This window comes from Nocardioides marmoriginsengisoli (assembly GCF_003725695.1).
Classification (GTDB): Bacteria; Actinomycetota; Actinomycetes; order Propionibacteriales; family Nocardioidaceae; genus Marmoricola; species Marmoricola marmoriginsengisoli.
This window is the reverse complement of the sequence record NZ_RJSE01000007.1, coordinates 1304508-1361454: the sequence shown is the minus strand read 5'-3', so window position 1 is coordinate 1361454 and position 56947 is coordinate 1304508. Positions and strand designations below refer to the sequence as shown.

General features: G+C 71.5%; 50 protein-coding genes (1 of these 50 running past the window's edge). 27 read left to right on the top strand and 23 right to left on the bottom strand.

The features are described 5' to 3' along the window. The 3 genes in view from EFK50_RS15055 to EFK50_RS15045 are tightly spaced (at most 9 nt apart) and all read left to right on the top strand, a layout consistent with a single transcriptional unit that may run on beyond the window. Window positions 1-311 carry the 3' portion of a hypothetical protein gene (locus tag EFK50_RS15055; RefSeq protein ID WP_123228321.1) on the top strand. It extends 175 nt beyond the left edge of the window, so only the last 311 of its 486 coding nucleotides appear in the window; its start codon lies off the left edge, out of view; the stop codon is at window positions 309-311. A 9-nt stretch (window positions 312-320) separates the two neighbouring features. Next, the gene (locus tag EFK50_RS15050; RefSeq protein WP_123228320.1) at window positions 321-2021 is read left to right on the top strand and encodes a S8 family peptidase; all 1701 of its coding nucleotides are present in this window, start codon (window positions 321-323) and stop codon (window positions 2019-2021) included. Between the two features lie 6 nt (window positions 2022-2027). After that, a complete protein-coding gene (locus tag EFK50_RS15045) occupies window positions 2028-4466 on the top strand; it encodes a CHAT domain-containing protein (protein WP_123228319.1) in 2439 nt (812 codons plus the stop codon). 9 nt (window positions 4467-4475) lie between these two features. Here the strand turns inward: EFK50_RS15045 and EFK50_RS15040 are convergent, their stop codons facing one another. From EFK50_RS15040 to EFK50_RS15030, 3 genes are all read right to left on the bottom strand, one after another. Then, window positions 4476-7625 carry a glycosyl hydrolase gene (locus EFK50_RS15040; protein ID WP_123228318.1) on the bottom strand — a complete coding sequence of 1050 codons (3150 nt, stop codon included), beginning with the start codon at window positions 7623-7625 and terminating at the stop codon, window positions 4476-4478. Window positions 7626-7661: 36 nt separating this feature from the next. Beyond that, on the bottom strand, window positions 7662-14615 hold the full coding sequence (locus EFK50_RS15035) for a DUF5979 domain-containing protein (protein ID WP_183407847.1): 6954 nt from the start codon (window positions 14613-14615) through the stop codon (window positions 7662-7664). A 191-nt stretch (window positions 14616-14806) separates the two neighbouring features. Beyond that, the gene (locus EFK50_RS15030; protein WP_123228316.1) at window positions 14807-15979 is read right to left on the bottom strand and encodes an acyl-CoA dehydrogenase family protein; all 1173 of its coding nucleotides are present in this window, start codon (window positions 15977-15979) and stop codon (window positions 14807-14809) included. A gap of 108 nt (window positions 15980-16087) precedes the next feature. Here EFK50_RS15030 and EFK50_RS15025 point away from each other — a divergent pair, with 108 nt between their 5' ends. Beyond that, the gene (locus EFK50_RS15025; protein WP_123228315.1) at window positions 16088-16504 is read left to right on the top strand and encodes a CoA-binding protein; all 417 of its coding nucleotides are present in this window, start codon (window positions 16088-16090) and stop codon (window positions 16502-16504) included. Here the strand turns inward: EFK50_RS15025 and purE are convergent. Then, window positions 16501-17031, bottom strand: coding sequence for a 5-(carboxyamino)imidazole ribonucleotide mutase (gene purE, locus EFK50_RS15020; protein WP_123228314.1), 531 nt, complete (start codon window positions 17029-17031; stop codon window positions 16501-16503). The genes EFK50_RS15025 and purE overlap by 4 nt on opposite strands. Further along, window positions 17028-18188, bottom strand: a complete 1161-nt coding sequence (locus EFK50_RS15015; RefSeq protein WP_123228313.1) for a 5-(carboxyamino)imidazole ribonucleotide synthase — start codon at window positions 18186-18188, stop codon at window positions 17028-17030. Before EFK50_RS15015 ends, purE begins: the two co-directional genes overlap by 4 nt. Before the next feature lie 26 nt (window positions 18189-18214). Between EFK50_RS15015 and EFK50_RS15010 the strand changes: the two genes are divergently transcribed. Beyond that, window positions 18215-18784: a mismatch-specific DNA-glycosylase gene (locus EFK50_RS15010; RefSeq protein ID WP_123228693.1), complete on the top strand. Its 570-nt coding sequence runs from the start codon at window positions 18215-18217 to the stop codon at window positions 18782-18784. 160 nt (window positions 18785-18944) lie between these two features. Here EFK50_RS15010 and EFK50_RS15005 read toward each other — a convergent pair whose 3' ends face one another. Genes EFK50_RS15005 through EFK50_RS14995 form a run of 3 tightly spaced genes read right to left on the bottom strand, consistent with a single transcriptional unit; the run spans window position 18945 to window position 21249 of the window. After that, window positions 18945-19961 (bottom strand): adenylate/guanylate cyclase domain-containing protein, encoded by a 1017-nt coding sequence (locus EFK50_RS15005; protein WP_123228312.1) that lies wholly within the window; start codon window positions 19959-19961, stop codon window positions 18945-18947. Then, window positions 19948-20451, bottom strand: coding sequence for a PH domain-containing protein (locus EFK50_RS15000; protein ID WP_123228311.1), 504 nt, complete (start codon window positions 20449-20451; stop codon window positions 19948-19950). The genes EFK50_RS15005 and EFK50_RS15000 overlap by 14 nt, the downstream gene beginning before the upstream one ends. Window positions 20452-20463: 12 nt before the next feature. Continuing rightward, window positions 20464-21249, bottom strand: coding sequence for a biotin--[acetyl-CoA-carboxylase] ligase (locus tag EFK50_RS14995; protein WP_183407846.1), 786 nt, complete (start codon window positions 21247-21249; stop codon window positions 20464-20466). 106 nt (window positions 21250-21355) lie between these two features. On the opposite strand from EFK50_RS14995, the gene EFK50_RS14990 reads away from it, so the two are divergent. The 4 genes from EFK50_RS14990 to rfbA are packed head-to-tail and all read left to right on the top strand — an operon-like array spanning window position 21356 to window position 24660. Next, window positions 21356-22945 (top strand): acyl-CoA carboxylase subunit beta, encoded by a 1590-nt coding sequence (locus tag EFK50_RS14990; protein WP_123228309.1) that lies wholly within the window; start codon window positions 21356-21358, stop codon window positions 22943-22945. After that, window positions 22942-23148 carry an acyl-CoA carboxylase subunit epsilon gene (locus EFK50_RS14985; protein ID WP_123228308.1) on the top strand — a complete coding sequence of 69 codons (207 nt, stop codon included), beginning with the start codon at window positions 22942-22944 and terminating at the stop codon, window positions 23146-23148. The genes EFK50_RS14990 and EFK50_RS14985 overlap by 4 nt, the downstream gene beginning before the upstream one ends. Window positions 23149-23150: 2 nt before the next feature. Further along, complete coding sequence (locus tag EFK50_RS14980) at window positions 23151-23765, top strand: Maf family protein (RefSeq protein WP_123228307.1); 615 nt, start codon at window positions 23151-23153, stop codon at window positions 23763-23765. 19 nt (window positions 23766-23784) lie between these two features. Next, window positions 23785-24660: a glucose-1-phosphate thymidylyltransferase RfbA gene (rfbA, locus tag EFK50_RS14975; RefSeq protein WP_123228306.1), complete on the top strand. Its 876-nt coding sequence runs from the start codon at window positions 23785-23787 to the stop codon at window positions 24658-24660. A gap of 10 nt (window positions 24661-24670) precedes the next feature. Here rfbA and EFK50_RS14970 read toward each other — a convergent pair whose 3' ends face one another. From EFK50_RS14970 to EFK50_RS14960, 3 genes are all read right to left on the bottom strand, one after another. Continuing rightward, window positions 24671-25156 carry a GtrA family protein gene (locus tag EFK50_RS14970; protein ID WP_183407845.1) on the bottom strand — a complete coding sequence of 162 codons (486 nt, stop codon included), beginning with the start codon at window positions 25154-25156 and terminating at the stop codon, window positions 24671-24673. Window positions 25157-25162: 6 nt separating this feature from the next. Next, window positions 25163-26152: a dTDP-glucose 4,6-dehydratase gene (gene rfbB, locus EFK50_RS14965; protein WP_123228304.1), complete on the bottom strand. Its 990-nt coding sequence runs from the start codon at window positions 26150-26152 to the stop codon at window positions 25163-25165. A 105-nt stretch (window positions 26153-26257) separates the two neighbouring features. Beyond that, window positions 26258-27451 (bottom strand): acyl-CoA dehydrogenase family protein, encoded by a 1194-nt coding sequence (locus EFK50_RS14960; RefSeq protein ID WP_123228303.1) that lies wholly within the window; start codon window positions 27449-27451, stop codon window positions 26258-26260. A 65-nt stretch (window positions 27452-27516) separates the two neighbouring features. On the opposite strand from EFK50_RS14960, the gene EFK50_RS14955 reads away from it, so the two are divergent. From EFK50_RS14955 to EFK50_RS14945, 3 genes are all read left to right on the top strand, one after another. Beyond that, window positions 27517-28263 (top strand): hypothetical protein, encoded by a 747-nt coding sequence (locus EFK50_RS14955; protein WP_148046189.1) that lies wholly within the window; start codon window positions 27517-27519, stop codon window positions 28261-28263. 24 nt (window positions 28264-28287) lie between these two features. Next, the gene (locus EFK50_RS14950; protein ID WP_123228301.1) at window positions 28288-28737 is read left to right on the top strand and encodes a hypothetical protein; all 450 of its coding nucleotides are present in this window, start codon (window positions 28288-28290) and stop codon (window positions 28735-28737) included. Window positions 28738-28829: 92 nt separating this feature from the next. Next, window positions 28830-30617: an acetyl/propionyl/methylcrotonyl-CoA carboxylase subunit alpha gene (locus tag EFK50_RS14945; protein WP_123228300.1), complete on the top strand. Its 1788-nt coding sequence runs from the start codon at window positions 28830-28832 to the stop codon at window positions 30615-30617. On the opposite strand, the gene EFK50_RS14940 is transcribed toward EFK50_RS14945, so the two are convergent. Beyond that, the gene (locus EFK50_RS14940; protein ID WP_123228299.1) at window positions 30618-31226 is read right to left on the bottom strand and encodes a TetR/AcrR family transcriptional regulator; all 609 of its coding nucleotides are present in this window, start codon (window positions 31224-31226) and stop codon (window positions 30618-30620) included. It lies immediately after the preceding gene. A gap of 57 nt (window positions 31227-31283) precedes the next feature. Here EFK50_RS14940 and EFK50_RS14935 point away from each other — a divergent pair, with 57 nt between their 5' ends. Continuing rightward, window positions 31284-32486, top strand: a complete 1203-nt coding sequence (locus EFK50_RS14935; protein ID WP_123228298.1) for an oxygenase MpaB family protein — start codon at window positions 31284-31286, stop codon at window positions 32484-32486. 10 nt (window positions 32487-32496) lie between these two features. Here EFK50_RS14935 and EFK50_RS14930 read toward each other — a convergent pair whose 3' ends face one another. The 3 genes from EFK50_RS14930 to EFK50_RS14920 are packed head-to-tail and all read right to left on the bottom strand — an operon-like array spanning window position 32497 to window position 35939. After that, window positions 32497-33297, bottom strand: coding sequence for an SDR family NAD(P)-dependent oxidoreductase (locus EFK50_RS14930; protein WP_123228297.1), 801 nt, complete (start codon window positions 33295-33297; stop codon window positions 32497-32499). Between the two features lie 33 nt (window positions 33298-33330). Next, the gene (locus EFK50_RS14925; RefSeq protein ID WP_183407844.1) at window positions 33331-34521 is read right to left on the bottom strand and encodes a SpoIID/LytB domain-containing protein; all 1191 of its coding nucleotides are present in this window, start codon (window positions 34519-34521) and stop codon (window positions 33331-33333) included. A gap of 23 nt (window positions 34522-34544) precedes the next feature. After that, window positions 34545-35939, bottom strand: coding sequence for an NAD(P)H-quinone dehydrogenase (locus EFK50_RS14920; protein ID WP_221177408.1), 1395 nt, complete (start codon window positions 35937-35939; stop codon window positions 34545-34547). A 55-nt stretch (window positions 35940-35994) separates the two neighbouring features. Between EFK50_RS14920 and EFK50_RS14915 the strand changes: the two genes are divergently transcribed. Continuing rightward, a complete protein-coding gene (locus tag EFK50_RS14915) occupies window positions 35995-36450 on the top strand; it encodes a gamma-glutamylcyclotransferase (protein WP_183407843.1) in 456 nt (151 codons plus the stop codon). A gap of 9 nt (window positions 36451-36459) precedes the next feature. After that, window positions 36460-37254 (top strand): purine-nucleoside phosphorylase, encoded by a 795-nt coding sequence (locus EFK50_RS14910; RefSeq protein WP_123228293.1) that lies wholly within the window; start codon window positions 36460-36462, stop codon window positions 37252-37254. A 4-nt stretch (window positions 37255-37258) separates the two neighbouring features. Here the strand turns inward: EFK50_RS14910 and EFK50_RS14905 are convergent, their stop codons facing one another. The 6 genes from EFK50_RS14905 to EFK50_RS14880 form a co-directional block, all read right to left on the bottom strand. Next, window positions 37259-38515, bottom strand: coding sequence for a hypothetical protein (locus tag EFK50_RS14905; RefSeq protein ID WP_123228292.1), 1257 nt, complete (start codon window positions 38513-38515; stop codon window positions 37259-37261). Beyond that, window positions 38505-39617 (bottom strand): hypothetical protein, encoded by a 1113-nt coding sequence (locus EFK50_RS14900; RefSeq protein ID WP_123228291.1) that lies wholly within the window; start codon window positions 39615-39617, stop codon window positions 38505-38507. The genes EFK50_RS14905 and EFK50_RS14900 overlap by 11 nt, the downstream gene beginning before the upstream one ends. Then, a complete protein-coding gene (locus EFK50_RS14895) occupies window positions 39614-40423 on the bottom strand; it encodes a heme ABC transporter ATP-binding protein (protein WP_123228290.1) in 810 nt (269 codons plus the stop codon). The genes EFK50_RS14900 and EFK50_RS14895 overlap by 4 nt, the downstream gene beginning before the upstream one ends. After that, window positions 40420-41526 carry a FecCD family ABC transporter permease gene (locus tag EFK50_RS14890; protein WP_246004165.1) on the bottom strand — a complete coding sequence of 369 codons (1107 nt, stop codon included), beginning with the start codon at window positions 41524-41526 and terminating at the stop codon, window positions 40420-40422. The genes EFK50_RS14895 and EFK50_RS14890 overlap by 4 nt, the downstream gene beginning before the upstream one ends. Then, window positions 41523-42626 carry a heme/hemin ABC transporter substrate-binding protein gene (locus EFK50_RS14885; protein ID WP_123228289.1) on the bottom strand — a complete coding sequence of 368 codons (1104 nt, stop codon included), beginning with the start codon at window positions 42624-42626 and terminating at the stop codon, window positions 41523-41525. Before EFK50_RS14885 ends, EFK50_RS14890 begins: the two co-directional genes overlap by 4 nt. Before the next feature lie 91 nt (window positions 42627-42717). Then, a complete protein-coding gene (locus EFK50_RS14880; RefSeq protein WP_123228288.1) occupies window positions 42718-45249 on the bottom strand; it encodes an autotransporter outer membrane beta-barrel domain-containing protein in 2532 nt (843 codons plus the stop codon). Window positions 45250-45388: 139 nt separating this feature from the next. Between EFK50_RS14880 and EFK50_RS14875 the strand changes: the two genes are divergently transcribed. From EFK50_RS14875 to tpx, 6 genes are read left to right on the top strand one after another with little or no spacing between them, the layout of a single operon-like run. Next, window positions 45389-46063: a biliverdin-producing heme oxygenase gene (locus tag EFK50_RS14875; RefSeq protein ID WP_123228287.1), complete on the top strand. Its 675-nt coding sequence runs from the start codon at window positions 45389-45391 to the stop codon at window positions 46061-46063. 52 nt (window positions 46064-46115) lie between these two features. Beyond that, window positions 46116-46490: a MerR family transcriptional regulator gene (locus EFK50_RS14870; RefSeq protein ID WP_123228286.1), complete on the top strand. Its 375-nt coding sequence runs from the start codon at window positions 46116-46118 to the stop codon at window positions 46488-46490. Window positions 46491-46523: 33 nt separating this feature from the next. Further along, window positions 46524-47516 (top strand): aldo/keto reductase, encoded by a 993-nt coding sequence (locus EFK50_RS14865; RefSeq protein ID WP_123228285.1) that lies wholly within the window; start codon window positions 46524-46526, stop codon window positions 47514-47516. 23 nt (window positions 47517-47539) lie between these two features. Beyond that, on the top strand, window positions 47540-48343 hold the full coding sequence (locus tag EFK50_RS14860; protein WP_123228284.1) for a crotonase/enoyl-CoA hydratase family protein: 804 nt from the start codon (window positions 47540-47542) through the stop codon (window positions 48341-48343). Further along, window positions 48340-49011, top strand: a complete 672-nt coding sequence (locus EFK50_RS14855) for a DNA alkylation repair protein (RefSeq protein WP_123228283.1) — start codon at window positions 48340-48342, stop codon at window positions 49009-49011. Before EFK50_RS14860 ends, EFK50_RS14855 begins: the two co-directional genes overlap by 4 nt. A gap of 43 nt (window positions 49012-49054) precedes the next feature. Next, window positions 49055-49549: a thiol peroxidase gene (gene tpx / locus EFK50_RS14850; protein ID WP_123228282.1), complete on the top strand. Its 495-nt coding sequence runs from the start codon at window positions 49055-49057 to the stop codon at window positions 49547-49549. Here the strand turns inward: tpx and EFK50_RS14845 are convergent. After that, window positions 49530-49976, bottom strand: a complete 447-nt coding sequence (locus EFK50_RS14845; RefSeq protein WP_123228281.1) for an SRPBCC family protein — start codon at window positions 49974-49976, stop codon at window positions 49530-49532. The genes tpx and EFK50_RS14845 overlap by 20 nt on opposite strands. A 30-nt stretch (window positions 49977-50006) precedes the next feature. Here EFK50_RS14845 and EFK50_RS14840 point away from each other — a divergent pair, with 30 nt between their 5' ends. Together EFK50_RS14840 and EFK50_RS14835 are read left to right on the top strand one after the other, a co-directional pair. Then, a complete protein-coding gene (locus EFK50_RS14840) occupies window positions 50007-51665 on the top strand; it encodes a phospho-sugar mutase (protein WP_123228280.1) in 1659 nt (552 codons plus the stop codon). Then, window positions 51662-52333, top strand: a complete 672-nt coding sequence (locus EFK50_RS14835) for a class I SAM-dependent methyltransferase (RefSeq protein WP_221177407.1) — start codon at window positions 51662-51664, stop codon at window positions 52331-52333. Before EFK50_RS14840 ends, EFK50_RS14835 begins: the two co-directional genes overlap by 4 nt. Before the next feature lies 1 nt (window position 52334). Here EFK50_RS14835 and EFK50_RS14830 read toward each other — a convergent pair whose 3' ends face one another. After that, window positions 52335-52949, bottom strand: coding sequence for a hypothetical protein (locus EFK50_RS14830; RefSeq protein WP_123228279.1), 615 nt, complete (start codon window positions 52947-52949; stop codon window positions 52335-52337). Between the two features lie 67 nt (window positions 52950-53016). Between EFK50_RS14830 and deoC the strand changes: the two genes are divergently transcribed. Genes deoC through EFK50_RS14810 form a run of 4 tightly spaced genes read left to right on the top strand, consistent with a single transcriptional unit; the run spans window position 53017 to window position 56757 of the window. Beyond that, window positions 53017-53973: a deoxyribose-phosphate aldolase gene (deoC, locus tag EFK50_RS14825; RefSeq protein ID WP_123228278.1), complete on the top strand. Its 957-nt coding sequence runs from the start codon at window positions 53017-53019 to the stop codon at window positions 53971-53973. A 5-nt stretch (window positions 53974-53978) separates the two neighbouring features. Continuing rightward, the gene (locus tag EFK50_RS14820) at window positions 53979-55421 is read left to right on the top strand and encodes an aldehyde dehydrogenase family protein (RefSeq protein ID WP_123228690.1); all 1443 of its coding nucleotides are present in this window, start codon (window positions 53979-53981) and stop codon (window positions 55419-55421) included. Next, window positions 55418-56278: an aldehyde dehydrogenase family protein gene (locus tag EFK50_RS14815; RefSeq protein ID WP_123228277.1), complete on the top strand. Its 861-nt coding sequence runs from the start codon at window positions 55418-55420 to the stop codon at window positions 56276-56278. The genes EFK50_RS14820 and EFK50_RS14815 overlap by 4 nt, the downstream gene beginning before the upstream one ends. Beyond that, entirely contained in the window at window positions 56278-56757 is a 480-nt protein-coding gene (locus EFK50_RS14810; protein WP_221177406.1) for an anthrone oxygenase family protein, read from the top strand. Before EFK50_RS14815 ends, EFK50_RS14810 begins: the two co-directional genes overlap by 1 nt. The last annotated feature ends 190 nt before the right edge of the window (window positions 56758-56947 follow it).

The following is a 56947-nucleotide window of genomic DNA, read 5'->3' as shown; positions in this document are numbered from 1 at the left end:
CGGTCGCGATGCTGCGCGCCCCCGACGAGGTCGGCACCTGGTCGCTGGAGTACCTCGGGCCCGGCTTCCGGGTCCAGCTCCGGATCTCCCGGAGCCAGCGCCAGGCGCGCCTGGACGGCTGGGTCGTGCCGGCGCAGCCGATGACCGTCTTCCTCACCTCGATGGGCGCCAAGCCCACCACCGATGAAACCCAGGTCGGCGAGTCCGGACGCTTCGAGTTCCCGGTCACCCCGACAGGAGCCTGCCGGCTCACCTTCGTCTCGGATCCGAGCAGCACCCGCCCGCTCGTCACCCCTCCCTTCTGGATCTGAGGTTCCGCCATGCCCGAGGAGAAGCCCGCCCGCGCCACCAAGCTCTCGGCCGAGGAGCTCACAGCCCTGCGCGACCGGATCGAGCGACGGCGGCGCCGCGACGCGCGGGTCGCACGAGCCCGGGCCGCCGAGCAGGCCCGGATCGACAAGCTGGCGCCCCGGGCGCTCGACCCGGCCAGCGCACTCCGCGCCACCGACGTCCGGCCGGGGCCGACCTGGTACTGCAGCTCGCGCCTGATCGTCGCGCGCCGGACGGTGCTCCGCGAGGACACCGACCTGCTCGACGACCTGTCCCGGATCGCGCAGCGCTTCGGCTGGCAGATCGAGCGCCGCGATGCCGAGAACCGGGAGCTGCCGGCGTACCAGCTCGACACCGGGATCGCCCGGGTCGAGCTGCTCGCCGAAGGCCCCGACGCCACCGAGGCGCCGGACGCGTGGACCGTCCTGCAGCACCTCCGCACCTTGCGCGGCGGGCCGGTCGCGGGCGTCGGCCTCGACCACCTCCTCACCCTCGGCGACACCGAGGCGAACCCGTTCGCGGTCGGGCACCCGTTCGCGGTCGGGCACCCGTTCGCCGTCGGGCACCCGTTCGCGGTCGGCCACCCGTTCGCCGTCGGCCACCCGTTCGCCGTGGGACACCCGTACGAGGGTTCCGGCGCCGCCGTCGCCACCTACGGCTACCCGGGGTCCGGCGGACGCCAGCCGATCGCGTACGTCGGCCCTGCGCCGCGGCGTCTCGACAAGGACCAGTTCACCGGGCGACGACCGGTCGTCGCCCTCCTGGACACCGGGTGCGGCACCCACCCCTGGCTGGACGACATCGTCCAGCAGGACGTCACGATCGACGGCAATCCGATCGGCTACACCGACCCGCTGACGGCTCCGGAGATCGTCCCGGACCAGGTGGGCATGCTCGACGGCGAGATCGACACCGACTCGGGCCACGGCACCTTCATCGCCGGGATCGTCCACCAGGCCTGCCCCGACGCCGACATCATCGCCTGGCGGATCACCCCGTCCGCCGGCCCGATCCCGGAGAGCGACCTGATCGACGCGCTCACCCAGATCGCCGAGCTCGCCCGCCGGCACCGCGAGGGCGAGCAGGGCGGCCGAGCGATCGACGTCCTGAACCTGTCGATGGGGTACTACCACGAGACGCCCGCGGACCTGGCCTTCGACGCCACGATCTACCTGCCGCTGCAGGTCCTCGGGAAGGCCGGCGTGGTGGTGACCTGCTCGGCGGGCAACGACTCCACCGCCCGCCCCGGGTTCCCGGCGTCGTTCAGCCCGTGGACCTCCGGCGCCGGCCCGTACCAAGCGACCCCGGACGCGGTCCCGGTGGTGACGATCGGCGCCCTCAACCCGAACGGCAGCGACGCGCTGTTCAGCAATGCCGGTCCCTGGGTGCGCGCCTTCGCCCCGGGGGCCGCGGTGATGAGCACGATGCCGACCAACTTCCAGGGCGGCTACGAGCCGATCGCCCGGGTCGAGCTCGACGGACGGATCCGGGAAGCCATCGACCCCGACGACTTCAGCGCCGGATTCGGTCTCTGGAGCGGGACGTCGTTCTCGGCACCGCTGTGGGCGGGGCTGTTCGCGGCCGAGCTCGGGCCGATCGACCCCCAGGACGACGACAGCGCCGCCGCGGTCAGCCGGGCCTGGACGCGGATCACCGAGGGCACCGGACCCCTGGACCGGCTGCAGCCGTGAGGTCGCGTGCGCGACGCTGAGGACCTCCACCAACGAGCCGTCGAGGCCGCGAACACCTCCGAGTACGCGCGGTCCCTGGAGCTGATCGCCCAGGCGCGCGCGAGAACCGCGGACGCCGACCTGATCGACCGCCTGGACATCACCGCGGCCTGGGGCGAGGGCGAGCTCGGGAACCATGCCGGCGCCGTCTCGCTGTGCCAGGGCGTGCTGGCCCGCGAGGGCGTGTCACGGCTCGCCCTCGGGCTGGCGCACGCGCAGCTGGGCATGGTGCTGATGCGCAACGGTGACACCGCCGAGGCCAGCGACCAGTTCGCTGCGGCCCTGGAACCGCTGCAGGACCTGCCCGAGCACCTCGCCGGCGTCCACACCAATCGCGGCTACATGTACCTCAAGCTGAACGACCCGCTGCGCGCCGCCGACGACTTCACCCGGGCCACCGACCTGTACGGCGCCGCCGGCGAGACCCTGCTCCGCGCGAAGGCCCAGTTCAACCTGGCCTACGCCCAGCTCCTCCGGTCCGACCTGGTCGCCGCGATCCGCGGCATGGACGAGGCGGCCGCCGTCCTGATCCAGGAGGCTCCGATCAACCAGGCGATCGTCGAGCAGGACCGCGCCGAGGTGCTGCTCGCGTCGGGACGGGCGCAGGAGGCGGCAGCCGCCCTGGAGGCCGCCGTCACGGCGTACGGGAACGCCGGCCTGCGGCGGTTCCAGGCCGACTGCGAGATCATCCTGGCCCGGACCGTGCTGGCCGACGACCCGGCACGCAGCCGGGCGCTCGCGGCCCGCGCCTCCCGCCGGTACGACGCCCACGGCAGCCCGGTCCCGGCGACCCAGGCACGTGCCGCCGTCGTCATCGCCGAGATCGAGGGCGGCGCGACGACGAAGTCGCTCCTCACGCGCGCCGACGCCCTGGCGGCCGACCTCCGCAAGGCAGGTCTCCGCCACGACGCCGACCGGCTCGCCCTGCACACCGCCCGGCTGGCGATCCGCCGGCGCGAGCTGCCCGATGCGGCGGCCCGGCTGGCGAAGGTGCGGACGAACGCCGACTCCCCGATCAGCATCCGGCTGCTGACCCGGGAGCTGCGCGCCGAGCACGCCGCCGCGCGGAACCACCCCGGCAGGTCGCGCTCGTACGCACGTCAGGGACTCGGTGAGCTGCACTCCTGGCAGGCCACCTTCGGTTCCCTGGACCTGCAGACCTCGACGGTCGGGCACGGCCAGCACCTCGCCCGCCTCGGCCTGCGGGCGGCGATGGCCGACGGGTCCCCCGCGGTTCTGTTCGAGTGGTCCGAGCGGGCCCGCGCGCTCGCCTCACGGGTCACCTCGCTGCGCCCGCCCCCGGACCCGGGGCTCGCCGCGGACCTGACGGCACTCCGCCTCGCCGACCCGGCCGACGTGCCCGCCCGCCGCGTCCTTCGCGACCGCATCCGCGCGCACAGCTGGTTCGCCACCCAGGGCACCGTCGGCGAGCCGACCGACCTCGCCACCCTGCAAGCACGACTCGCCGTCGACGACAGCGCGCTGATCGCGCACCTCGTCCTGGACGGCTCCCTGACCGCGCTCGCGGTCACCGCGACCGATGCCACCGTGATCCCGCTCGGGGAGGCCGCCCCGGTGCGCACCCTGCTCGACCGGATCGCCGCGGACCTGGACTTCGCCGCCCAGAACCGCGCCGGCCCGATGGGCGACGCCGTCCGGACCTCGTTGCGCGCCGACCTGGCCAAGGTCGCCGACCTGCTGATCCGGCCGACCTTGTCCACCGTCGGCTACCGACGGCTGGTGCTCACCCCGTCGGCCCTCCTGACCGGGACGCCCTGGACCGAGCTCCCCGGACTGATCGGACGGCCGGTCACGGTCCCGACGTCCGCGACCGCGTGGCTGGAATCGGCCCGGGAGCCGATCGGCGCGATGCGCGAGGTCGGCTTCCTGGCCGGGCCGCGACTGGCGCGCGCCGAGGAGGAGGTACGCCGCGCGCACGACAGCTGGCCGCGCGGCCACGTCCTGGCCGGTGCCGAGGCCGACTCGGTCCGGGCGGGCTGGCTCGCGGCCCGGGTCGACCTGCTGCACCTGGCCGGTCACGGAACCCATCCGGGCGACCACCCCTTGTTCGCCGCGGTGGAGCTCGCCGACGGGCCCTGGTTCGGGCACGACATCGACCTGCTCCCCCGGGTGCCCGACGTCGTCGTGCTCTCCGCGTGCGACCTGGGCCAGAGCTCGGTCCTGCACAGCGAGGAGTCCCTCGGGATGAGCGCCGTCTGGTTGCACGCCGGCGCCCGGGCGGTGCTCTCGTCGCTCGCCCTGGTCGCCGACGACCTCGCCTGCGAGGTGTTCGCGTCCTGGCACCACCAGGTCGCCGGCGGCGCCGCACCCGCGGACGCGCTGGCCCGGGTCAGCGCAGAGACCGACGACGTCGTCCCGTTCCTCTGCTTCGGCGCCGGCTGGTAGCCGGCCCGTTCAGCGCGGCAACCGTGCCCGGGGCACTGCCAGCAGCCGGACCGGGCCGACCACGCCGTTCGCCTGCGGCGGCGACATCGCGAAGTACCCGTAGCGCGGGTCACCGGACCGCACCTGGCCGACCATGGCGTTGCGCGGCGGCGTGGCAAGGTCGATCCGGAGCGTGTTGGTGCCCCGGCGCAGCAGCCCGCTGATCCGGTAGCGGGCACCCGCGAGGTGGACCGTCGACTGCGTCACCCGGCGCCCGTTCAGCCAGACCCGGGCGGCGCCGTACACCTCGCCGAGCTGAAGGTCGACGCCGTGGCTCCGGGACCGCCACCCGGCCGGCAGCCGGAACGTCGTGGTGTACGTCGCGTCGCCGGCGACGTTGGCCAGCGCCGGGATCTTCCGCCAGTCCCGGAGCCCGTCGAGCACCATCCGGTGCGTCCGCGGCTCCCGGGGGGTGAACTCCCGGACGGTCAGATTCCAGCGCGACAACGTGCGCGGCGCCTTCGCGGCCGGTAGCGCGACCCGGACCTTCTTCCCGCCGGCCAGCACGGCCCGCTGGACGCCGCCCCGGTCGTCCTCGAGCACCAGACGGCCGCGGTCCAGGACCGCACGGTCCGCGGTGGTACGCAGCACGTGCGGCCGCGCAGGACGACTCCGGTCGACGACGATCGTGATCGCTTCCTGCGGGCCCAGGTCCACCGGGACCACCAGCCCGCCCCTGCCGGTCCGGTACTCACCGATCGGGGTCGTGCGGTTGTTCCACAGGTCGAGCTCGTACGGCGTCCCGCGGGTCCGCAGGGTCGCGTCGAACCGGACCCGCCGGGTGTCCTCGTTCCAGAAGTACCAGTAGTCCCGCGTCGCGGTCGCCCGGTGCACGGGACGCACCAGCCGGGGCGCGCCGAACGCGGCATCGGGTCGCACCCCGAGCCGGCCCAGCGCACCGAGGACGTCGGCGGAGGTCCGGGCCCGGGCGACGTTGCCGAGCCGGACCAGCCGGGCGAAGCTCTGCCGCACCTGGGTGTCCTCGATCCGGGCGGCCATCGCCGACGTACCGGTGCTGGGCAGGGCGCCGACCACGACCACCGGGAGGCCGCGGCGGGCCAGGGCGAGGATCCGGACGGCCGCCTCGCCGGAGAAGCCGGTCGGCGCGATGTCGCTCGGATCGATCACCAGGGCGCGGTAGCCGGGGCCGTCCGGGTAGAGCCGCTTGCCGCGCACGGTGCCGCGCTCGGCGAGGGTCACCGGGTCGACGAACTCGTAGGTGTACCCGGCCCGGACCAGGTTCTGCCGGCGGGTGTGCCCGGGCAGGACCGGGATACCGAACGGGACGGTGTCGTCGCGGAAGACGGCCACGTCGAGCCGCGGCTTGCCGACGGTCAGCACCTTGCTGGCCCGGCCGAGGTAGGTGTTGAACTCGCGCCAGTACTTGAACTGCGGCCAGTTCCGGTTCCAGGACTCGGAGAAGAAGTACCACATCGGCGACCAGCCGGGCCACGGGTGCAGCTGCGGCCCGAGCCAGCCCGCCGCCTTGAGGCCGGCCTGCGGCTGCTGGTAGGCCAGGCCGTGCAGCTGCAGGTGGGTGGCACCGCCCGCGAATCCGTGGTTGAAGATCTGCCAGTAGTCCGTCGGTTGCTGGCCGTAGAGGCAGAACCGGCGATTCTTCGGGTCGCCCAGGTGGCTGCAATCGGGGAGCCCGAAGACGTCGCCCGCCTCCAGGTTCACCTCCTTGGAGCCGTAGACGTGGGCGGCCCCGGCGGCGGTCCGGTACATGTCCAGGGCGCCCTCGGACCCGGCCGAGCCGGCCGGCTGCGGGTACCCGGCCTCCAGGGTCTCGCTGTCCGGGATGCCTCCGGAGGCCCCCTGCGCCCGCGTCGAGTCGATCGGCAGCCCGTAGCTCTGGTGCCGCATCTCGGTGAACCCGTGATCCAGCGCCCAGCGCCGCAGCTGCCGCTGGTGGGCGATGATCAGGTCGGTCAGCGTCCGCCGGTAGTCGTTGCGGACCCGCTCCCCGACACCGCCGGTGAAGTCGAAGCCGGCGGGCCCGTTGAACAGCGCCGGCAGGAACGGCCGGATCGAGTAGCCGCGGCGGTTCGCGAACTGGTCGATCAGCTCCGCCGACCAGTGCGCCCCCAGCCGGTGCAGCGAGGTCACGTCCAGGCTGCGGTTCGGCAGCGACAGCCCGTTCTCGGCGAGGTCCTTGATCAGCTCGACCAGCACCGCGTCGGTCAGGTTCACCGCGTACTCGAAGGAGTCCTCGTAGAACTGCCCGCCGTTGCGGCGCCAGAGCGCTTCCTGGGCCGGGCTCATCATGTTCTGGTCGAGCCAGCGCAGGGCGGCGCCGGTGGCCCGCTTGCTGAACGGGTCGATCACCAGCAGGTTCTTTCCGAAGAGCGCGCTCAGGTTGGCGTCGAGGCTCATCACCGCCCCGCCCGGCACCGTCTGCGGCACCTGCCCGGTGGGCCGCCGCCAGACGCCGAACAGCATCCAGTTCCCGCGCGGCGGCGTCCAGGTCAGCAGCTTGTTGCGCACCCGGCCGGTCAGGTCGATCGCCGAGGCCGGGTCGAGCTCGACGGACCCTTTCTTGCCGAGGCCGACCACCCGGGCCGCGGAGACCGATTCCAGGGTCTTGTGGCCGACCTTCTCCAGCGGGTCCGGCACCGGGCCGACGTACGGGACGCCGCCGATCAGCGGGAGCTGGGCGATGTGGGCCGCCTGGGCGGAGAGGCCGTTGTCGAGGGTGGCGGTCGGGCTCGCCATCGGCCAGACCGGGTACGGCGCCGTGTCCAGCCGGACCCCGTGCTTGATGCCGCTACGGAGAGCGGCGTTCACCGCGGCGTACCAGGGCTTGGTCCCCCACTGCCAGGACGGGGTGCCGTTCGTCGGCGGCCCCGGCTCCAGGTCGATGATCTGCGCCGACCCGAAGCCGGAGTCGCGCAGCGCCTTGATGTCGGCGTCGAGCCCGGCCGGGGTCACGTCGGAGCCCGGCCACCACCAGAACGCGCCCGGCCGGTGGTTCTGCCCGGGCTCGGCCAGCCAGGGCCGGAGCCCCAGCGGGTCGGCCGCGGTGTCCGCCGACACCGGCTGCATCAGGGTCCCGACGATCAGGGCTGCCGCGATCGCCGTGGCCGCCAGCTTGGCCGGGAGGTGCTTGACTCGATCCACGCCCGGTAAACCAGCCGGCCCACCTGAGGTTACGGGTCAGGCCCTCGCCCGTCGCGACCACAGGACGGCACCCAGTCCGGCGACCAGGAGCAGCACCCCGGCGGGGAGCAGTCCCCGACCGAACGGGGCCCCGGTGTTCGGGAGTCCCCCGTCGGTCGGCGGGTGGATCGACGGCCCGGCGAAGGTGTTGACCACCGTCACCGAGGCCTGACCCGGCCCGTCGGTCTTCCCCAGGTCGATCGCCACCGAGCGACCGTCGACGGTGGTGACCTCGCCGTTGACGTCGGCGGTCACCTCGGTCGAGACCCGCGGCAGCACGGTCAGCTCGGTCAGCCGGCAGCGCGCGGCCGCCGGCAGGTCGGCGTACGACGCCCGGTAGCCGTTCGCCCGGCTGAGCCGGCGCTCCGAGCCGCCGGGGATCGTCACCGGGGTGGTGACGCCGTCGACCTGCCAGGTGCAGACGAGTCCGACCCGGAAGGGACCGGCGGCACCCTCGGCCGACCGGTCGCCGCGGACGACCTTGCGGACGTCGATCGAGGAGAGGTCGAACGTGTTGGTCGCGGTGACCTTGACCTGGGAGACCGCCTCGTCCGGCAGCGGCGCGGCGATCGTGACCACGCCGTCCGCCGGGTCGAGCACGCTCGTGGTCGCACCCGCGGTCCGGGGCTCCGCGACGGTGCACACGGTCCCGACCGGGAACGGCCCGAGGGTCCGGGACTGACCGGCCCGGAGCGCGACCTCGTCGTCGAAGGCGTTGCGGCCGTGGAAGTCGCAGGTCACCACGAAACCGAAGACACCGGTGCCGTAGCGCGCCGCTCCGTCCCCGTCGACGACCTTCTCCAGCGTCACCGTGCCGGCGTCGTAGGCGTTCGCGACCACGACCTCGGCCGGGTCGATCCCCGGGGTGATCGTCGCGGTCCCGTCGCCGTTGTCCGCGACGTCGTCACCGGTGACCACGATCTCGCCGGCGAAGAACGTGTCCGTCTCGGTCAGCTCGCACGCCGCGCCGACCGGGATCCGGTTCGCGGGCGCGTCGTAGGTCTGGCCCGCCTCGAGGACGAACTCGATCTCGGTCGTGCCGTCGTCGTCGAAGGTCACCGGGATGCCGGTGGCCGTCGTGCAGGACAGCGTGAAGGTGAACGGACCGAGCACCGGGGTGGTCGCCGTCGTGACGACCCGCTTGGTCACCGACAGGCCGGTGTAGCGGTAGTCGTTGGTGATCGTGGCGACCTGCGCCACCGGCACCGCCTGGCCCTCGATCGGCCGCGACGGGTCGGTCGGCTGGGTGATCAGCAACGTCGCCGGGGACCCGGTCCGGGACGCTTCGCCGAACTCGCCGACGTCGCCCTGCTCGGTGACGACGCACTCGGTGCCGTCGACCCCGAGCGGGATGCCGTCGATCCGGACCTCGAAGTCGTTGCCCTCGTTCAGCTCGACCACGGCATCGGAGCCGAGGTCCAGCGCGACGTCACCGACGGTGCAGGCGACCTCGACACGGAACTCGTCCGCGGCGTACTGCGCCGCCGGACCGGTGATCTCCTTGACGACCTTGATCGACCCGAAGCGCAGGTGCACCCCGACCCGGCTCGGCGCGATCTTGCTGAACTGGCCGACGCCGCTGTAGCGGAACTTGACGCCGAACTGGTTCCAGGCGAGCTGGTCCGCCGCCGGCACGACGGTGGACGCCCCGCTCGGGTCCGCATCGGTGCGCGGCTCGTTGGTCGTCGAGTAGGTCACGTCTGCGGACTGACCCGGACGCAGGTTGCCGCTCGCGGTCGTGGTGAAGTCCAGGTGCACCCGGAGGCCGGTGACCTTCGACCAGTCGGTGCTGCCGTCAGCGGTCGTCCAGCTCTCGCCCTGCTGCTCGCAGACCGGCTGCGTGGTCAGGTTGGTCCAGGTGCCGACGCACACGTCGGCGCTGGTGGTGACCTGGGTCGTGACCGTGGTCCCGGCCGGGGCCGCGACGTTCAGCGACCCGGCCACCAGCTCGGGCCGGTACTGCGACCCGCGGGACGCGCCGGAGATGATCTGCCGGTCCCCGGCGACCGGGAGCTGGTCGAAGATCGTCATCTCGTCGACGTTCACGGTGCCGGCGTTGGCGGTGCTGAGCACCCAGTCGTCGGTCCCGCCGAGCTGGCTGTTCGCGACGCACGGCGACCGGAAGTAGCTGCCGCCGGTCGCGGTCAGGTTCTGGGTGCAGACCGCCGCCGGGCTGCCCGGCTGGTAGGCGCCCGGGAGCGAGCCTCGGACCCCCTTCACGGTGTAGAGGTTCGGGCCGGTGACGACGCCGACGAAGTCACTGGTTCCGCAGGTGTACGGATCCGTCGACCAGTCCGTCGTGATCGAGCCGCCGGACGCCGTGTTCGCGCAACGGGTCAGCGGCTCCTCGGTCTGCGCGGTGATGGTGTTCGTGGCCGTCTGCCCGGTGCCCAGGCCCGGCTGAAGGACCAGGGAGAGATGGATCGTGAACGTCTCCCCCGGCTGCATCCGCCGGCCGCCCTCGGGCCAGGCGAAGGTCAGCGCCGACCCGTCCGGGCTGGCCGCGACGTCGACGTTCTCACCCAGGGTCCCCTGCGGAGATCCGGTGAAGGTCGGGGCCGGGTCTCCGGTGTAGGTGAGCTGGGACGGCAGCGCGTCGCGCAGCTCGGCCAGGGTGACGTAGCCGGTCCCCGAGTTGCGCAGGGTCAGCTTGAACGGGACCGCGTCGCCGACCGAGGCGAGCCGGTTGCCGTCGTTGGTGAGCTTGTTGACCTCGAGCTCGTGGGTCCCGGGGGTCAGCGTGACGGTGGCCGTCGCGTCGACCGGGTCCGAGTCGTTGCCGTCGGGCCGGAAGGACTGCGACGTCTGGGTGTTGCGCACCGTGCTCGGGAAGTCGACCTGCTCCCCCGAGTCCCGGTACGACGACCGCAGGTCCACCGTGATCGCCGCGCTGGCCGACCAGTTCTGAGCCGGGACCGCCGAGGAGAACAGCCCGCCGTCGGCACGGGTGAAGGTGAACCGGATGCCCTGGACGTCGGCGTTCGCCACCCCGCCCGGGAGCACCGCGGTCGAGCCGGCCGTGCCCTCGTGCCAGGTGGTGCCGTCGTACAGGTCGACCTGGACGCGGTTCGCGCCGCTCGGGAACGAGATCACCCCCAGCCCGGTGAAGTCGAAGGCGTTCCAGAACTCCGGGGAGTCGGCCTGGTCCTCGATCACGACGCGTGCCGGGGAGAGCGTGCTCCGCGGGTTCGCGCCCTGGTTGGCGCCCAGGACGACCGTGACCTGGTCGTCGCCGGCGTCGTGCTTCGGCTCGGTGATCGTCGCCGGCGACACCGACTTGGTCGGCGCGATGTTGACGATGCCGCCGGTCAGCACCGTGGTGGCGTCGTCGACGTCACCGGTGACCGTGCCGGGGTTGCCGACCGGGTCGTAGGACTGGGCGAAGGCCCGGTTGGTGACGTCGTGGGTGGACGGGGCCGGCAGCACCTGGGGAGCGCCGCTGCTGCGCAACGTCGCCCGCAACCGGGAGTCGACGGTGATCGTGAGGTCGTTGTCCTGGGTGAGGGTGCCGCCCGAGGTGGCCGGATCGGTGTCCTGGAAGGTGACGCTGAAGCCGACCACGGTCGCCAGCTGCGCCGGGGTCATCGCGTTCACCGCGGCCGCGGTGGTCTCCTCGTGCGTGTAGGTCCCGGCCTCGAAGCGGAGCAGCCAGACCTTGGTCGCGGCCAGGTCCACCTGGCCGGGGATGCTCGCCGCGATGGCCAGGCCGCGCACGTCGAACCGTTCGAACGGGTTCGGCGCGCCCGCGTCGGTCAGGTAGTCGCGCGCGAGGGCGAACGGGTTCGCGAGGGCACCGGCCGGCGTACCGGCGCTCTGGCAGCCACCCAGCGCGGTGTCGGTGCAGGTGGCCGGGTCGGTGATCCGGACGTACGACGCGCGCGCGACGGACCCGTTGTGGCCGCTGATCGTCCAGGTCGCCGTCGGGTACTCGGCAGCGGGCGTCCCGGTCGGCGGCGTGTGGATGTTGGCGGTCGGCGTGACCGACTTGGTGACCTCGACGACCGGGTCCGGGTCGAGGATCTGGATGGTGTCGGCCGCTGTCTCCCGGTCGACGGTGCCACCGCCGATCGGGGTGCCCTCGATCGCGACGGTGTTGGTCACGACGCCCTCGTCGGCGCTGTTGAACACCCGGTCCTCGATCACGAACCCGCCGTCGGAGCGGGTCTTGTCGCGGACCTGCCAGCCCAGGTCGAAGGAGCGGGGGCTGCTCCCGGAGCCGACCCCGGAGCCGGGTGCGGGTGCGAACGGGTCGAAGGCGGCGCCGGGCTGACGGGCCGCGGTGCGCGCGGCCGTGTCCGCGGCGGTCTCGGTCAGGGTGAACCGGACGCCGGTGGTGCCGGCCGACTCGGGACCGGTGAGCGAGTAGCCCTTGAAGCCGCGGTCGGCGCGCATCCAGGAGCCGCCGGGCGCGGCGACCTCCTGCCAGCCGCCGCCGCGGAAGAGCTCGACCTTGGTGACGGTGTCGTACTTGAGGTACCAGCCCTTGGAGTACGGCTCGTCCGAGGCGTCGGCGTGGCCGACCCGGAGCAGGTCGAACGCGTCGAAGACGGTGCCGGCGACGTCGGCGGTCGCGGGGTCGGTGGCGGCGTCGGAGATCAGCACCGAGCCGAACCCGGCGGTGACGTCCCAGGTGAGCGTCGTACCGGCCTGCTCACCGGACTGCGAGCTGACCGCGATCCGGTCCCAGGCCTTGTCCACGTCGACGTCCGGCCCCGGCCCGTCGCCGCCGTCCGCCGGGTAGGTGACGGTCGCGTCGTCGGTGTCGTCGTCGTCCGCGGTCAGGTTCTTGCCGCCCGCGGTCGTCCCGGCGACGTCGGCGGTCGCGGCGTTGACGTACGTCGTCGGGGTGTCCGGCTGCGGGTCGGGGCAGGACGGGTCCCGAAGGTCCGCGCGCGCGGCGAAGACGATGTTCGGCGTCACCGTGGTGTCCGCCGGGAAGCCGTCGGCGTCGTGCAGCCTGAACCGGATGCCCTGGGCGACGGCGGGGATCGCCGCGAGCTCGAAGACGGTGGCGGTCGGCTCGGGGCCGTAGACCGCCAGCTGTTGCCAGCTGCCGTCCGGGGCCTGGAACTCGACGGTCAGCTCGGCGCCCGCTGGCACCTGGGTCGGCGCGATCGCGGTCGCGTCGAAGGCGTTCCAGAACCCGGAGCAGTCCTCCGCCCAGGCGTCCTCGATGACGATGTCCTCGACGACGGCCCCGTCACCGGTCGCGGTGGCCCGGGTCGTCAGCGAGGAGATCACCGTCTCGCCCGGCTCGACCGCGCTGGAGGGACGCACCTTCTTGGTCAGGGTCACGTCGACGCTGGGGTCGGTGATCTCCAGGCCGTCGCTGGCGGTCGCGTCGTCGGTCAGTCCGTTCGCCGCGGTCACGTCGGCGTCGACCTTGTTCGTCAGGGAGAGCTCGGGGGCGCCGCCGGTGGCGTCCTCGGTGGTGTCGATCCGGAAGGCCGCCCCGCCGCTCTCGCTGGGCGCGATCGGGCCGGTCCAGGTGATCTCGAACCCGGAGATCGGTTCGCTCGGGTCCGCCGGGAGGTCGCCCTCGTCGAAGTCCACCGTCTCCGAGGAACCGTCGAGGTGGTGGTAGACGATCGTGGCCGTGCTGGCGGCGTCCGGCCAGGTGGGAGGCGCGGTGAAGCCGCCGAACACGATGTCCTCGGTGAAGAAATCCAAGTCGGCGATGTGCAACCGGGTGACCGGGTCGTCACCGTTGGTCCCGGCGATGGTGGCGGTGCTGCTCTGCCCGGCGGTGATCCGGGCCGGGGTGATGTTCTTGGAGGCATCGACCGACGGGATCAGCGGTGCGATCGCGTGCGTCGCCGCGCCGTCGTCGGTGGCCGGGTCCTGGCCGTCCGCGTCGACCGATCCGGTGGCCACGTTGTCGACGCGGTGCGCCGCCGTGGACAGGTCGGAGTCGTCGTCACGGTCGGTGGCCCGCTGCTCGAGCCCGAGGTCCAGGGACATGGTGGCTCCGGGCGCGATCGTGCCGGTGCAGGTGATCCGGACGCCGCCGACCTCCGCCTTGGTGACGCCGTCGGGAAGCGCGAGCGCCCCCGGGGTGGCGATCGGGTCGCCGGCAACCCACGACCAGGTGCTCCCGGAGAACACGTAGGCGTCCACCTGGACGCCGGTGAAGCCGGCCGGCAGGGACACGTCGTCGAACCCGGTGAAGTCGGTGATCGTGAACGGGTTGCTCGGGTCGAGCTCGGCGGCGCCGTCGGGAGCGGCCTTGGGCTCCTGGATCGTGATCGTGTCGACCGGGACGTTCGAGGTGTTCCGTGCCGAGAGCCCGATCGTCGAGACCGCACCGGGCAGGAAGGACTGGGTGGCCGGCGCCCAGGTCTTGTCGACGGCGACGGCGATCCGGATCTCGGAGTCGATGTTCACCGTCGCACTGCTCTGCGCCGGGTCCGAGTTGGTCGCGGTGGCGCGCGCGGTGTTCACGATGTCCGGGCCCGAGCCCGGCGGGTAGTCGTCGGGCACCCGCAGGGAGAGCGTCACGGTGAAGGTCTGCCCGGCCACCAGGCCGGTACCGACCGGGTCGTCGGTCCCCTGCTGGAAGTCGACGGTGAACCCGGTCCCCGGCTGCACGGTCGCCGGCGGCGTAGTGGTGTTCCCGGGAGTCCAGGTCACCGAGCGCGGAACGGTCGCGGCGTTCGGGGTGAAGGTGGCGTTGTCGATGCCGAAGCCCTCGAGGCCCGCCGGGAGCACGTCGGTCAGCTGGGCGTCCAGGCAGTCCTGCTCGGAGCAGGTCATCTGGATCGTGTACGTGAACGTCTCCCCGGGCTCCGGGGTGGCGTTGTCCACCAGCTTGACGACCTGGAGCAGCTCGTCGGCAGCGTGGGCCGGGGTGAGTACCGAGCCCATCGAGACGGCCCCGAGGACCATCAGGAAGACGCTGAAGACACTGATCCGCTTAACCCGCTTGACCCGCTTGTGCACACCTGCAGACACGCCGAACTCCTTGCCGGCCCCCCGAGATACACAGCACGGCCAGCCGACGTCAGGCATGCAGGTCGCGCCCCGGTTCCAGTACCAGGACGCATCACGCCGAGGACTATATCGGGCGTTTTGGGGAGGAAGGGACTAAATCCGGCTTTACGAGATGTGATGTTCTCGATATTCAGGATTCACGGCCGCGAGGCTCAGAGCTCGGCCTGCACCCCGGCGATCAGCTGGCGGGCCATCACGATCCGCTGGACCTGGTTGGTGCCCTCGTAGATCTGGGTGATCTTGGCGTCGCGCATCATCCGCTCGACCGGGTAGTCCCGGGTGTAGCCGTAGCCGCCGAGCACCTGGACCGCGTTGGTGGTGACCTCCATCGCGACATCGCTCGCGAAGCACTTGGCGGCGGCACCGAAGAAGGTCAGGTCGTGGTCCTGGCGCTCCGAGCGGCCGGCGGCGGCGTAGGTCATCTGCCGGGCGGCCTCGACCTTCATGCCCATGTCGGCGAGCAGGAACTGCATCCCCTGGAACTCGGAGATGGACTTGCCGAACTGCTTGCGCTCCGCGGCGTACTCCAGCGCGTAGTCGAGCGCTCCCTGGGCGACGCCGACCGCCTGGGCGGCGATCGTGACCCGGGTGTGGTCCAGGGTCCGCATCGCGGTCTCGAAGCCGGTGCCCTCGGCGCCGATCATCCGGCTCGCGGGGATCCGGACGTTGTCGAGGTAGACCTCCTTGGTCGGCGAGCCCTTGATGCCGAGCTTCTTCTCCGGCGCACCGAAGGAGACGCCCTCGTCGGCCTTCTCGACGACGAACGCCGAGATGCCGCGGGTGCGCGAGTCGGGGTTCGTCACCGCCATCACCGTGTAGTACTCGGACTCGCCCGCGTTCGTGATCCAGCGCTTCACGCCGTTGAGGACGTAGAAGTCGCCGTCACGGACCGCGCGGGTGGTCATCCCGCCGGCGTCCGACCCGGCGTCCGGCTCGGACAGGCAGTAGGAGAAGCCGCCCTCGCCCTTCGCGAGCTTGGTCAGGTACGTCGCCTTCAGCTCCTCGGAGCCGGCGATCTGCACTGGCAGCGAGCCGAGCTTGTTCACCGCGGGGATCAGGCTGGAGGAGACGCAGACTCGCGCGATCTCCTCGATCACCAGCACGGTGGCGAGCGCGTCCGCACCGGCGCCGCCGTACTGCTCGGGCACGTGCGGGGCGTGGAAGTCGGTCTCCAGCAGGGCCTGCGCCGCCTCGACCGGGAAGCGCGCCTCCTCGTCGACGGCCGTCGCGTACGGCGCAATCTTCGCCTCGGCGATGTCACGGACCGCCTTGCGGATCTCGCGGTGCTCCTCGGACAGGCCGTACAGCGGGAAGTCAGAATCCATGGGGTCCATACTAAATCTCGGGTGAACGTCCGCTAACCCCTGGAGCCGTGATCTCGGACTCACCCGCGGGCCCCGGAACAGCGCCGCAGCGCGCGGCGTTGCACCGGCATGACCACCGACTGGCAGCAGCGCGAGGACGTCGACTGGATGCTCGACGAAGGCAAGACCTGGGCGATCGTCGGGCTCTCCGGAGATCCGAGCAGGACCGCCTACCAGATCGCCGCCGCCCTGCAACGGGCCGGCAAGCGGATCGTCCCGATCCACCCCGACGCACCCACCGTCCTCGGCGAGCAGGGCTACGCGTCGCTGGCCGAGGTGCCGTTCCCGATCGACGTGGTCGACGTCTTCCGGAGGTCCGAAGCGGCCGGCCCGTACGCCGACGAGGCCGTCGCAATCGGGGCGGGCGGGGTGTGGTTCCAGCTCGGCGTGGTCGACCCCGAGGCGTTCACCCGGACCAGCGCGGCGGGAGTCCGGATGGTGATGGACACCTGCCCGATGATCGAGTGGCGCAAGCGAGGGAGCTAGAAGCCCAGCTTCCGCGGGCCGCTCGCGGCCTGGTCACGGACCACCTTGCCCTTGTCGTGCGCGACCGTGCGCAGCGACTCCTGGAACTCGACCATCTTCTGCTGGAGCGCGTCGTCGCCGGCGGCCAGGATCCGGACGGCGAGCAGGCCGGCGTTGCGGGCGTTGCCGATCGCGACGGTGGCGACCGGGACCCCGGCCGGCATCTGGACGATCGAGAGCAGCGAGTCCATCCCGTCGAGGTACTTCAACGGCACCGGGACGCCGATCACCGGCAGCGGGGTGACCGCGGCCAGCATGCCCGGCAGGTGGGCCGCTCCCCCGGCTCCGGCGATGATCGCCTTCAGCCCGCGGCCGGCGGCCTCGCGGCCGTAGGTCAGCATCTCGTCCGGCATCCGGTGCGCGGAGACCACGTCGGCCTCGAAGGCGATGTCGAACTCGGCAAGCGCCTCGGCGGCCGCCTTCATCACGGGCCAGTCCGAGTCGGAGCCCATCACGATGCCTACAACAGGGCCTACAACGGGGTTCATTCGCTCTCTTCTCCTAGGTCGCCTGCGAACCATGCTGCCGCATGGCGGGCGCGTTCAAGACAGTCCTCGAGGTCGTCGCCGTACGCGTTCACGTGACCGACCTTGCGGCCAGGGCGCATCCCCTTGCCGTACAGGTGCACCCGGAGCCGTGGGTCCCGGGCGAGTGCGTGCGGGTAACCGTCGTACAGGCGCGCCGTGTCGGACGAGCCACCGAGGATGTTCACCATCACCGTCCAGGGGGCTCGCGCATCGGGAGCGCCGAGCGGCAGGTCCAGGACCGCCCGCAGGTGGTTCTCGAACTGCGACGTCACCGAGCCGTCCTGGGTCCAGTGCCCGGTGTTGTGCGGCCGCATCGCCAGCTCGTTGACGAGGATCCGGCCGTCGTTGGTCTCGAAGAGCTCGACCGCGAGCACGCCGACGACACCGAGCTCGCCCGCGACCTTCATCGCGATCTGCTGGGCCTGGGTGGAGAGCTCCGGGGCCAGGTCCGGCGCCGGGGCGATCACCTCGCGGCAGATCCCGTCGCGCTGCTCCGAGGCCACGACCGGCCAGGCCGCCACCTGACCGGAGGGCGAGCGGGCGACCAGCGCGGAGAGCTCGCGGCGGAAGTCGACGAGCTCCTCGGCGAGCACCTGGACACCGGCAGCGGCCGCGGCCTCGAAGGCCTCGGCGCAGTCCTCGGCGGAACGCACGAACCAGACGCCCTTGCCGTCGTACCCGCCGCGGGTGGTCTTGAGCACGCACGGGAGGCCGAAGTCGACGACCTCGGCGGTGGACTCGACGATCGCGTTCCGGGGACAGGGCACGTCGAGCTTGGCGAGCGCCTCGCGCATCACGCCCTTGTCCTGGGCGTGCACCAGGGCGTCCGGCCCCGGCCGCACCGCGAGGCCGTCGGCCTCCAGCGCGTGCAGGTGCTCGGTCGGGACGTGCTCGTGGTCGAAGGTGACCGCGACGCAGCCGGCGGTGATCCGGCGCAGGTCCGCGAGCGAGGTGTGCTCGCCGATCTCGTGGTCGACGATCACCTGGGCCGCGGAGACGCCCTCGGCCTCGGCGAGCAGCCGGAGCGGGATGCCCAGCGCCGCGGCCGGCTCCGCCATCATCCGGGCCAGTTGTCCGCCGCCGATGACGGCGACCTTGGGGGCGAGCGCGTCGGTCACGGAAGGAGCCTATCTAGGCTGTGCGGGTGGCTGCCTTCACCCGTGCCGAACTGGACGCCTTCCGCGACACCGAGGTGCCCGACCTGTACGGCGCGGACCTGCGGCTGCTCTTCGTCGGGATCAACCCGGGGCTGTGGACCGCCGCCGTCCAGACCCACTTCGCGCACCCGACCAACCGCTTCTACCCGGCGCTGTACGCCGCCGGCATCATCACCCGGCCGATCGACCCGGCCGCCGGCATGGACGCCGAGGACCGGGACCACTTCACCGGTCGGGGCCTCGGCCTGACCAACGTGGTCCGGCGCGCGACCGCGCGGGCCGACGAGCTGAGCGCCGCCGAGCTCCGGGCCGGTGGCGCGGCGCTGCACCGGTTCGTCTCCGAGCGCCGTCCGACGGTGGTGGCGATCGCCGGGATCACGGCCTACCGGACCGCGTTCAAGGTCCCGGCGGCGAAGGTGGGCCGCCAACCCGGGACGTTCGGCGGCTCGGTCCTCTGGGTGGTGCCGAACCCGTCCGGACTCAACGCGAGCGCGACCACCGCCTCCTTGGCTGCTGCCTACCGGGAGCCCGCGCTCGAGGCCGGGATTCTCGTCTGAGCGTCGCCAGGCGTGGTGCCGCGCGTGGCGGCGTCGTCTGAGCGTCGTCAGGCGTGGTGCAGGGCAAGGCGGAGGAGGGAAGGACCAAGGAATGCAGCCTGCCCTGCGGAGCGGGCTGTCGACCGACGACAACGCGGCCCGGTGCCGCGCATGGCGGCGCTCAGTGGCGGGGGCGGGTGCGGCGTACCGTGAACGGCTCAAGATCGCCGAAGCCGCGGATCGGGCGCGCCGGCAGCGGCCGGGTCTCGAAGGCGACCGCGGGCAGCAGCTCGGCGGTGCGCTGGTCGATGATCACCCGGTTGCGCCGGGCCACCGTGGTGAACCGCGCCGCCAGGTTGACCGGCGGGCCGTAGACGTCGCCCATCCGGAGCACCACCGGCCCGGTCGCCAGTCCGAGCCGAACGTCGGGCAGCCGCTCGTCGCCGCCGATCACGCCGATGATGTCCAGCGCGATGTCGATCGCCTGGACCGGGTCCGCCTCCATGAACAGCACCGAGTCGCCGAGGGTCTTGATCACCCGCCCGTTGTGGTCCGCGATCACGTCCGAGCAGCGGGTCTCGAAGACCTCGACCAGCTCGCCGATCTCGTGCTCGTCCAGCTCGTTGCTCAGCGCCGTGAACGAGACCAGGTCGGCGAACCCGACCGTCGCCTGCGGCACGTGCAGGTCGTCGTCGTTCGCGCCGAGGACCTCGATCCGGCTGACCGCGGCGGCCAGGTGCCGGCGCCAGGCGTAGACCAGCAGCTGGTCGAAGTTCGGCACCTGGTTCTCGACCAGGTCGAGCGCGGTCTGGAGGGCCTCCGGCGAGGACAGGTCGCCGCTGGCGAACTCCTCCAGGGCGGTCGAGACGGTCGCCATCTGCCAGTCGGCGAGCCGGGAGACGGTGTGCCCGATCGCCCGGGTGAGCCGAAGCATCGTCTCGAAGTCGATGCCGGAGTCGGAGACGGTCCGGGTGACGAGCTCCAGGGCCTCGCGATCGGCCGAGTTGAACGCAGGCTGGTCGCCGGCGTCCGGGAAGCCGAGTGCCCGCCAGAGCCGGCGGGCGTCGTCGCCGCTGACCCCCGCCGCCTCCGCGACCTCGCCGGCCCGCATCGTCGGCGCCTCACCGAGGATCGCCGTCTCCAGGTCCGAGATCGAGAGGCCGTCCGGGGACTCAGCCGTGGGATCAGGTCCCGTCATTGTCGTTGGCGCCCTGGAACAGCAGGTCCGCGATGATCCGCTGACGCTCCTCCACCTTCGGGACGTCGGGGAGCTTCACACCCAGGTCGCTCGCGTCGGAGATGACCAGCGTGCCGCAGCCGAGGATCCGGTCCAGGAGGCCCTTCTCGTAGGAGACGTCGCTGATCCGGGCGAGCTGGATGTCGTGGCCGGTCCGGGTGATCACGCCCTGGTGGGTGGTCAGCCGCCGGTTGGTCACCGTGTAGGTCGCGGTCAGCCAGGTCAGGAACGGCCAGACGAAGAAGATCAGTGCGAGCACGGCCATGATCGCCAGCACCACGCCGTACCCGATGCCGCGGTGCTCGTCGGTGATGTCCGGCACCTTGCTGAGCAGGAATCCGCCGACACCGGCGATGACGATCAGGATCAAGGACGGCACCACCACGGCCTTCACGTGCGTGCGCGTCGTGAAGACGATCTTCTCGCCCGGATTCAGGTGTTTGTTGACCACCCGCGAATCATGTCACGTGGGGCGCACGTGCACGACGTCTCCGGCACCGATCGGACGCTCCCCGACCAGCAGCCGGCCGCTCCGGTCCAGTCCGGTCGCGGTGCCGGTGAGCTCCTCGCCGTCGGGGAGGCTGACGGTCACCTCCCGGCCGATGGTGTCGCACTCGGTGCGGTACCGCTCCAGGACCGCACCCGGCTCGGTCCGCAGCGCGTCCAGGATCGTCGCGAGCGCCGGCACCACGGACCCGAAGACGGCGGTGCGGCTCACCGAGGAGCCGGCGATCGCCAGCGAGGTCGCGGTCGGCACCGGCAGGTCCTCGGCCCGCAGCCCGACGTTGATCCCGATCCCGATCACCGCCAGCGGCACCCCGGCGGCGCTCTGGACCCGTTCGAGCAGGATCCCGCAGACCTTGAGATCGTCCCCCGCCGACGAGCGCACCAGCAGGTCGTTGGGCCACTTGAGGACGACCGGGACGTCCGCCTCGCGGCGCACCCCGTCGGCCACCGCGAGCGCCACCGCCAGCGGGAGCAGGGGCCAGTCGTGGTCGGCGATCCCGGGGTCGACGACCACCGAGAAGGTCAGCGCCGAACCGGGCGGGGTCTCCCAGGAACGGTCCAGCCGGCCGCGCCCGGCGGTCTGGTGATCGGCCACCACGATGGTGTCCGCGACCGGATCCTGGGCGGCCAGCGCATTGGTCGAGGCGGCGGTCCCGTGCAACGTCACCGACCAGCCCGGACCGGCCGCGGCGGAGAGTGCGTCGAGTTCGAGGGGTGACCAGGCGGGTTCAGGTGTCGACATACCCACTAGATTGGCCCACGTTCCACCCGTTGGGCCACCCGCACCTCCTGGGGGCCAGTGAAAAGGAGTCGTCAGCGTGAGCGCAGTTCCAGGGCAGGGCACCGAGGTGCCGAGCGACATCGACATCCACACCACGGCCGGCAAGCTCGCCGACCTGGAGCGTCGCATCGACCTGGCCGTGCACGCCGCCTCCGACAAGGCCGTCGAGAAGCAGCACGCCAAGGGCAAGAAGACCGCCCGCGAGCGCATCGAGACCTTGTTCGACGAGGGTTCCTTCGTCGAGCTCGACGAGCTCGCCCGGCACCGCTCGGTGGCCTTCGGGCTGGAGAAGAACCGTCCGTACGGCGACGGCGTGATCACCGGCTTCGGCACCATCGACGGCCGCCAGGTCTGCGTCTTCTCCCAGGACTTCACCATCTTCGGCGGCTCGCTCGGCGAGGTGTACGGCGAGAAGATCACCAAGGTGATGGACCTGGCCATGAAGATGGGCTGCCCGATCATCGGCATCAACGAAGGCGCCGGCGCCCGGATCCAGGAGGGCGTCGTCAGCCTCGGCCTGTACGGCGAGATCTTCCGCCGCAACGTGCACGCCTCGGGCGTCATCCCGCAGATCAGCCTGATCATGGGCTCGTGCGCCGGCGGCCACGTCTACTCGCCGGCCGTCACCGACTTCACGATCATGGTCGACGGCACCTCGAACATGTTCATCACCGGGCCCGACGTGATCAAGACCGTCACCGGCGAGGACGTCACGATGGAGGACCTGGGCGGCGCCCGGACCCACAACACCAAGTCCGGCAACGCGCACTACATGGGCGCGGACGAGGACGACGCGATCGAGTACGTCAAGGCACTGCTGGGCTACCTGCCGCAGAACAACCTGGACGAGGTGCCGTCGTACGACGACGTCGCCGACCTCGAGGTCAGCGACCTGGACCGCTCGCTCGACGTGATCATCCCGGACTCCCCGAACCAGCCGTACGACATGCACGAGGTCATCGAGGCGATCCTGGACGACCAGGAGTTCCTCGAGGTGATGCCGCTGTTCGCCCCGAACATCCTGATCGGCTACGGCCGCGTCGAGGGCAAGTCGGTCGGCATCGTCGCCAACCAGCCGATGCAGTTCGCCGGCTGCCTGGACATCGACGCCTCCGAGAAGGCCGCCCGCTTCGTCCGGACCTGCGACGCCTTCAACATCCCGGTGATCACCCTGGTCGACGTCCCCGGCTTCCTGCCCGGCACCGACCAGGAGTGGAACGGCATCATCCGCCGCGGCGCCAAGCTGATCTACGCCTACGCGGAGGCCACCGTCCCGCTGATCACCCTGATCACCCGGAAGGCGTACGGCGGCGCGTACGACGTGATGGCCTCCAAGCACCTCGGCGCCGACATCAACCTGGCCTGGCCGACCGCCCAGATCGCGGTGATGGGCGCCTCCGGCGCGGCGAACATCATCCACCGCAAGGAGCTGGCGCAGGTCGAGAAGGACGGCGGCGACGTCGAGGCCCGGCGCGCCGAGCTGATCACCGAGTACGACGACACCCTCGCCAACCCGTACATCGCGGCCGAGCGCGGCTACGTCGACGCCGTGATCGCCCCGCACGAGTCCCGGGTCGAGATCGTCCGGGCGATGCGGCTGCTGGCCAGCAAGCGCGAGACGCTGCCGCCGCGCAAGCACGGGAACATCCCGCTGTGAGCGAGCAGCCGGTCCTGCGGGTCGTCACCCCGGACGCCACTCCCGAGGAGATCGCGGCCCTGGTCGCGGTGTTCTCGGCGATGGGTTCGGCTGCCGCGCCGGCGAAGAAGCCGGTCGCCGCGTGGGCCTCGCACCAGCGCCGGCTCCGCCCGGCGCACCCGCACGGACCCGGCGGCTGGCGCGCGAGCGGCCAGTCCCGCTAGTCATGGGCGCCCCCACCCGGCTGATCCTCGCCTCCGCCAGCCCCGCTCGGCTGGCGACGCTGCGGGCTGCCGGGCTCGACCCCGAGGTGATCGTCAGCGGGGTCGACGAGGACGAGGTCGAGGTGTTCGAGCCGGCCGAGTACGCCCTCAAGCTGGCCCAGCTCAAGGCGGTCGCGGTCGCGGCCGACCAGCCGCGGGCGCTGGTGATCGGCTGCGACTCGGTGCTCGAGTTCGAGGGCGAGGTCCTCGGCAAGCCCGACGACGCGGCCGACGCCACCGAGCGCTGGCAGCGGATGCGCGGCAAGGCCGGCGTGCTGCACACGGGGCACTGCCTGATCGACACCCACCGGGAGGTCTGGCTCGGCCGCTCGGCGGCGACCCAGGTCCGCTTCGCCCACCTCGACGACGACGAGATCGACGCCTACGTCGCGACCGGTGAGCCGTTGCGGGTCGCCGGCGCCTTCACCCTCGACGGTCTCGGCGGCGCCTACGTGTCCGGGATCACCGGCGATCCGCACAACGTCGTCGGCATCAGCGTCCCGTTGCTGCGGCTGATGTTCGACGAACTGGGCTTTGTGTGGCACGAGTTCTGGCGTCCTGCCAACGGCCACTCCTGAACACGGAATACTGACGCCCATGCGCGGAATCATTCTGGCCGGAGGTACCGGCTCCCGACTTCACCCGATCACCCTGGTGACCAGCAAGCAGCTGGTCCCGGTCTACGACAAGCCGATGATCTACTACCCGCTGTCGACCCTGATGATGGCGGGCATCCGCGACATCCTGATCATCACCAGCCCGCAGGAGGCGAGCCGGTTCGAGGAGCTCCTCGGCGACGGCAGCTCGTTCGGGATCAACATCAGCTACGCCCAGCAGCCGAAGCCCGAGGGCCTGGCGCAGGCGTTCACCATCGGCGAGGAGTTCGTCGGCTCCGAGACCTGCGCCCTGGCGCTGGGCGACAACCTCTTCCACGGCCCGACGTTCGGCCGGAACTTCAAGGAGATCCAGAACGTGGACGGCGCCACCGTCTTCGCCTACTGGGTCGCCGAGCCGCAGGACTACGGCGTCGTCGAGTTCGACCAGGACCGGAACGCGATCTCGCTGGAGGAGAAGCCGGCGAACCCGCGCAGCCACTACGCCGTCCCCGGCCTGTACTTCTACGACAACGACGTCATCGAGATCGCCAAGGACCTCAAGCCGTCCGACCGCGGCGAGTACGAGATCACCGACGTGAACCGGGCCTACCTCGAGCAGGGGCGGCTGCGGGTCGAGGTGCTCCCCCGCGGCACCGCCTGGCTCGACACCGGCACCTTCGAGACCCTCAACGAGGCCAGCAACTACATCCGCACCGTCGAGAAGCGCCAGGGCCTCAAGGTCGGCGCTCCCGAGGAGGTCGCCTGGCGCCAGGGGTTCCTCAGCGACGACGAGCTCCGGCTCCGCGGCGAGAAGCTGGCCAAGTCCGGGTACGGCGAGTACCTGCTCCAGCTGCTCGAGCTCGACGCCTACCGCTGACGGGCCGGGCTCAGGCCTGGGGCTCGGCCGGGACCTGCTTGGGCCGGACGCCGGTCGGGTGCTTGGTGAAGACGAACCGGCGGAAGAAGTAGAAGCGGAAGATGTTGCCGAGGATCGCGCCGACCACGTTGCCGGCGATGTTGTCCGCGTAGATCGAGGACCACTCGAAGACGTTGCGGGAGATCCACAGGCAGCTGATCGGGATCACGAACGACGTCAGGTTGATGACGACGTAGATCAGCAGCCCGCCTCCCGGTCCGGCCGCGTGCCGGTGCCGGAAGGCGTAGTACCGGCTCCCGTAGTAGCTGACGAACATGCCGACGCTGTTGGCGATCAGGTAGACCGTCAGCGGCCGGTCGTGCCCGGGCCCGTCGAACCAGCCCTTCACGCCGTGCACGAGCAGGTTGAAGATGATCAGCGCGATGATGGTCGCGACAACATTGACCGCGGAGAATCGTGCGATCTCCCCGGAGACACGGCGTAGACGTCGACCCACCAGCGCTCAGCCCTTCGCCGATGCGCTCTTCTTGAGCGGTTCCCACCAGTCGCGGTTGTCGCGGTACCACTGCACCGTGTCGGCCAGCCCCTGCTCGAAACCGACCTCCGGCTTGTAGCCGAGCTCGCCGGCGATCTTGGAGATGTCGACCGAGTAGCGCCGGTCGTGGCCGAGCCGGTCGGCGACCCGGTCGACGCGCTCCCAGCCGGCGCCGGTGGCCTCGAGCAGCAGCCCGGTCAGCTCCTTGTTGGTCAGCTCGGTGCCGCCGCCGATGTTGTAGACCTCACCGGCGCGCCCGCCGGCCAGCACCAGGTGGATGCCCCGGCAGTGGTCGTCGACGTGCAGCCAGTCGCGGACGTTGGTGCCCTCGCCGTAGAGCGGGACGTTCGCGCCGTCGACCAGGTGGGTGACGAAGAGCGGGATGACCTTCTCCGGGTACTGGTACGGCCCGTAGTTGTTCGAGCAGCGGGTGATGCAGACCGGCAGGCCGTGGGTGCGGAAGTAGGCCCGGGCGAGCAGGTCGCTGGACGCCTTCGACGCGGAGTACGGCGAGTTCGGCAGCAACGGCTCGGACTCGTCCCAGCTGCCCTCGTCGATGGAGCCGTAGACCTCGTCGGTGGAGACGTGCACGAACTTGTCGATGCCGAGCGCCAGCGCCGAGTCCAGCAGGGTCTGGGTGCCGACCACGTTGGTCATCACGAAGTCGCGGGCGCCCAGGATCGAGCGGTCCACGTGGCTCTCGGCCGCGAAGTGCACGACCGCGTCGACGCGGGCGATCAGCGCGTCGACCAGCTCGCGGTCCAGGATGTCGCCCTCGACGATTTCCAGCCGCGGGTCGTCGAGCACCGGAGCCAGGTTCGCCCGGTTGCCGGCGTAGGTGAACTTGTCCAGCATGACAACCTGGTCGGGAACCGGTCCGCCCCAGGCGCCGGTCAGCACCGAGCGCACGTAGTGGCTACCGATGAAACCGGCACCACCAGTGACCAAGAGCCTCATCAGATTCCTTCCCGCCAGCCGAGTACACGCCGCAGACTAACCTTCGGCGCGCCCCGGCACCCGGAGAACCCCCCTGAGAACCCATCGGCGAACCCCCGACGGGGCCTACTCGACCGGCAGGCCGAGCCCCCGCGCGATCAGCATCCGCTGCACCTCGGAGGTGCCCTCACCGATCTCCAGGATCTTGGCGTCCCGGTAGAAGCGCGCCACCGGGTACTCCTCCATGAAGCCGTAGCCGCCGAACACCTGGGTCGCGATCCGGGTCCCGGTGACCGCGGACTCGGTGGCGTAGAGCTTGGCGATCGCCGCCGCCTGCTTGAAGGCCGGGCCGGTGTTCCCGGCGTCCTTCATGGCCGCGGCCTTGTAGGTGAGCAGCCGGCTGGCCTCGAGCATCACCTGGAGGTCGGCGATCTGGAACGCGACGCCCTGCTTGCGGCCGATCGGCACCCCGAAGGTGGTGCGCTCGCCGGCGTACCGGACGCACTCGTCGAGGCAGCCCTGCAGCAGCCCGACCGCGAGCGCGGCGATCGCCACCCGGCCGTCGTCGAGCGTCGCCAGGAACTGGGCGTAGCCGCGACCGCGCTCGCCGAGCAGGTTGGCGGCCGGGACGTGCACGTCGTCGAAGGAGAGCGGGTGCGTGTCCGAGGCGTGCCAGCCGAGCTTGTCGTAGGCCTTCTCGGCGGTGAAGCCGGGAGTGCCCGCGGGCACCAGCAGCGCCGAGATCTCCGCCTTCTCGTTGCCCTTCGAGTCGGTGACCGTGCCGGTCCGCGCGGTGACCGCGACCACCGAGGTCAGGCTCGAGCCGGAGTTGGTGATGAACTGCTTGGCCCCGTTGAGCACCCACTCCCCGTTGGCGAGCTCGGCCCGGGTCTTGGTGGCGCCGGCGTCCGAGCCCGCGCCCGGCTCGGTCAGGCCGAAACCGGCGAGGGTCCGGCCGGCGACCAGGTCGGGCAGCCACTGCTGCTTCTGCTCCTCGGTGCCGTAGGTGAGGATCGGGTTGATACCGAGCCCGACGGCCGCCTCCAGGGTGATCCCGATCGACTGGTCGATCCGGCCGAGCTCCTCGATCGCGAGGCAGAGGCTGGTGAAGCCGCCGTCCTCGCCGGTCAGCCCGGCGCCGCCGTACTCCTCGGGGCTGGTCAGCCCGAACAGACCGAGGTCGCCCATCTTCTGCACCAGCTCGACCGGGAAGTAGTGGTCGCGGTCCCACTGGGCGGCGTGCGGCGCGACCTCCTTCTCGGCGAAGTCCCGGACGGTACGTCGGAATTGCTCGTGCTCGGTCGACAGCTGGAAGCTCATGAACCAATCCTAGTCGGTGAAGTTAGCGTTTGTTAACCCTGGACCCGATCCCCCAAAGTATGGCCATGCGCACCCGGACCACGCTCTCCCTGCTGTCCCTGCTCGCCGTGACCGCCCTCGCCGGCTGCGGCAGCTCCGAGGACGACGACGCGACCACCATGCTCAGCCGCGCCGACCTCAAGTCGTCGCTGATCTCGCTGGACGACGTCGGGTCGGCGTTCAAGGTCGACGAGTCCGACGACGATGACGACAGCGACCAGGAGCTCGGCTGCCTCGACGGCCTGGACGAGCTCGGCGGCGACAGCAACGACCCGGAGCGCGACGAGGAGATCTCCTTCGAGGCGAAGGCCGAGCCCGAGCTCCCCGGTGTCTTCAACACCGTCGGGGCCTTCAAGAGCGACGCCGACGCGGCCAAGGTCCTCACCGACCTCGGCAAGGCGGTCTCCAGCTGCAAGTCGGTCGACGTCACCGACGAGGACGGCGCCCGGATCCAGCTCGCTGTCAGCAGCGACACCCGCGAGACCGACGCCGACGCGACCGGCCAGATGAACCTGGAGGCGGCCGGATCGATCACGGTGCAGACGCTGACCATCCCGTTCAGCCTGCGGTTCAGCGCCATCCAGCTCGGCAACCACGTCACCGTCGTCGGGTTCGTGACGATGGCCGAGGAGGTCGGGCCCGAGGCGGACGCACTCGCCCAGCGCGCCTTCGACCGGCTCTCGCCGATCCTGGACGGCAAGGACGTCCCCGACCTGGAGCCGCTCGACCTGAAGGCCGTCGACCTCGACGCACTGATGTCCGCGGGAGCCTGAACGACGCCCGAGTAGGGTGAGCCCGTGTTCAAGATCCTCTTCGCCCTGCACCTGCTGACCGCGATCTTCGCGATCGGGCCGCTGGTCCACGCCGCCACCACCGCCTCGCGGGGACTGCGCACCGCGGACGCCGGCGCGACCGCGGCAGCGGCCCGCACGGTGACGTTGTACTCCTACGTCTCGCTCGCCGTGGTCGTCTTCGGCTTCGGCGTGATGTCGATGGACAACCCGTACGGCCCCGGCAAGGTCGCCGAGTTCAGCGAGGCCTGGATCTGGCTCTCGGCGCTGCTCTGGCTGGTCGCCGTCGGCCTGGCGCTCGGCGTGATCGCCCCCGCGCTGCAGCAGGCCACCACCAGGATCGGTGCCGGCGAGGCGGTGGACGCGATGGTCGGCAAGGTGGCGGCCTCCGGCGGCATCGTCGGCCTGATCTTCGCCGGGATCGTCTTCCTGATGGTCTACAAGCCCGGCTCCTGACCGGCTACGCGCCGGTAACTGAGACCCCGAGACCGACCGGCCCCCGGGACCAATAGACTCCCGAAGGATTCTTCAGACTTCAGGAGTTGAGCGTGCCCGAGATTCGTCCGTTGCAGAAGGTTCTGATCGCCAACCGCGGCGAGATCGCTGTCCGCGTCGTCCGCGCGTGCAAGGACGCCGGGATCGGCAGCGTCGCCGTGTACGCCGACCCGGACCGGGACGCGCTGTTCGTGCGGCTCGCCGACGAGGCCTACGCCCTCGGCGGCGCCACGCCGGCCGAGACCTACCTGGACATCGAGAAGATCATCAAGGTCGCCCAGGAGTCGGGCGCCGACTCGGTGCACCCCGGCTACGGCTTCCTCGCCGAGAACGCGCTCTTCGCCCAGGCCGTCATCGACGCCGGGCTGATCTGGATCGGCCCCTCCCCCGACGCGATCGAGGGACTCGGAGACAAGGCCAAGGCCAAGCAGATCGCCCTGGCCGCCGGAGCCCCGCTCGCGCCCGGCCTCAAGGACGCCGTCAAGGACGCCGACGAGATCGTCGCCTTCGCCACCGAGCACGGCCTGCCGGTCGCGATCAAGGCGGTCTTCGGCGGCGGCGGGCGCGGCCTGAAGGTGGCCCGCACCCTCGAGGAGATCCCCGAGCTGTACGAGTCGGCGACCCGCGAGGCGATCAGCGCCTTCGGCCGCGGCGAGTGCCTGGTCGAGAAGTTCCTCGACAAGCCGCGGCACGTCGAGACCCAGTGCCTGGCCGACTCCCACGGCAACGTCGTGGTGGTCTCCACCCGGGACTGCTCGCTGCAGCGTCGCCACCAGAAGCTGGTCGAGGAGGCCCCCGCGCCGTTCCTGACCGACGACCAGGTCAAGCGCCTCTACGACTCCTCGAAGGCGATCCTCAAGGAGGCCGGCTACGTCGGCGCCGGGACCTGCGAGTTCCTGGTCGCCGCCGACGGCACCATCTCCTTCCTCGAGGTCAACACCCGCCTCCAGGTCGAGCACTGCGTCTCCGAGGAGGTCACCGGGATCGACCTGGTCCGGGAGATGTTCCGGATCGCGGCCGGCGAGGAGCTCGGGTACGACGACCCGGAGATCATCGGCCACTCGATCGAGTACCGGATCAACGCCGAGGACGGCGGCAACAACTTCATGCCCGCCCCCGGCACGCTGACCGAGTGGAACCCGCCGCAGGGCCCCGGCGTCCGCGTCGACGGCGGCTACGACAAGGGCGAGACCGTCCCGGGCGCCTTCGACTCGCTGATCGCGAAGCTGATCGTCACCGGTCGCGACCGCACCCAGGCGATCGAGCGCTCGCGCCGCGCGCTCTCCGAGTTCGAGGTCGACGGGATGCCGACCGCGATCACCTTCCACGAGGTCATCACCCGCGACCCGGCCTGGGTCGCGGCGTCGAACCCTTCGGGCGAGGGGTCCTTCGACGTCTACACGACCTGGATCGAGACCGACTTCGACAACACCATCACCCCGTACGGCGGCGCCGCGGGTGAGGCCGAGGAAGCCGGCGAGCGCCAGAAGGTCACCGTCGAGGTCGGCGGCCGCCGCCTCGAGGTCGTCCTGCCGGCCGGTCTCGGCGGCATCGGCTCCGCTCCCGCGGGCGGTGCCAAGAAGCCCAAGCGCGCGGCCGGCAAGAAGGCCGGTGCGGCCGCCTCGGGCGACGCCGTGACCAGCCCGATGCAGGGCACCATCGTCAAGGTCGCCGTCGCCGAGGGTGACACCGTGGCCGAGGGCGACGTCGTGGTGGTCCTCGAGGCGATGAAGATGGAGCAGCCGCTGAAGGCGCACAAGGCCGGGACGATCACCGGCCTAAGCGCCGAGGTCGGCGTCACCGTCAGCAACGGCGAGGTCCTGTGCGAGATCAAGGACTGATCAGGCCGTCAGCCCGATCGCCAGCATCCCGGCGACCAGGTCGATCAGGTGGTCCTCGTCGAGGTCGGCGGGGCGCTCCAGGGCGATCCGCAGGCAGCTGTTGAGGGTCACCCCCATCGCCAGGTAGATCCGGGCGTCGAGCTCGGCGCGCGGCAGGTCCGGCAGCTGCTGGACGGCGTAGATCCGGGTGAACTGGGCCAGCCCGCGCTCGATCTCCGGGAGCACGTTGGACTGGGTCCCGAGGGGCAGCTCGTTGACCAGCGCGCGCATCACCGGTTCGTGCCGCTGCAGCGACGCCACCAGCGCGGCGACGACGGCGCGCACCCCGTCGTACGGGGGCCGGCCGGCGGCGTCGGTGATCGCTCCGGTGAGGTCGCCGAGGATCGCGTCGGTCACCCGCGCCCGGAGCTCGTCGAAGATCTCGTCCTTGTCGGCGAAGTACCGGTAGAGCGATCCGACGCTCACCTCCGCCTCGTCAGCGATCCGGTTCGTGCTCATCTGGGCATAGCCGCTGGTCGAGAGAACGCGAATGCTGGCGTCGAGGATCTGCTCGACCATCGCGCGCGAACGCGCCTGGACCGGGGCCTTCCGCCGCCGCGCGACCGTCACGACACTCCCGCAGAACGCGAGTAGAACCTGAGCATTTGCTCACTTTATCGTAGAGGCATGTCCGCAGACGTGACTTCGCCCGCCCTCCCGACGCGCTACCGCTCCGCGACCGAGTGGTCCGAGCGGTTCGCCAAGCCGATGCTCGCCCTCGCCGGGCGCGGTGCCCGGATGCGCGGCGAGGAGCTCGCCGACCTGGAGTCGGCACTGCTCCGCCGCGACGAGCTCGCGGCCGACCTGGTGCGCGCGGTCCGGGAGGAGCACGCGGTCACGATGCCGCAGTTCCGCGCCGCGCTCGCCGATGGCGTCGAGCCGGACGCGCCCGCCGCGCTCACCCGCTTCTTCGCCGCGCTCGAGGCGCGGCCCGACTGGGTCGACGACGAGCTGCTCGAGCGCGGCGGTGCCGCCGCCCGCCGGATCGGCAAGGACGGGTTCGACATCCTCGCCTTCGGCTCGCTGCTCGGCGGCTACCGCAGCGGCGGGGCGCTGCAACCGCTGGTCCGCACCGGCCGGATCGGCGAGATGACCCTGCAGCGGGTCGGCGAGACCGGCCAGTGGTGGCTGGCCTGCACCTCCCCCGGCGGGATGCAGCGCGACGGCGAGGGATGGAAGCTGAGCGTGCACGTCCGCGCCATGCACGGCTTCGTCAACTACCAGCTCGAGCGCGACCCGAGCTGGGACGCGGAGTTCCGCGGCGTCCCGATCAACGCCCACGACCAGGCCGGCACCATCGGGTCGTTCAGCACCAGCTACCTGCTCCAGGCGCGCTCCCTCGGCATCCGGATCCCGGCCGCCGATGCCGACGCGATCATGCACCTGTGGTCGTACGTCGGCTGGCTGATGGGGGTCGAGGAGCGCTGGCTGCCGCGCACCGAGCGGATCGGCCGCCGGGTCCTGGGCAACGTGATCGCCGGGTTCTCCGCGCCCGAGGAGTCCAGCAAGCTGCTCGGCGCCGGCCTGATCGGGATGCACGACCACGCCCCCGGGATCAGCCCGCTGCGCCGCCGGTACGAGCGCGAGCGGTCGCTGAGCATGGCGACGTACCTGAACCTCGGCTACGGCATGAAGGACGTCGGGCAGCCGGCCCGGTTGCCGTGGTATCCGGCGTACCGGGTGGTCTCGAACGTGCTCTGGTCCCACGTCGTCGGGAGGCTGCCCGGCGGGACCGGCCTCCTGGATCGCCGCGCGGAGCGCGCCCTGGGCCGAATGGAGCGCCTCCAGTACGCCGGCAGCCGCCCGCCGATCGCCCCGGTCCCCGCCTAGCGCCCGCGGTTCACGGGAGGCCGGGGTGCTGCTTGGCGAGGATCGGCAGCAGGAGCCGGCGCGGGGCCAGCTTGGAGAACGCGGCGCCGACCTTGTTGCCGACGCCGGGAATCACCACCAGCTTGCCGCTGTCCAGACCGTCCAGCGCGGTCCGGGCGACCCGGTCCGCCGGGATCCACATGAACGCCGGTAGCGCCTCGTCGGCCTGCTCCTTGGTGAACCCGGCCGCCGCACCGAAGCCGGTGTCCACCGGGCCGGGGCAGAGCACCGTCGCGCTCACCCCGGTGCCCTTGAGCTCGGCCGAGAGGCTCTGGGTGTAGGAGAGCACGAAGACCTTGCCTGCGCCGTACCCCGCCTGGCCGGGAAGCGGTTGGAACGCGGCCGTCGAGGCGACGTTGAGCACGGCGCCGCAGCCGCGCTCGACCATCCCCGGCAGGAACCGGCTGCACAGGTCGACGACCGCCAGGACGTCGACCTCGACCATCCGCAGCTCGGCGTCCGGATCACTGCGGTGCACGGGGCCGAGGGTGGAGAGCCCGGCGTTGTTGATCAGGATGTCGGGGACCAGGCCGAGCGCGGTGATCCGGTCCAGCAGCCCGGCCCGGGCGGAGCGGTCGGAGAGGTCGGCCGGCAGCACGTGCGCCTGGTCGCCGAGCTCCTCGGCGAGCTCGGCCAGCTTGGACTCGGTGCGCGCCACCAGGACCACCTGGTGGCCGCGGGCGACCAGGTCACGGGCGAACTCGACACCGATCCCGGAGGAGGCACCGGTGACGACGGCGGCGCGGTCGGCGCCGGGCGAGGGAAGGGTCATACCGGAACGGTACGACCAGGAGCCCCTGCCTGCCTACGGGCCGAACTTGAACAGCGTGGACCGGAGCCCGTAGAGCGATCGGAAGTCGTCGCCGCTGATCACGAGGTCCTTCGCGGTCCCGTCCAGCAGGATCGTCTGGACCCGGCCGCCCCAGTCGCCCAGACCCTCGCGGGTCGTGATCTGGAGCTTCTTCAACGTGCCGATCTGCGGGTACTTCTTCGCCAGCGTCGCGGTGTTGATCCGGACCTCCGGCGACCAGGGGACGTACGGGTCGTTGTCGGCGACCGAGTAGATGTCCTGCTGCGCCTTCAGGTAGGGCACGTCGCCGGCCGAGGTCCACCCGCCGCTGCTCGCGGAGAACTCGGTGAACGCGGGCTTGCCGCCGTACGTCAGGACCTGGCCCGCCGTCGCCGCCACGGCCTGGTTGGTCCGGGAGTCCTCGACGCCGACGCCCTTGTACACCTGGCAGGCCGTGGTGTCGCAGATCTGGTAGTAGCGGCTGAGGAACCGGTCCCGCTTGTTGAGCGCGTAGGACCGCGCCGCGACCGCCTGCGCCTGGAGCGCCTGGGGGCGCCAGCCGGCCGGCATCTCGGCGGGCACGACGCCCTTGAGGTAGTTCTCCAGGCTGAGCACGTTCACGGTGTCGGAGCCCGCGAACCGCAGCGCTCCGCGGTACTTCCGGTCGCCGCTCGGGAGGCGGAGAACGAGGATGCCGGTGGAGCTGCGGAACTCGCCGATGCCCTTGAGCGCGACCCGGCCACCGGTCCGGTACAGGTGCCACTTCGCCGTGCGGTAGTAGACCCGGGTCTTCCCCTGGACGGTGCGCAGCTGCCAGGCCCGTGCCGTGGCCTTGGTCAGCCGGTACGCCTTGCGGCTGCCGAAGTCGTACACGCTGAGACCCTTGGCGGCCTTGACCGTGGTGTTGTTGTCCCTGTCGCCGGTGATCAGCACCCGGAGGCGCGCGGAGACCGAGGCGAACGCCGTACCGGGGTAGTAGAACTTCAGGATCGTCTTGTAGTCCTTGCCCTGGATCGCTGCGTTGACGGCACCCCACTGGGACATGCCGCGACCGTGCCCGTACCCCTCGCCGGTGACCAGCAGGCTGGCCGACGGGTTCACCGGCGGGTCGGACGCCGGCACGCCGCGCCCGCGCGCGTCGGCGGCGGGCAGGCCGGCGAAGGTGACCGCGAAGGCGGTCAGAACCAGGACGATCCGAGTGCGCATGGTCGCCATCTTAGGCAGACAAATCAGACTTTCGGGTGGTGAAGCCGACGTGCGGCCTCCGCGACGGAGCCGCTGTTCGAGGGGTAGACGGTGAACGCGTTCGCCAGCTGGTCCGCGGTGAGCGACTCCGCGACCGCGATCGAGATCGGGTGGATCAGCTCGCTGGCCCGCGGTCCGACCACCACTCCCCCGACGACGATCCCGGTGCCGGGACGGCAGAAGAGCTTCACGAAACCGTCCCGGACGCCCTGCATCTTGGCGCGCGGGTTGCCGGCCAGCGGCAGCCGGACCGCCTCGGCCACGATCTCGCCGGCGTCGACGGCTTGCTGGGACCAGCCGACGGTGGCGATCTCGGGGGCGGTGAAGACGTTCGAGGAGACCTTCTTCAGGTCCAGCGGCGCCACCGCGTCGCCGAGGAAGTGCCACATCGCGATCCGGCCCTGCATCGCCGCGACCGAGGCCAGCATCAGCACCCCGGTGCAGTCGCCGGCGGCGTACACGCCCCGGGCGGTCGTCCGGGACACCCGGTCGACCTTCACGAAGCCGCCCTCGTCGACGGCGATGCCCGCCGATTCCAGGCCGAGGCCGGCGGTGTTCGGGATCGAGCCGAGCGCGAGCAGGCAGTGCGACCCGCTGACCGACCGGCCGTCGGTGAGCCGGACGGTCACGACGTCGCCCTCGCGGGTGACCGACTCCATCCGGGACTTGTTCATCACGGCCATGCCGCGACGGGTGAGCACCTGCTCCAGCACCTCGGCGGCGTCGGCATCCTCTCCGGGCAGCACCCGGTCCCGCGAGGAGACCAGGACGACCTCGATGCCGAGCGCCATGTAGGCGCTGGCGAACTCGGCGCCGGTGACGCCGGAGCCGACCACGATCAGCTTCTCGGGGGTCTCGGTGAGGTCGTAGACCTGCTCCCAGGTCAGGATCCGCTCGCCGTCCGGCTCCGCGGTGGGCAGGGTGCGCGGAGCGGCGCCGGTCGCGACCAGGACGGCGTCCGCCTCGATGGTCTCGGTCTCCCCGTCGGCACCGGTGACGACGACCCGCTCCGGGCCGTCCAGGTGGCCGCGGCCGCGGACGACCCGGACGCCCTCGCGCTCCAGCCGGCGGCCGATGTCGCTCGACTGCTCGGCCGCGAGCCGCAGCACCCGGGCGTTGACCCGGGCCAGGTCGACCTCGACCTGGGAGGCAGGAGCGGTGTGGTCGACCAGGCCGATGCCGAGCTCCGGCGCGGTCGCCAGGTCGGTCATCAGCTCGGCGGTGGCGATCAGGGTCTTGCTCGGCACGCAGTCGGTGAGCACGGCCGAGCCGCCGAGCCCGTCGGAGTCGACGACGACGACCTCCGCGCCGAGCTGCGCCGCCACCAGGGCGGATTCGTAGCCGCCGGGTCCACCACCGATGATCACTACTCGAGTCACGCGTCCCATTGTGTCGTACATCGGGCCGCGTCGTTTCTCCCCTACTCTGGGCACCGTGACGCTCTACGCCGCCTACGGGACCAACCTGGATCCGGCTCGGATGAGTGAGCGCTGCCCGCACTCGCCGTTGCGCGACACCGGCTGGCTGCAGGGCTGGCGGCTGACCTTCGGCGGCGAGGACCACGGCTGGGACGGCGCTCTCGGCACGATCGTCCAGGACCCGTTCGAGCAGGTCTTCGTGGCGATCTACGACGTCACCCCCGAGGACGAGGTGACCCTGGACGGCTGGGAGTCCGCCGACACCGGTCTCTTCCGCAAGGCCAAGGTGCGGGTCTCGACGCTGACCGACGAGGTCGTCGCCTGGGTCTACGTGCTGGACGCCTTCGAGGGCGGCCTGCCGTCGGCGACCTACCTCGGCACCCTGGCCGACGCGGCCGAGGCGGCGGACGCCCCCGCGGACTACGTCGCCGCCCTGCGCCAGCGGCCCTGCCGGAGCACCTTCGGCGGATAAGGTCGTCGGGTGAGTATTCCAGCCGAAGCCGCGTCCGAAGCCGCCCGCGTCCTAGCCGAGAAGACCGGCGTCGAACGCCACGACGTCGCCCTGGTGATGGGGTCGGGCTGGTTGCCCGCCGTCGACGCGCTCGGCGAGGCGACCGCCGAGATCGCCATCGCCGACCTGCCCGGCTTCGCGGCACCGTCCGTGGCCGGTCACGGCGGCAAGCTCCGCTCGGTGCGCGCCGGCGACAAGAACCTGCTGGTCTTCCTCGGCCGCACCCACTTCTACGAGGGCCACGGCGTCCGCGCGGTCGTGCACGGCGTCCGGACCGCGGCCGCCGCCGGCTGCTCGACGGTCGTGCTGACCAACGGCTGCGGCGGCCTGAAGGAGACCTGGTCCCCGGGGACGCCGGTGCTGATCAGCGACCACATCAACCTGACCGCCACCTCGCCGATCGAGGGCGCGAACTTCGTCGACGTCACCGACCTCTACAGCCCGCGGCTGCGGGCGCTCTGCCGGGAGATCGAACCCACCCTCGACGAGGGCGTCTACGTGCAGTTCCCCGGGCCGCACTACGAGACCCCGGCGGAGATCCGGATGGTCCGCGCGATCGGCGGCGACCTGGTCGGGATGAGCACCACCCTGGAGGCGATCGCCGCCCGCGAGGCCGGGCTGGAGGTGCTCGGCATCTCGCTGGTCACCAATCTCGCGGCCGGGATGACCGGCGAGCCGCTGAACCACGAGGAGGTCCTCGAAGCCGGCCGCGCGGCGGCTACCCGGATGGGCGAGCTGCTCGGGGCCGTCGTACCGCGGATCTGACCGGTCAGGCCCGGCGGAGACGCTGGTACAGGAACGGGAAGGCACCGATCAGGGCCGCCAGCACGAGCAGCGCCGTACCGGCGACCCAGGGGCCGCCGGCTCCCCCGTCGTCGGTCTCGGCGCTGACGAGCACGAGGGCCGGCATCACGGTGGCGACGGGCTGCACGCCGGCCAGGACCGGGGCCGCGGCCGGGGCGGCAACCGGGGCCGGCTGCTGCGGCAGCACCGGTCCGGGGGGCTGGACCACCCGGGCAGGCGGTGACGGCGGCGGAGGCGGTGGCGTGTTGGTGACCGGCGGGTTCTCGCCCTCGCCCTCCGGCGTCTTCGGGATGATCGGGCTGCCGGCGGCGTAGCTGACCGCCAGGTCGAGGGGCACCTTGTTCCGGTCGATGCTGCCGCCGCTGGAGTGGAAGTAGGCACCGATGCCGACCGTCTTCAGGAAGTTCATGAAGGACTGCGGGAAGGACCCGAAGTACTGGCCGGAGGTGACCTGGTCGAAGCCGGTCACCTTGACGCCGAGGTACTTCGGGGACGCGGTGAAGCCGAGGTCCTTGTCCAGGTCGACGGTGCCCAGGTCGGCGATCACGACGTTCGTCCTCGTCGGTACGGCGGCCCACTTGGTGAGGTCCACCATGTCCGAGGAGTAGCCGCTCATGGTTCCCGTGAGCCGGCCGACGCCCTGGGTGACGGTGAGCACCGGGTCGGAGACGTAGAAGAACGTGTACCCCGAGTAGTAGACGATGGTGAAGTCGCCGTCCCAGGAGATCGTCGCGGTCTTCGTCGTCCGGTCGACCGAGCCGGTGCCGCCGGAGAGCACCACCTGGTGGTCGGAGAACTTGGTGTTGACCGCGTAGCCGCCGAGCGCGGTGCCGTCGCGGTCGGTCTGGAGACCGGCCCAGGTCGCCAGCCCGTAGTCGCCGTCGGGGCGCAGCTTCTCGACCCGGACGGCGCCCTCCGACGCCTTCCAGCCGGCGGGCTTGCCGTTGGCCCACTTCGCGCCGGCGGAGGCTTCGGTCAGCACCTGTCCGCCCTCGCCGGGATTGCCGATCTTCCCGGCCGAGACGAAGTTGAAGGTGCCCGGAGCGGCGCCCCGGTTGTTGGTCTCGTTGTTGATCCCCCAGCGCAAGAGCGCGTCGTCGACCTCGAAGGCGCCGGCGGGCGGTTCGTCCGCCCCAGCCGCGGGGAGGCTCGGGACCGCGAGCACTGCCCCGGCCAGGAGGGTGACCACGAACAGCACCAGGACGCGGAGCTCACGACGCATGAGCAGCCCCCTGCTCGGCGCGACGACGCACTCCGGAGATCCGGCGTACGGCGAAGAGGACGGCCGCGCCCAGGACCAGGACCGCCGTACCCAGGAAGGTCCAGCCGGCCCAGGCCGGAAGGCCGGAGTCGTCGGACTCGTCGGCAGCGGCAGTCGGCTCGGCGGCCCGGATCGGGAAGTTGACGTCGGCCCGGGTGCTGGACGCGGCGCCGGTCAGCCGGAGGGTGTGGGTCCCCGACCGGACCTCGGCTGGCAGCTGGAGCACGCCGGCGACCTCACCGCTGGGTCCCGCGGCCAGCGGCCCGACGGCGGCCCTGCCGTCGTCGAAGGACGCCGTCACCTGCTCGCCCGGGGTGAACCCGGTCCCGGTGAACGAGAGGACCCGACCCACGACGGCGGTGTCCTGGTCGACGGCGGCGACCGGCTTGGCGGCCGACTGGGAGCGCGGAGCTACTCCGGCCTGCGGGGCGGCCGCCGTCGTGGCACCCGTCGTCGGGGCAGTGGTGGTCGGGCCAGTGGTCGTCGGGGCCGTGGTGGTCGGGGCCCGATCGTAGATCTTGGCGAACCTGACCGGCGAGAAGGACTCGTTGCGGGCGTTCTTCACGCCGTGCGCCCCGATCGTGATGATGCCGCAGGTGACCTTGAGGCAGTCCACCGCGACCGCCTTGCCGTCGCGGTCGACCGCGTTGAACTTCGCGCCCGGGACGGTGATCGTGGTCGACCAGGAACCGTCGGCCTTGAGGATGCCCTGGGCCGAAGCCGCGGTGTCCGAGCCCGGGAACGCGATGAAGCGCTGGTAGCCCTGGTTGTTCTTCGCCTCGGAGTCCGGGACGTAGAGGTAGTCGGTGCCGGTCTGGCCGCCCTTGCTCGGCCGCCAGGTGCCCTTCACGGTCCCGAAGAACACGTAGACCCCGCCGTGGCCGTTCTTGATCGACTGGAAGCCCTTGCCGCGCAGGGTCAGCGTGGTCGCGTACGTCGGGTCCGCCTGCGCGGTACCGAACTCGTTGGTCGCGGTGACCCGGGCGGCGGCCTCGGCGCTGCCGGGGATCAGCAGGGTGGCTGCCGCGACGATCCCGGCAGTGATCAGAATCCTGGTCCTCATACCCGGACCTCCTTGTCCTCGAAGGCGTGCGCACCGTCGGGCAGGTCCCCGGGACGCGGGATCACGACGGGCACGCCGTGGTGCACGACGACGTCCACCGGGTGGTCGTACACCTCGGTGAGCCGTTCCGGGGTCAGTACCTCGCCCGGGGTGCCGTGGGCGACGATCCGGCCGCGGCTGACGACGCAGATCCGGTCGGCGTGGGTCGCCGCCAGGGTCAGGTCGTGCAGGACGGCGACCACCGCGTGGCCGGCCCGCGCGAGCCGGACGGCCTCGCCGAGTACCCGCTGCTGGTACTTGATGTCGAGGGCGGCGGTGGGCTCGTCGAGGAGCAGCACACCCGCCTCCTGCGCGGTCGCGCGGGCGAACCCGGTGCGGGCCTTCTCGCCGCCGGACAGGGTCGGGAACGAGCGATCCACGAAGGGCGCGATGTCGACGCGGCCGATCGCCTCGGCGACCGCCTCGTCGTCGCGGTCCTCGGCGGCGGTGCCGGCCCACGGCGTGCGTCCCATCCGGACGACCTCGATCACCCGGAACCCGAAGGCGAGCTGCTGCTCCTGGAGCTGCACCGACCGCTTCCGGGCCAGCGCCAGCGGCTTGCGGCTGCGGATCGACTCGCCCTCGAGCAGCACCGTCCCGCTGGTCGGCACCAGGTCTCCGGAGATGACGCCGAGCAGGGTCGACTTGCCGGCACCGTTGGGTCCGACCACCACCAGCAGCTCGCCGGGGACGACGGTCAGCGAGACGTCGTCGAGGATCGCCCGGCCGTCGATCAGCACGCTCGCGTTCCTGACCTCGATGCTCATGCCCAGCCCCCGGCCTGGCGGCGGGTGCGGCGCAGCAGCCAGAAGAAGAACGGGCCTCCGACCAGCGAGGTCAGCATCCCGATCGGGAGGTCGGCACCGACCATCAGGGTCCGCGCGCAGAGGTCGGCCACGAGCAGCAGCACGGCACCGCCGAGGGCACTGGCCGGGATCAGCACCCGGTGCCCGGGACCGGCGATCATCCGGATCAGGTGCGGGATGACGAGCCCGACGAAGGCGATGATGCCGGCGAAGGCCACCCCTGCTGCGGTCAGCAGCGCGACCAGGGCGATCACGCCGATCCGCAGCCGTTCGACGTTGATGCCGACGTGGCGGGCGGCACGGTCCCCGAGCGAGAGCACGTCGAGCCGCCGGGACGCGAGCACGGCACCGGCCAGGCCGACCGCGCAGAACGGCGCCACCACGGCGACGTACTGCCAGCGGGTGCCGTTGAGGCTGCCGAGCTGCCAGAAGACGATCTCCTCACGCGCCTGGGTGTCGGCGATGAAGAGCATGAACGCCAGGCCCGCGGCGCAGACCGCGTTCACGGCGATGCCCATCAGCACCAGGGTGACCACCTCGGTACGGCCGTCCGCCCGGGACAGCGCGTACACCAGGAGGGTGGTGATCAGGCCACCGGCGAACGCGAACGCGGCAACCGTCCAGGTGCCGAAGAAGGTGAGCTGGTAGACGATCACGACGGCGGCAGCCAGGGCCGCACCGGTGGAGACGCCGACGATGCTCGGCTCGGCGAGCGGGTTGCCGAAGACGCCCTGCATCAGCGCGCCGGCCGCAGCCAGCGAGGCCCCCACGACGACCGCCATCGCCACCCGCGGGAACCGCACCTGCCAGAGGGTGTTGTCGCCCTGCGGGTGCTCGGGCATCGGACCGAGGTTCACGCCGAAGTGGTGCAGGAACGACCCGAGGACCTGGTCCGCGGGGATGTCGAGCTGTCCGCGGCCCGCCGAGAGGACCATGAAGGCGAGCAGCGCGGCGCCGAGCACCCCGAAGAGCAGGACCACCCGGGCGCGGAGGCGCCGGTCCCCGTCAGGGCGAGCCCGCTCTCCCGCAGCGGCGCGCTCCGGAGCGGTCAGGGTCGTGGTCACTGCAGTGCCTCGGGCGCGTACACGGCGACGGCCAGGGAGTTGAGCACCTCGGCGGTCCGCGGGCCGTAGGACAGGATGCCGGTGTCGACCATGTCGACGATGCGCTTGTTCTGACCGGCGGGAGTGTTCGCGATCGCCGGGATCCGGTCGAGCAGGCCGTCGATCCCGCCGACCGACTCCAGGCCCTTGGTCATCATCAGGATCAGGTCGGGCTGGGCCGCCACGATCGCCTCGTCGGTGACCGGTTTCATGCCGCTCCAGTCGATCTCGGCGGCGACGTCGTACCCGCCCAGGGTCTCGATCAGGCTGTCCGCGCCCGAGCCCTCGCCGAACATGTAGTAGACGCCGGCCTGTCCGCGCACGTAGAGGAAGACCATCCGCAGCTTGTCCTCGAGCGCGGTCGGGGCGACCTCGGCGATCTGGGCCGCGGTCGCCTTCGCGTCCGCCTGGATCCGCGCGCCGAGCTTCTTGCCCTCCGCGGGCACGCCCAGCGCGGTCGCGACCTCCTCGGTCAACGAGGCCAGGTTGTCCAGGCTGCGCTTCGAGTCGACCACGACCACCGGGATCCCGGAGTCGCGCATCTGCAGGATCACGTCCCACGGGCCGAGCGAGGTGTCGGTGAGGATCACGCTCGGGTTGGTGGCGAGGATCTGCTCGGCGATCAGGTCATGGCCCTTGTCGCTGGTGACCATCGGGAGGTCGCGCGCCTCGGGGAACTGGGTGGACAGGTCACGTCCGACGACCGAGTCCCCCAGGCCGAGCTCGAAGACGGTCTGCGCGAGCGTCCCGTAGATGTCCAGCGCCAGGATCCGGCTGGTGTCGGTGACGGTGACCTTGGTGCCCTGGGAATCGGTGACGGTGACCGGGAGCTTCGGGGCCGGGTCGTCCGTGACCGGGTCGATCGCGACCGGCGGGAGGCCGGCGTGGGCGACGCCGGTCCAGGTCTTCGGGTCGGCGAGCGGCTTCACGTTCGCCAGCGTCGGCGCCGCGACCTCGTCGCCGTCGCCGTGGCCCTGGGTCGCCGTCCCGCAGGCCGCCAGCACCGTCAGAACCAGCCCGACCAGCACGAATCGCGTGATCCCGCTTCCACGGTTCCGCATCACAACTCCCAGAACATAGTTAGGTAAGCCTTAGTTTACATAGCTCTGGCAGGTCCGGTCCCCGAGGGCCGGACCTGCCAGACCGGTCGTGCTACTTGGCCGGGACCTTGACCGTCCAGGCCCGGGTCACGGTCTTGTGCTGCGTCGAGCCGAGGTAGGTCGCCCTGACCGACCAGGTGCCCTTGGCGGCCTTCGGCAGCGCGAGGACCACCTTGCCGTTCCTCAGCACCTTCGCGGCGACGGTCCTGGTGACCTTGCCCTTCTTCAGGACGAGCTTGACCTTGCCGGTCGGGACCGGGCCACCCTTGACCGACCTGACGGTCACGGTGAGCTTGCCGGCCTTCTTGGCCGTCCACTTCGAGGTCACCTTCGCGGCGACCGCCGACGCACCCGGAGCGATGGTGACCTTCTTGTTCACCGGCGTCGCCGCGCTGGTGCTGGCGTCGCCCGCGTAGCTGAAGGTCAGGGTCAGCGGACCGGCCGGCAGCGTTGCCGGCAGCTTGAAGGTCGCCTTGCCGCCCACGATCGGGGCGTTGACGTTCTTGCCCGCGACCTTGACCACGACGTTCCCGGTGCCCGCAGAGACGGTCGCAGTGTAGGTCGCAGCCGTCCGGTAGGCCACCGAGGACGGCCCGCCGGTGATCGAGACCACGGACGCGTTCTTGGCGATCGCGTACGTCGCCGTCTCGGCGTCGGGGCCGTACAGGTCGTCGCCGGAGTAAGCCACGCTGATGGAACCGCTTCCGACCCCGAGCGAGCCGGGCAGCGAGACCACGGCCTCACCCGCGACGAGGTCGGCCGCCGGCAGCGGCGTGGCGGCGCCACCCGCGGGGGTGTAGGTCAGTACCACCGAGCCTGTCGGCGTCGGCTTGCCGGCGACACCGCCGACGGTGATCGCCACCGGGACCGCCGAGCCGACGGTGCCGGTGTAGCTGGCCTTGTCCAGCGAGACCGTGGCCGGGTTCTCGGCAACGGAGTAGGTCGCCGTCTTGGTCCCCGCGGCGTAGATCTCGTCACCCTCATAGGACACCGAGAGCGCGCCCGCCGTACCGCCGTCGAGGTCGGCCGGAAGGTCGAGCGTGGCCGTGCCGTTGGCGAGGGTGCCGGTGTCGACCTGCGTGGCCGAGCCACCCTCGGGAGTGATCGACAGGGTGACCGCACCCGTGGCCTTCTCCGGCTCGTTCGCGCCCGAGACGGTCACCACGACCGGGGTGGTCGCACCGGCGGTACCGGCGTAGGACGCCTTGTCCAGGGCGACGGTCGAGGCGACCGGCAGGAAGGTGATCGGCGTGTAGGTCTCGTACGCCGGAGCAACCGCGCCGCTGCCGCCGTAGGTGTAGATGCCGTAGCGGAATGCTTCCGTGCCGGCACCGGCCGACGCGTCGAGGGCGGCCTTGTTGATGACCAGGTCGGTGGTGAAGGTGCCGCTGGGGGTCAGCTCGATGGCACCGGCGTTGGCGCCGCCGATCCCGACCATGTTCGCGGCCGGAACCGCCCACTTGAGGCCGCCGTTGCCGGCCGTGGCCGTCTTGCGGTTGCCGGAGGGAGCCAGCGTGGATCCCAGCGACGGGCGCCAGACCTCCGCGAACTTGCCGAAGGTGATGTAGCTGCCCGCGGTCTGGCCGCTCAGCGGCGGACGGGTACCGATCGACATCGGGTAGTGGAAGCCCGTGCCGGACACCGTGACGGTGGTGGTGCCCTCAGCGTCGACGCGGGTGTTCGAGACCGTCACCTGCGGGGCGGGCTCGGCGGTGTACTTCACGTCGATCGGCAGCTGCGGCTTGAAGTCCTGCATGCCGCCGCACCCGGTCGAGTAGAAGTGCGGGAGCACCGACTGCCCGGCCGAGGACGAGTTCAGCGCGGTGATGAACGCGGTCGGCCACGATCCCCACCACCCCGTGGCGCCACTGTCGGTGGTGCAGGTGGTGTTCTGACCCGCGAGGCCGTTCGTCACGCCCTGGTACTTCGGGGTGGCGCGGTAGCCGGTGGCGGTCTTGTTCGAGAGCGAGCCGGCGTCGAAGTTCGCCAGGTTCAGGCGGCCGTAGTCGATGGCGTCGAACGGGTTGCCCTGCATGTCGACGCCGGCACCGATGCCGAAGTTCGCGGTCAGGGTGCCCGAGCCGTCGGCCGCGATCGTCAGGATCGGGTCCTGGTAGATCTCGTTGGGCGCGTTGAACTGCGGCGGGTAGGCGTTGACCGTGTAGCTACCCGTCCAGCTCAGCTTGCCGGCACCGGTCGCGGTGTCCACGACGCCGGTGCCGGAGGAGAACTTCACGGCGTTCGGGTTCGCCGGAACGGTGCCACCTGCCGGCGGCATCGAGGTCGCCGGGACCGGCGACGCGGTGTACTCGGTCTGGGTGGAGCCCTGGAGCAGGGTCACGTTGCCGGTGGCGTCCTTGAAGGTCCACGGGCCGAAGATGCCCTTCTGGGCGTAGCCGCTGACACCCCAGGTGAAGGTGGCGTCGTCGACGTACGACGGACCGGAGCCGGTCGTGGTCACCGGTACGGCGTCGGGTGCCGCCTGAGCCGGACCGGCGACGGTCGCCAGGACTCCGACAGCGAGTGCGCCGGCGGACACCGCGGCGAGAAGCCGCCGTCCGAGGCGCGAACGATGGGTGGTCATGAAGTGGTTCCTCTCTCGGTGATCCGGATCCCCGGCGCTGCGGTTCTTGAGCCGCGCACCAGAACGGTCCCGATCCTTGATAAGGTAAGGCTGTACTTACTAAGGGCAGCCTTACCTTAACCCATACTCAGGAGTTCCGATGACCTTGCTCGAATCCACCGTCGACGCCCCCCTGTCCGCCGCCATGCGCGAGGGCTCGATGGCCGAGCACAAGCAGGCCGAGGGCTCGGCCTTCGTCGAACGCCTCCTCGGCGGCGAGGTCGACGAGCGCGGGTACGTGCAGTTCCTCGGCCGGCTGCGGATGATCTACGCCGCGATGGAGACGGCCGGCCGCGAGCTGCAGGGCGACCCGATCGTGGCGGCGGTCTACGACCCGCTGCTCGAGCGTCTCGACCACCTCGACGCCGACCTCGACCACTGGTCGGCCGGGCACCCGCCGGTGATCAGCAGCCCCGCCGCCGACGCCTACGTCGCCCGCCTCGAGGACAGCACCGCGTGGGGCGGCCTGTTCCTCGCCCACCACTACACCCGCTACCTCGGCGACCTCTCCGGCGGCCAGGCCTTCGGCGCCGTGCTGCGCCGCGAGTTCGGCCTGACCGGCGCGACCGGGACCGCGTTCTACACCTTCACCGAGATCCCCAAGCCGAAGCCGTACAAGGACGCCTACCGGGCCCGCCTGGACGCCCTCGGCCTGGACTCCGGCCAGGTCACCCGGGTCGTGGACGAGGTGAAGGTCGCGTTCAACCTCAACCAGCAGCTCTTCGCCGAGCTGAGCGGCAACCTCGACGCCTGGAAGCGGACCCCGGCCTCCTAGGTGCCCGCCTCCCGGTTGACTTGGAGCGCACTCGAAGGTTGAAGATGGGCGGGTGACCTCCCTGACCATCGCCGAGGCAGCCGCGCAGACCGGCCTGACTGCGCACACCCTGCGGTACTACGAGCGCGACGGGCTGATGCTCGCCGCGCCCGAGCGGGCTGCCTCGGGGCACCGGCGCTACTCCGAGCGCGACCTCACCTGGATCGAGCTGATCAACCGGCTCCGGTCCACCGGGATGCCGATCCGTGACGTACGGCGGTACGCGGGCCTGGTCCGCGACGGCGACGGGAACGAGGCCGAGCGGCTCGCGCTCCTCAAAGCGCACCGTGAACGGGTCGAGGCCCAGCTCGCCGAGGTGACCGGTCACCTGCGCGCGATCGACCACAAGATCGGGATCTACGAGGGCAAGGTCGCGCCGACGGGTTGACTTAGAGTGCGCTCTCAGTAGTTCGCTGGTCGCATGAACCTCTCAACCCGCACCCTTGGAACCACGCGCCCGCTCACCGTCTCCACCCTCGGCCTCGGCTGCATGGGCATGTCGGAGTTCTACGGCAACGCCGACGAGGCCGACGGCATCGCCACCATCCACCGCGCCCTCGACCTCGGGGTGACCTTCCTGGACACCGCCGACATGTACGGCCCGTTCACCAACGAGCAGCTGGTCGGCAAGGCCATCGCCGGCCGCCGCGACCAGGTCCAGCTCGCCACCAAGTTCGGCAACGAGCGCCTCGCCGACGGCACCCGGGTCGGCATCAACGGCAGCCCCGAGTACGTCCGGGCCGCCTGCGACGCATCGTTGCAGCGCCTGGGCGTCGACCACATCGACCTCTACTACCAGCACCGCGTCGACCGGACCGTCCCGATCGAGGAGACCGTCGGCGCGATGGCCGAGCTCGTCGAGGCCGGCAAGGTGCGCTTCCTCGGGCTCTCCGAGGCGTCCGCCGCGAACATCCGCAAGGCCCACGCCGTGCACCCGATCACCGCGCTGCAGAGCGAGTACTCGCTGTTCTCCCGCGACCTGGAGGACGAGATCCTGCCGGTCCTCCGCGAGCTCGGCATCGGGCTGGTGCCCTACTCCCCGCTCGGCCGCGGCATGCTCACCGGCAAGCAGGAGTGGACCACCCTGGAGAACGGCGACGGCCGCGCGTCGGCCTACTTCCCCCGCTTCCAGGGCGAGGCGCTCGACGCCAACCTCCGGCTGGTCGACGAGATCGGCAAGGTCGCGGCCGAGAAGGGCTGCACCCCCGGCCAGCTGGCGCTCGCCTGGGTACTGGCCCAGGGCGACGACGTCGCGCCGATCCCCGGCACCAAGCGGGTGAAGTACCTCGAGGAGAACGTCGGTGCAGCCGCGGTCACGCTGACCGGTGCCGAGCTCGCCCACCTGGACCAGGTCGTCCCCCGCGACGCGGTCCAGGGCGACCGGTACGGCGACATGAGTCACATCGACCGATGAGTACCCACGGGTAACATGGCGGCATGACCCGCCGCTACGTCTCCCACACCATCGCCGACGGCATCGCGCAGGTGCGCCTGACCCGTCCGGACAAGCTCAACGCCCTGACCCTGCAGACGCTCGACGAGCTGATCGCCACGGCCGCCGAGCTCCGCAAGGACCGGACGCTGCGGGCGGTCGTGATCAGCGGCGAGGGCGACTCGTTCTGCGCCGGGCTCGACTTCGCCTCGGCGATGTCCTCGCCGGCCGGGATCGTCAAGGCGTTCGTGCCGCTCCCCTGGCGCGGCACGAACGCCTTCCAGGAGGCCTGCTGGGCCTGGCGCCGGCTGCCGGTCCCGGTGATCGCGGCGGTCGACGGGCACTGCTACGGCGGCGGGCTCCAGCTCGCCCTGGCCGCGGACTTCCGGATCGCCACCCCGGACTCGGAGTGGTCGGTGCTGGAGGCGCGCTGGGGCCTGATCCCGGACATGACCGGCATCCGCAGCCTGGCCGAGCTGGTCGGCATCGACACCGCCAAGCGCCTGACCATGACCGCGCAGCTGCTCAGCGGCAAGGAGGCCGCCGACCTCGGCCTGGTCACCGAGCTGGCCGCCGACCCGGTCGTGGCGGCGCTGGACCTGGCTCGGGAGATCGCGCAGCGCTCCCCCGACTCGGTGGCCGCGGCGAAGCGGTTGTTCAACCGCACCTGGACGTCCTCGCCGCGGGCGACCTTCGCCCGGGAGCGGCTTGAGCAGCTGGTGCTGCTGACCGCGGCGAACACCAAGGCGGCTCGGACGGCTGCCTTCCAGAAGGTGGTCCCGCAGTTCAGCAGGCGCCTGCTGCCGTGACCGAGCTGGCGGACCGGCTGCACCGCGAGCTGCACGAGGCCGCCGACCCGGAGCTGGCGCCGGCGATGGCGGCGTACATGAAGGTCGCCGAGAACGGCACCCTGCCGTTCCTCGGCATCCGCCGTCCCGCCGTACGACGACTCGCCCGTGCCGCCGCGAAGGGCGCCTCGCCGGAGCTGCTGGTGGCGACGGTCCGGGATCTCTGGGAGAACGCCGACTACCGGGAGGAGCGGTACGCCGCCCAGGACATCCTCGGCCTGCGCTGGTCGGCCGGCCGGCTGGACCTGCTCGACCTGCACCGGGAGATGGCGCAGACAGGTGCCTGGTGGGACCACGTCGACGAGGTCGCGCACCGAATCGCCGACCTGCTGGACACGCACCCGGTCGAGGTCTCGGCGACCCTGCGGGAGTGGTCCACGTCGGAGGACCTCTGGTTGCGACGACTGGCCATCATCGGGCAGCTCGGCCGCCGCGAGCGGGTGGACCTCGACCTGCTCGCCGCGGTGATCGAGCCGAACACCGCGGACCGGGAGTTCTTCATCCGCAAGGCGATCGGCTGGGCGCTGCGCGACGCCGCCCGGGTCCGTGCCGCCTGGGTCCTCGACTTCGTCGCGACCACCGAGCTCAGCCCGCTGTCCCGGCGCGAGGCTCTCAAGCACCTCGGCTGAGACCGCCCGCGGACCGCGCCCGGACACCGTGTAGAAAGGGGTCATGGCAACCATCGCGTTCGGTGACTCCACCGCAAACACTGTCGGCGACCTCCCCGCCCAGGGCAGCAAGGCTCCGTCCTTCACGCTCGTCGGCGCCGACCTGTCCGAGCTGTCCTCGGCCGACCTCACCGGTCGCACCGTGATCAGCATCTTCCCGAGCATCGGCACCGGCGTCTGCCAGGCCAGCGTCCGGAAGTTCAACGAGCTGGCCTCCGGCCTGGAGAACACCACCGTTCTCAACGTCTCGATGGACCTGCCGTTCGCGCTCGCCGGCTTCTGCGCGGCCGAGGGCCTGGAGAACGTCTCGGTGGCCTCCGGCTTCCGCTCGACCTTCGGCCAGGACTACGGCATCACGCTGACCGACAGCAAGTTCCAGGGCCTGTACGGCCGCGGCGTGGTCGTGGTCGACGCGGACGGCACCGTCCTGCACAGCGAGCTCGTGCCGGCCGTCGGCCAGGAGCCCGACTACGACGCCGCTATCGCGTCGCTGTCCTGACGTAGTCCCGCAGGCCCTCGTCGGCACCGCGCATCATCACCGCGTGGTTCCAGCGCAGGACCGGCTTGATCAGGTACGACGCCAGCACGAACTTCCGATCCACAGCGTGCACCCGTTGCTCGAACTCGAGCCGGGTGCCGTTGTGCGTTCGGGACAGGGTCCACGCGGCGTGGCCGCGGATCGGCCCGTCGATCTCCACCCGCAGGTGCCCCGGGTCCCGGCTGACCGCGTGCAGGTGCAGCTCCAGGTCGTACGGCAGCCGCGAGCGGCAGACCACCACGGCGTCGTCCGGCCCGGCGCTCGCCACCGCCCGGACCTGCGGCCACCAGTCGACGTACCGCTCCAGGTCGAGCAGGACGGCGTGCACCTGCTCGGGCGAGGCGGCCACCTCGGAGGTGTGCGAGAAGGCGTAGTCGACGGCGCTCACACCTCGAGGTTAGGCGACTAGGGTCGTCCCATGACGTCCCTCTCCGACGACGACCTGCTCACCGCGGCCCGGGCCTGGGCCGCCGAGGACCCCGATCCGCAGACCCGCGCGGAGCTGGAGGCGCTGATCGCCGCCGGTCCGAGCGCCGACCTCGCGGACCGCTTCGCCGGCACCCTGGAGTTCGGGACCGCGGGCCTGCGCGGAGCCCTCGGCGCCGGCTCGAACCGGATGAACCGGGTGGTCGTGCTTCGCGCCGCCGCCGGGCTGGTCGCCTACCTGAAGGCGAACGGGGCCGGCCCCGGCGACGCCGTCGTGATCGGGTACGACGCCCGGCACAACTCCGACGTCTTCGCCCGGGACACCGCCGAGGTCGTCACCGGCGCCGGCCTGCGCGCCCTGCTGCTGCCCCGGCCGCTGCCGACCCCGTTGCTGGCCTTCGCGATCCGCGACCTGGACTGCGTCGCCGGGGTGATGGTCACCGCCAGCCACAACCCGCCGCAGGACAACGGCTACAAGGTCTACCTCGGCGACGGCAGCCAGATCGTGCCGCCGGCGGACACCGGGATCGCCGCGCAGATCGCTGCCGTCGGAGCGCTGGCGGACATCCCGCGCGGCGACGGCGGCGAGGTGCTCGGCGAGGACGTGGTCGAGCGCTACGAGGCCCGGGTCGCCTCGCTGGTCGGACCCGGCCCGCGCGACCTGACGATGGTCTACACCCCGCTGCACGGCGTCGGCGGGACGACCGTCCAGCGGGTGCTGGCGCAGGCCGGGTTCAGCGCACCGCACGAGCCGCCGGCCCAGGCCGACCCGGACCCGGAGTTCCCGACGGTGGCCTTCCCCAACCCCGAGGAGCCCGGGGCGATGGACCAGGCGATGGCGCTGGCCGCCGAGGTGGGCGCCGACATCGTGGTCGCCAACGACCCGGACGCCGACCGGTGCGCGGTCGCGGTGCCTGTCGGAGGGACCGGGCAGGGCTGGCAGATGCTGCGCGGCGACGAGGTCGGCGCCCTGCTCGCCCAGCACCTGCTCGCCAAGGGGGCGCAGGGCGTCTTCGCCCAGTCGATCGTCTCCTCCAGCCTGCTCGGCGCGATGGCTGCCGCGGCCGGGCAGCCGCACCAGGAGACGCTCACCGGCTTCAAGTGGATCGGCCGGATCCCCGGGCTCGCCTTCGGCTACGAGGAGGCCCTCGGCTACTGCGTCGACCCGGCGGCCGTGAAGGACAAGGACGGCGTCTCGGCGCTGCTGCTGATCTGCGAGCTCGCGGCCGAGGCGAAGGCCGCCGGCCGCACGGTCCGCGACCTGCTCGACGACATCGCCCGCACGCACGGGCTCTACGCCACCGACCAGCTCAGCGTCCGGTTCACCGACCTGGCCCAGATCCCGGCCACGATGCAGCGGCTCCGGGAGCAGCCGCCGACCAGTCTCGGCGGCCTCGCCGTGGAGCACGTCGTCGACCTGGCGACCGGATCGGCCGACCTGCCCCCGACCGACGGGCTGCGCTACCAGCTCGCCGACCACGCCCGGGTGATCGTGCGCCCGTCGGGCACCGAACCCAAGGTGAAGTGCTACCTGGAGGTCGTGGTCCCGGTGGGGGCCGAGGAGGACGGCGGCGTCGACGCGGCCAGGATCGCGGCGGCCGGCCGGCTGGACGCGATCCGCGGGGACCTGCAGACGGCGGCCGGGCTGTGAGCCGCCCGGGTTCGCGGCCGGATTCACGGCTGGGTTCGCGGCTGGGCGACCTCTGGGAACAGCGGCTGCTCCCCCGGGTCATCGACGTCACCTGCTCGGACAAGGTCACCGGGACCTGGCGCGACCAGGTCTGCGCGCCGGTGGCCGGCGAGGTGCTCGAGGTCGGCTTCGGCTCCGGGACCAACCTCCGGCACTACGGCGACGCGGTGCAGCGGGTGCACGCAGTCGAGCCGTCCGACCTCGCCTGGGAACGGGCCCAGCCGGCGATCCGGGCCTTCGGGCGCCCGGTCGAGCGGATCGGCCTGGACGGCGCCGCGATCGCGCTGGCGGACGGCACCATGGACGCGGTGGTGTCGTCGTACACGATGTGCACGATCCCGGACCTGGACTCGGCGCTCGCCGAGATGCGCCGGGTGCTGCGCCCGGACGGGGCGCTGCACTTCGTCGAGCACGCGAAGCCGCCGAACCCGAAGGTGGCCGCGCGGCAGGACAAGCTGCAGCCGCTCTGGGGCCGGATCGCCGGCGGCTGCCACCTCGGCCGGGACATCCCGAACCTGGTGGCCGACGGCGGGTTCACCGTCCACGAGCTCGACGCGTTCTGGATGCCGGGGCCCCGGTTCATGCGGCCGTTCAGCTGGATGACGGTCGGGCGCGCGACACCGGTCTAGGTCAGACCACGAACGCGATCACGGCAGCCAGCACCGCCGCCGCGAACGCGACGATCTCCAGGACGGCGTACAGGCGAAATCCCGGGCCCTCGGCCAGGCCGAGGTCACGGGCGCGCTGCGCTGCCGCGAGCACCTGCGCCGCGGCGAAGTCGGCGTCGGACTGGTCTGTCGGCTTGGGCTTGCCCGGGGCCTCCGGTGCCGGCGGCGGTCCGAGGCGGAAGAACCCGCCGCCCGTCGCCGGGCGGTTGGCGCGGGCCAGCTGGCGCACCGACTTCCCGACCCCGGCGCCCTGGTACCTGCCGTCGTCCGAGGTGCGAACCGTCATCACCGCGCGGACCTCGACGTCGGTGACCGAGGCGAGCGGGATCCGCCAGTCGGTGAAGCCGTTGCGCAGCAGCAGCGTCCCGGCCGGCTCGATCAGCACCCGCGGCCGGAGCATGAAGGCCCAGATCAGCACCGCTACCGCGAGCAGCACCAGGACCGTCCGGACGTGGGCGGCGCTGACGTCGTCGACCAGCAGCGCCGCCGCGGCACCGGCGCACAGCACCAGCCCGAGGACCCCCGTGACGGTGCCCGAGGTCGGGCCGAAGCGCTGGGCCGGGACAGAATCGCTCACGGCACCACCCTACGGCGGCGCGGTCCGGGGATTAGCCGTGGTCCTCCGGGGCTCCTAGACTGCGAGGGTGACGACCTTGAACTCAACGGCGAGTTCACTGGCGGAGGCCACGGCCTCCGACGCTGCGCTCCGCCGCTTCCTGCACGGGCTCCCCGGTGTCGACCAGGTGGGGGCCGAGCAACGAGCCGCCGCGCTCGGCACCCGGTCGATCAAGACGACGGCGAAGGCCTTCGCGATCGACCTGGCCATCCGGATGGTCGACCTGACCACGCTGGAGGGCTCGGACACCCCGGGCAAGGTCCGCACGCTGGCCGCGAAGGCGATGCGCCCGGACCCGACCGACGCGACCTGCCCGCCGACCGCCGCGGTCTGCGTCTACCCGGACATGGTGGCGACCGCGAAGAAGGCGCTGAAGGGTTCCGGCGTCAACGTCGCCGCCGTCGCCACCGCGTTCCCGAGCGGCCGCGCCGCCCTGGACATCAAGCTGGCCGACACCACCGACGCCGTCGAGGCCGGTGCCGACGAGATCGACATGGTGATCGACCGCGGGGCGTTCCTGGCCGGTCGCTACCTGGACGTCTACGAGGAGATCGTCGCGGTCCGCGAAGCCTCCAAGAAGGCCCACCTCAAGGTGATCTTCGAGACCGGCGAGCTGCAGACCTACGACAACGTACGGCGGGCCAGCTGGCTGGCGATGATGGCCGGCGCGCACTTCATCAAGACCTCGACCGGCAAGGTGCAGCCGGCCGCGACCCTCCCGGTCACGCTGATCATGCTGGAGGCGGTCCGCGACTTCCGCGAGCTCACCGGGCAGCAGGTCGGCGTGAAGCCGGCCGGCGGGATCCGGCACAGCAAGGACGCGATCAAGTACCTGGTGATGGTCAACGAGATCGCCGGCGAGGACTGGCTGGACCCGCACTGGTTCCGGTTCGGTGCCTCGACCCTGCTGAACGACCTGCTGATGCAGCGCTCCAAGCTGAAGACAGGCGCATACTCCGGCCCCGACTACGTGACGTTGGACTGATGACCATGGCGAAGAAGTCAACGGCGTTCGAGTACGCCCCCGCACCCGAGTCGCGCAGCATCGTCGACATCAAGCCGTCGTACGGGCTGTTCATCGACGGCGAGTTCGTCGACGGTCGCGGCAAGTCCTTCAAGACGATCAGCCCCAGCACCGAAGAGGTGCTCGCCGAGATCGCCGAGGGCGACGCCGCGGACGTGGACCTGGCCGTCAAGGCCGCCCGCCGTGCCTACACCCGGGTCTGGTCGAAGATGTCCGGCGCGGAGCGCGGGAAGTACCTCTTCCGGATCGCCCGGATCATCCAGGAGCGGGCCCGAGAGTTCGCGGTGCTGGAGTCGATCGACAACGGCAAGCCGATCAAGGAGACCCGCGACGTCGACGTACCGACGGTCGCCGCGCACTTCTTCTACTACGCGGGCTGGGCCGACAAGCTCGGCTACGCCGGCTACGGCGAGGACCCGCAGCCCCTCGGCGTCGCCGGCCAGGTGATCCCGTGGAACTTCCCGCTGCTGATGCTGGCCTGGAAGATCGCCCCGGCGCTCGCCTGCGGCAACACCGTCGTCCTGAAGCCCGCCGAGACCACTCCGCTGACCGCGCTGCTCTTCGCCGAGGTCTGTCAGCAGGCGGACCTGCCGCCGGGTGTGGTCAACATCCTCACCGGTGCCGGTGAGACCGGTCGCGCGATCGTCTCGCACCCGGACGTGAACAAGGTGGCGTTCACCGGCTCGACCGACGTCGGCCGGGCGATCGCGAAGGCAGTCGCCGGCTCGGACAAGCGGGTCACCCTCGAGCTCGGCGGCAAGGCCGCCAACATCGTGTACGACGACGCCCCGGTCGACCAGGCCGTCGAAGGCATCGTCAACGGCATCTTCTTCAACCAGGGCCACGTCTGCTGCGCCGGGTCGCGGCTGCTGGTCCAGGAGTCGATCGCCGAGGAGGTGCTCGCCAAGCTGAAGCGCCGGATGAAGACGCTGCGGGTGGGCGACCCGCTCGACAAGAACACGGACATCGGCGCGATCAACTCCGCGGAGCAGCTCGCCAAGATCCGCGAGCTCTCCGAGATCGGCGAGGCCGAGGGCGCCGAGCGCTGGGCGCCGAAGTGCGACCTGCCGAGCACCGGGTTCTGGTTCCCGCCGACGATCTTCACCGGAGTCAGCCAGGCGCACCGGATCGCCCGCGAGGAGATCTTCGGACCGGTCCTCTCGGTGCTGACCTTCCGGACGCCGAAGGAGGCCGTCGAGAAGGCCAACAACACCCCGTTCGGGCTCTCCGCCGGCATCTGGACCGAGAAGGGCTCGCTGATCCTCTGGACCGCCTCCCAGCTGCGCGCCGGCGTGGTCTGGTCCAACACGTTCAACCGCTTCGACCCGGCCTCGCCGTTCGGCGGCTACAAGGAGTCGGGCTACGGCCGCGAGGGCGGCCGCCACGGACTGGAGGCGTACCTGCGATGAGCGCGAGACTCGACGTGAAGAAGACCTACAAGCTCTACATCGGCGGCGACTTCCCGCGCTCGGAGTCCGGGCGCAGCTACGTCGTCAACGACGCCAAGGGCCGGTTCCTCGCCAACGCCTCGCAGGCCTCCCGCAAGGACGCCCGGGACGCGGTCCGCGCAGCCCGGACTGCCTTCCCCGGCTGGTCCGGGAAGACGGCCTACAACCGCGGCCAGGTGGTCTACCGGATCGCCGAGGTGCTGGAGTCGCGGCGCGACCAGTTCGAGGCGGAGCTGCGCAGCTCCGAGGGCGTCACCGCCGCCAAGGCCCGCGACTTCGTCAGCGCTGCGATCGACCGGCTGGTCTTCTACGCCGGCTGGGCCGACAAGATCGCCCAGGTCACCGGGGGCGCCAACCCGGTCGCCGGCCCGTACTTCAACCACTCCGCCCCGGAACCCAGCGGCGTGGTCGCGGTCGTCGCGCCGAAGGGCCCGCTGCTCGGCCTGGTCAGCGTGGTCGCCCCGGTGATCACGACCGGCAACACCTGCGTCGTGATCGCCAGCGAGCCGCACCCGCTGACCTCGATCACCCTCGCCGAGGTGATGGCCACCAGCGACCTGCCCGGCGGGGTCGTCAACGTGCTGACCGGGTCGGTCGCCGAGATCGCGCCGTGGCTGGCCTCGCACCTCGACGTCAACGGCCTGGACCTGACCGGAGTCACCGACGCCGACCTGGCGCGCACCCTGGAGGAGTCCGCGGCGGAGAACCTCAAGCGGGTCCGCCGTCCCGGCCTCGAGGACCTGCTCGCGGCGCCGCCGCTGGACCGGATGACCAAGTTCCTGGAGACCAAGACCGTCTGGCACCCGATGGGGCTGTGATGGACGCGGTGGGGCTCGGCCTGCTGGTCGCCGCGACGGTGACGTCCGGCGTGCTGGCCGGCGCGTTCCTGCTCTACGCCCACACCGTGATGCCGGCGCTGCGCCAGGCCGACGACCGCGCGTTCGTCGACACCTTCCGCCGCCTCGACCGAGCGATCATCAACCCGGTCTTCATGCTCACCGGCTTCCTCGGCGCCCCGGCCCTCACCCTCGCCGCAGCCCTCACCACCGACGGGGACGTCCGGCGCTGGACGTACGCCGCCCTGGCGCTCCACCTGCTGATGGTGCTGATCACCGGCGCAGTGAACGTGCCCCGCAACGACGCCCTCAAAGCCGCTCCCCCCGACGCCGACCCCACCGAGGTCCGCACGGACTTCAACGAGCTCCGCTGGGCCCGCTGGAACCTCCTCCGAGTGCTGATCAGCTGCAGCGCCGCCATCGCACTCGCCTGGGCACTGGTCGTCGCACAGCCCGCGTGACCACCGACGGCGCGAAGGTCGCCAGGTTGCGAGGCTCGCGCAGCCCGCGCACCTCATGGCGTCTCGACAAGCTCGACGTCCGGGGGCGGGCCAGACTGCACACACGTCACCACGTCTCGACAAGCTCGAGGTCCGGGGGCAGAGACCCCGCGACAAGCACGGTCCGTTCGGGGCTTTTCAGAACCCCCAC

What these genes read in the sequence shown, in the direction of transcription:
- EFK50_RS15050 (WP_123228320.1), top strand. Translation starts at nt 321, where the DNA reads ATGCCCGAGGAGAAGCCCGCCCGCGCCACCAAGCTCTCGGCCGAGGAG.
- EFK50_RS15030 (WP_123228316.1), bottom strand. Translation starts at nt 15,979, where the DNA reads ATGGATTCTGACTTCCCGCTGTACGGCCTGTCCGAGGAGCACCGCGAG.
- EFK50_RS15025 (WP_123228315.1), top strand. Translation starts at nt 16,088, where the DNA reads ATGACCACCGACTGGCAGCAGCGCGAGGACGTCGACTGGATGCTCGAC.
- purE (WP_123228314.1), bottom strand. Translation starts at nt 17,031, where the DNA reads ATGAACCCCGTTGTAGGCCCTGTTGTAGGCATCGTGATGGGCTCCGAC.
- EFK50_RS15005 (WP_123228312.1), bottom strand. Translation starts at nt 19,961, where the DNA reads ATGACGGGACCTGATCCCACGGCTGAGTCCCCGGACGGCCTCTCGATC.
- EFK50_RS14995 (WP_183407846.1), bottom strand. Translation starts at nt 21,249, where the DNA reads ATGTCGACACCTGAACCCGCCTGGTCACCCCTCGAACTCGACGCACTC.
- EFK50_RS14980 (WP_123228307.1), top strand. Translation starts at nt 23,151, where the DNA reads ATGGGCGCCCCCACCCGGCTGATCCTCGCCTCCGCCAGCCCCGCTCGG.
- rfbA (WP_123228306.1), top strand. Translation starts at nt 23,785, where the DNA reads ATGCGCGGAATCATTCTGGCCGGAGGTACCGGCTCCCGACTTCACCCG.
- rfbB (WP_123228304.1), bottom strand. Translation starts at nt 26,152, where the DNA reads ATGAGGCTCTTGGTCACTGGTGGTGCCGGTTTCATCGGTAGCCACTAC.
- EFK50_RS14960 (WP_123228303.1), bottom strand. Translation starts at nt 27,451, where the DNA reads ATGAGCTTCCAGCTGTCGACCGAGCACGAGCAATTCCGACGTACCGTC.
- EFK50_RS14955 (WP_148046189.1), top strand. Translation starts at nt 27,517, where the DNA reads ATGCGCACCCGGACCACGCTCTCCCTGCTGTCCCTGCTCGCCGTGACC.
- EFK50_RS14935 (WP_123228298.1), top strand. Translation starts at nt 31,284, where the DNA reads ATGTCCGCAGACGTGACTTCGCCCGCCCTCCCGACGCGCTACCGCTCC.
- EFK50_RS14930 (WP_123228297.1), bottom strand. Translation starts at nt 33,297, where the DNA reads ATGACCCTTCCCTCGCCCGGCGCCGACCGCGCCGCCGTCGTCACCGGT.
- EFK50_RS14925 (WP_183407844.1), bottom strand. Translation starts at nt 34,521, where the DNA reads ATGCGCACTCGGATCGTCCTGGTTCTGACCGCCTTCGCGGTCACCTTC.
- EFK50_RS14905 (WP_123228292.1), bottom strand. Translation starts at nt 38,515, where the DNA reads ATGCGTCGTGAGCTCCGCGTCCTGGTGCTGTTCGTGGTCACCCTCCTG.
- EFK50_RS14900 (WP_123228291.1), bottom strand. Translation starts at nt 39,617, where the DNA reads ATGAGGACCAGGATTCTGATCACTGCCGGGATCGTCGCGGCAGCCACC.
- EFK50_RS14895 (WP_123228290.1), bottom strand. Translation starts at nt 40,423, where the DNA reads ATGAGCATCGAGGTCAGGAACGCGAGCGTGCTGATCGACGGCCGGGCG.
- EFK50_RS14885 (WP_123228289.1), bottom strand. Translation starts at nt 42,626, where the DNA reads ATGCGGAACCGTGGAAGCGGGATCACGCGATTCGTGCTGGTCGGGCTG.
- EFK50_RS14880 (WP_123228288.1), bottom strand. Translation starts at nt 45,249, where the DNA reads ATGACCACCCATCGTTCGCGCCTCGGACGGCGGCTTCTCGCCGCGGTG.
- EFK50_RS14875 (WP_123228287.1), top strand. Translation starts at nt 45,389, where the DNA reads ATGACCTTGCTCGAATCCACCGTCGACGCCCCCCTGTCCGCCGCCATG.
- EFK50_RS14865 (WP_123228285.1), top strand. Translation starts at nt 46,524, where the DNA reads ATGAACCTCTCAACCCGCACCCTTGGAACCACGCGCCCGCTCACCGTC.
- EFK50_RS14860 (WP_123228284.1), top strand. Translation starts at nt 47,540, where the DNA reads ATGACCCGCCGCTACGTCTCCCACACCATCGCCGACGGCATCGCGCAG.
- tpx (WP_123228282.1), top strand. Translation starts at nt 49,055, where the DNA reads ATGGCAACCATCGCGTTCGGTGACTCCACCGCAAACACTGTCGGCGAC.
- EFK50_RS14840 (WP_123228280.1), top strand. Translation starts at nt 50,007, where the DNA reads ATGACGTCCCTCTCCGACGACGACCTGCTCACCGCGGCCCGGGCCTGG.
- EFK50_RS14820 (WP_123228690.1), top strand. Translation starts at nt 53,979, where the DNA reads ATGGCGAAGAAGTCAACGGCGTTCGAGTACGCCCCCGCACCCGAGTCG.
- EFK50_RS14815 (WP_123228277.1), top strand. Translation starts at nt 55,418, where the DNA reads ATGAGCGCGAGACTCGACGTGAAGAAGACCTACAAGCTCTACATCGGC.
- EFK50_RS14810 (WP_221177406.1), top strand. Translation starts at nt 56,278, where the DNA reads ATGGACGCGGTGGGGCTCGGCCTGCTGGTCGCCGCGACGGTGACGTCC.